Here is a 57,671-nt window from a genome sequence, read left to right as displayed (position 1 = left end):
GCCGACAGCAACCGAGCGCGTCATGTCCTTCTGCGCCTCGCCGACTGGGGGGTGGGGGCAACGCATCCGCTCAGCGACGCGCAGTTCGAAGCAATGCTGGCTACAGAGCATGGCGGCATGAACGAAATCTATGCCGATCTATACGCCATGACCGGGACAGAGGCGTATCGCACGCTCGCCCGCCGTTTCTCGCACAAGGCGGTGATGGAGCCGCTGGTTGCGGGCAAGGACCTGCTCGACGGCATGCACGCCAATACGCAGGTGCCCAAGATCGTCGGATTCCAGCGCGTCTATGAGGAAACGGGCGACGATCGCTATGCCAAGGCGGCCGACTTCTTCTTTCGCACCGTTGCCCACACCCGATCCTTTGCCACGGGTGGACATGGCGACAATGAACATTTCTTCGCCATGGCCGACTTTGAAAGCCACGTCTTTTCGGCCAAGGGTTCGGAAACCTGCTGCCAGCATAATATGCTCAAACTGGCCCGCCTGCTGTTCATGCAGGACCCGCAGGCCGACTATGCCGATTATTATGAGCGCACGCTCTACAACGGCATCCTCGCCTCGCAGGACCCCGACAGCGGCATGGCCACCTATTTCCAGGGCGCGCGGCCGGGATATATGAAGCTCTACCACACGCCCGAGGACAGTTTCTGGTGCTGCACCGGCACGGGCATGGAAAATCACGTCAAATATCGCGATTCCATTTATTTCCATGATGACAGGTCGCTTTATGTCAGCCTGTTCGTGCCCTCCTCCGTCCGGTGGGCGAACAAGGGTGCGCGACTGGAGCAGACCACGTCCTTCCCCGAAACGCCAACGACCAACCTGCGATGGACACTGCGCGCGCCGGTCGAGATCGCGCTGCAGCTGCGGCATCCGCGCTGGAGCCGCACGGCCATGGTGCGCGTCAACGGCCGCGACGTCCTGCGATCGACCGCACCGGGGCGTTTCGTGGAGGTCACGCGGCTATGGCGGGATGGCGACCGGGTCGAACTCATCCTCGACATGGCGCCGGCGGTCGAACGCGCACCGGCCGCGCCGGATATCGTCGCCTTCACCTACGGCCCGCTGGTCCTGGCTGGCGCGCTCGGCCGGCAGGGGCTTGAACCCGGCGCCGACATCATCGTCAACGAACGCAAATATGGTGACTATAATGATGGGGCCGTAGCCGTGCCCGATATTGCTGGCGATCCCGAGCGACTGGCCGAGCGGGTCAAGCCCGGTGGCGGTCCGCTGGAATTCACGATCCCGGCGGCCGATGGCGCGCCGGTGCGCCTGATCCCCTATCACCGCATCGCCCATGAACGCTACGCAACCTATTGGAAGGTGCAGCCAGTCACCGCCTGACCGCCTCACCTGAGCGTGTCGGCCCGGACAATCGTCCTAACCTCCATCAATATCGCCGCATTTGTCGGAAACATCGGTCATCGCGGGTTGTTCGTGGTCGCAGGGTCATCACGACCGACAGGAGATCGATTTCCATGGCGACGCACACAGGCAGCAATGCAGTTCCCACCGGTAACAAGGGGAAGGATGCCGCGCCCGATCGCACGGACAGCTACCAGGAAAAGCAGGGACAGGGCGGTGAAACGCACCAGAGCGTTCGGGACGACGGCGCGACACTCACCACGTCGCAAGGCGTTCCGGTCGCGGACGACCAGAACAGCCTGAAACAGGGTGCGCGCGGTCCGACGCTGCTGGAGGATTTTCACTTTCGCGAGAAAATCTTCCATTTCGACCATGAGCGGATTCCCGAGCGTGTCGTCCATGCCCGCGGCTATGGCGCGCATGGCTATTTCGAACTCACCGAAAGCCTGTCCGACATCACCCGCGCCGACATTTTCCAGCGCGTCGGCGAAAAGACGGAGGCCTTTGTGCGCTTTTCCACCGTTGCAGGGTCAAAAGGGTCGCCAGACGTGGCCCGCGACGTGCGCGGCTTCGCCGTCAAACTCTATACCAAGGAAGGCAATTGGGACATTGTCGGCAATAATATCCCGGTCTTCTTCATCCAGGACGCGATCAAATTTCCCGACCTGATCCACGCCGCCAAGCCCGCGCCCGATCGCGGCTTTCCGCAGGCGCAGACGGCCCATGACAATTTCTGGGACTTCATCAGCCTCAGCCCCGAAAGCATGCACATGGTCATGTGGATCATGTCGGATCGGACGATCCCCCGTTCCTTCCGCATGATGGAGGGCTTTGGCGTCCACACCTTCCGTCTGGTCGATGCCGACGGACAATCCTCCTATGTCAAATTCCATTGGAAGCCCAAGCTCGGCCTTCAATCCGTGGTCTGGAACGAGGCGGTCAAGCTGAACGGCGCTGACCCCGATTTCCATCGCCGCGACCTGTGGGACGCAATCGACGCGGGCGATTTCCCGGAATGGGAGCTGGGCGTCCAGATTTTCGATCAGGACTTTGCCGACAATTTCGACTTCGACGTGCTCGATGCGACGAAGATCATTCCGGAGGAACTGGTGCCGGTGCGGATCGTCGGCCGCCTGGTCCTCGACCGGTTGGTGGACAATTTCTTCGCCACGACCGAGCAGGTCGCCTTCTGCACGCAGAATATCGTGCCCGGCATCGACTTCACCAATGACCCACTGCTCCAGGGCCGCAATTTCTCGTATCTCGACACGCAATTGAAGCGCCTGGGCTCGCCCAACTTCACGCATCTGCCGGTCAATGCGCCACGCTGTCCCTTCGCCCATTTCCAGCAGGACGGACATATGGCCATGCACAATCCCGCCGGCCGCGCCAATTATGAGCCCAATAGCTGGGGCCCCGCGCAGGGCGGCCCGCGCGAAGACCCGGCGCGCGGCTTCACCAGCGTCGCCGCCCGACCCGATGGCGACAAGCTGCGTATCCGCCCGGAAAGCTTTGCTGACCATTACAGCCAGGCGCGGCAATTCTACGTCAGCCAGACGTCGATCGAACAGAAGCATATCGGCGACGCGCTGGTGTTTGAATTGTCCAAGGTGGAACGGCCCGACATCCGATCGCGCATGCTGTCGCATCTGATGCATATCGATGATGCCCTTGCTAATACTGTCGCCAACGGGCTTGGCCTCTCCTTGCCGGAAAAGGCCAAGGCTGCGGTTGCGCCCAAAACCGACCTGCCGCCGTCCGACGCGCTCAGCATCGTCAAGAACGGACCGCAGACATTCGCCGGTCGCAAGCTTGGCCTGCTGGTGAGCGATGGCGCGGACGCGGGACTTGTGAAGGCGCTGATGGACGCAGTGAAGGCGGCGGACGCCCTGTGCGAAGTGATCGCCCCCAAAATTGGCGGCGCGACGCTGAGCGATGGCACACTGCTCCCCGCCCAGCAGAAGATCGATGGCGGACCGTCCGTCCTGTACGATGCGGTCGCGGTGATCCTGTCGGACGAAGGCGCGACCCTGTTGTCGAAGGACGCGCCGTCCAAGGACTTCGTCGCCGACGCCTTCGCCCATTGCAAATTCATGGGCCTGTCGCCCCAAACCAGGCCGCTGCTGGTCAAGGCCGGGATAGCGGAGGATTTGGACGATGGCTGCATGGGCCTTGAATCCGCCGACGATGCCAAGGCTTTTGTGGCAGCGCTGGGGCCGCTGCGCTTCTGGGACCGCGAAGCCAAGGTCGACCTCGACGCCATGAACTGAAACGCCAACGCAAAGGAGGAATATCATGTCCATCATCGACAAGGTCGTTGCGGCGGTGACGCCGCCCGAAAGCGAAGAAGCGCGCGTGAAGGCGCGGCAGGATGCCGAGGCGGTCGCTCGTCCCGGCGACTGGCTGTCGCAAATCCTGGACCATCATCGACAGATCGAGGCGCTCTTCGCAGCGGTCAAAGCCGCCACGACACCGTCGGCGCGGCGCGACGCGCAAAAGCGCCTTGCCCTTGTCCTCACCGGTCATTCCATTGCGGAAGAAGCGGCAATCTACCCCGCGCTGGCCGCCGACAAACAGGTCGGCCATGCCGAACTGGCCTATCAGGAGCAATCCGCCGCCAAGATGGAAATGGGCCTGCTCGAACGGCTTGATCCAATGAGCCAGGACTATCTCGACAAGCTGGAGCATATTCGCGGCGCGGTAGCCCACCATGTCTATTCCGAGGAAGGCACATGGTTTCTGGAACTGGCGAAAGATGCGTCGCCCGACGAACAGGCGATGATCGCACAGCGATACCGCGAGGAATTTGATCGATACGCCATGTCGCCGGCCTGATCTGACCCCAATAGCGTAGCAGGATAATGATGGGGCGGCCCGACCATGAAGGTGGGCCGCCCCGCATTTGTTTCTGAAAAATTGCAGCCCACCCTGCCCCAAGCCTCCCCGCCGCTTGACCAAGTGAACGTTATCAAATAGGTGAACGTTCACAACAACGCACCAGATGCCGAGTCGCGGCACGGGGAGGGGATATATGCGCATTTCCAAAGCACATCGTGTGTCAGCTTTCGTCTGTGGCGCGTCGGCCATGGCCATGGCGGTCGGCAGCCAATCGGCACTGGCGCAGGACGCAGCCGCCGACGATCAGTCCACCGAAATCGTCGTCACCGGCATCCGCGCCAGCCTCTCTGCCGCGCGGAATATCAAACGCGACGCACAGGGCGTGGTCGATGCGATTTCGGCCGAGGATATCGGCAAATTTCCGGACACCAACCTGGCGGAATCGCTTCAGCGCATTACCGGCGTGTCGATCGACCGCTCCAATGGCGAAGGGTCTACCGTCACCGTCCGCGGCTTCGGCCCGGAATTCAACCTGGTGCTGCTGAACGGCCGCCAGATGCCGACATCCAGCCTGGGCGACGGCGCCAGCGCGCCCGCCAGCCGTTCCTTCGATTTCGCCAATCTGGCGTCGGAAGGCGTCGCGGGCGTCGAAGTCTACAAGTCGGGCCGCGCAACGCTCCCCACCGGCGGCATCGGCTCGACCATCAACATCAAGACCCCCCGCCCGCTCGATCGTCCCGGCCTTCGCGGCAGTTTCGCGGTCAAGGGCGTCTACGACAGCTCGCGCAACGACAGCGACCCGATCACGCCTGAAGTGTCCGGCATCATTTCCGATACCTTTGCCGATGGCCTGTTCGGCATCGCCGTCACGGGTTCGTGGCAGAAGCGCAAGGCAAGCGTGAACCAGGCCAATGTCGGCTGGCGCGACGGCTATCTGGGGTCTGAAAATAACTGGGGCTCGCTGCCGATGGAGGGCGATCCGCGCTTCGCCAATATCGAAAATCGTCCCGGCCCCAACGACGTCTATCAGGTCCAGCAAAATGCCAGCTACGACCTCAATGACATCAGCCGCGAGCGTCTGAACGGGCAGGTCGTGCTTCAGGTCCGCCCGGCGGAAAATCTGACCGCGACGATCGACTATACCTATTCGCGCAACACTGTTCAGGTGCGTAATTCCAACGTCGGCATCTGGTTCAACTTCAATGATGTGTCGAGCAGCTGGACCGACGGTCCGGTCGCGGGTCCGAACTTCTACACCGAACGCTTCGGCGTCAACGAAGGCAAGGACCTCTCCTATTCGGGATCGCTGACCGAAAACCGGTCCGAAAACAAGTCGCTGGGCGGCAATATCGCCTGGGATGGCCCCGGCGGCTTGCGGCTGGAACTGGACGCGCATCATTCGACTGCGGAGTCCGGCGCGAACAATCCCTATGGCACCAGCACCTCTGTCGGCACCGCCATTTTCGGCGTAGCCAGCCAGACGGTCGATTATACCAAGGACCTGCCGGTCATTTCCGTCACCATGCATGACGGTATCGACCCGCTGGACGCCGGCAATATCCAGGCGACCGGCAATGCGTTCCGCAACGCCTATTTCAAGGATCGCATCAACGAAGCGCAGCTACGCGGCAGCTATGATTTTGATAACTCGATCCTCGACAGCCTCGATTTCGGCGTGACCTATATCGAGAACAAGGTGCGTTCCGCCTATGGCTATATCCAGAACGACACCTGGGCGGGTTCCACCACCAAAGAACAAATGCCCGATGACCTGTTCACGTTGACCAGCATCCCCGACAAGTTCAAGGGCGTGTCGGGCGCTGGCGACCCGGCAATGATCCAGCAATTCTACACCTTCAATTTCGAAAAAATGGTGTCGTTCCTCGACGATCTGAACGGCATCTGCGGCGGCGACGGCAATTGCCTCTCCACCTTCACCGTCGACCGCCGCATTCGCGAACGCACCGTCGCCCCCTATATTCAGGGCAATTTCGAATTCGACGTCGCCAATCGCCCGGCGCATTTCCGCGCTGGCCTGCGCTATGAAAAGACCAAGATCAAATCGTCGGCGCTGGTGCCGGTGCCGACGGCGACCGAATGGGTTTCGATCAACGAATTCAATCTGGTCTTTGGCGGCGGCAGCGATTTCACCACCTTCCGGGGCGATTACGACAATTGGCTGCCCGCCTTCGACGTCGATTTCGAACCGATCGACAATGTGAAGCTGCGCGCCAGCTACAGCCATACCATCACCCGGCCCGACTATGCCTCGATGCAGGGCGGTCAGACGCTCGACCAGCTGTTCCGCATCGGCGGCGGCACCGGCGCGCGCGGCAATCCGGGCCTGCTGCCCTACAAGTCCAAGAATATCGACCTGTCGGCCGAATGGTATTATGCCCCGGCCAGCTACCTGTCGGTCGGCTTCTTCGACAAGCGGATCAGCAATTTCATTTCCAGCACGCGGGTCGATACCGACGCCTTCGGCCTCACCAACCCGGCAGACGGTCCACGCTATCAGGCGGCGGTCGCTGCGCTGGGCGCCGGCGCCAGCACGACCGCGATCCGCAACTATATCTTCGCCAACTATCCTTCGTCGGTGGAAATCCAGAGCTTCGACCCTGTCACCGGCAACTATACCGGTAAGATACTGGGCCTGCCGGAAGACAATCCGGTCAATTTCCAGGTCACGACCCCGATCAACTCGGACCAGACCGCCCATCTCTATGGCTTTGAGTTCGCGATCCAGCATAATTTCTGGGACACGGGCTTTGGCACCATCCTCAACTATACCATCGTCAGGGGCGACGCGACCTACGACAACAGCCAGCCGTCCAGCGTCGCGCAATTCGCGCTGACCGGCCTGTCCGACAGCGCCAACGCCGTCCTTTTCTATGACAAGAACGGCATCCAGGCGCGTGTGGCCTATAACTGGCGCGACGAATTCCTGTCTGGCACCGGCCCCAATCCCTTTTATGTCGAGGCCTATGGCCAGGTCGACGCCAGTGCGAGCTGGGAATTCAAGAAGGGCTACACCGCCTTTGTCGAGGCGATCAACCTTACCGGGTCCAGCCGTCGCGGCCATCTGCGCAGTGACCAGAATGTCTTCTTCGCCTCGCCGGGCTACGCCCGCTATGGCGCGGGCATTCGCATCAACTTCTGACGCGGCTTGATCGCCGTCCCGCCTGATGGGACAAGACCGCGCCGGACATTGCGCCCGGCGCGGCCTTGCCATCGGGGCAGGCCCGAGCATTGGAGCGTCCCGTCCGTCATGAGCCAGCATCAGCTTCTCGACTCCCTCAACCATCGCGACCTGCGCGTGCGCACCGACAGCGCGGCGCAGCTGGGCGATGCTGTCATGGCCTGCCTGCTGATGCCCGCCGAATTCCGGCAGGCGCAGGCGCATTTTCCCATCCTCTTCCGCCGCGATCAGGCGAGCGGCGCCTTCAGCGCCGTCGCGCTGTTCGGATTTGACCATGGCGAAAACCTCTTCCTTGAGGACGGCCACTGGGACGCGGGCTACAAGCCGCTGGCCCAGGCGGTGCAGCCCTTCCTGATCGGGCGGAGCGCCGATGGCCAGGCGGGCGGTCAGGTCCATGTCGACATGGCCAGTCCGCGCATTCTGCGCGGCGGCGAGGATGGCGAGGCGCTGTTTGACGCCGCCGGCAAGCCCAGCTCCTATCTGGAACTCATCGCCCAACGCCTGGGCGATCTCGACGCGGCCTATCGCGCCAGCACGGACTTTTTTGCCGCCCTCGTGCGGCATGACCTGCTCGAACCCTTCACCATCGACGTGCCGCTGATCGACGGATCGAACAATAGCCTCGTCGGCTTCCACATCGTCAATGAAGACCGTTTGCAGGCGCTCGATGGCGATGCGCTCGCCGACCTGCATGGCGCGGGGCATCTGATGCCGCTGTTCATGGCGGTGGCGTCCGTCGCGCAGTTCAGCGAACTGGTCGCCCGCAAGAACCGCCGGATCGCCCATGGCTGAACCCGCCCCCGCCACCCTTCCCCCGGTGCGGGAGTTGATGGTGACGGACGCGGCGGCGTTCGACGCGCTGCTCGCCAGCGAAGAAACGCCCTTCATCGTGCGCGGGCTGGTTGCCGACTGGCCGCTGGTGCAGGCGGCGCGGAAGGGCGACCGGGCGGTGCGCGCCTATCTGGCAGACAAGGCCCGCCCGATCGACTTCACGGTGTCGATGGCCGGCCCCGACATTGGCGGGCGTCTGTTCTACGACGATGCGATGGGCGTCAATTTCCGCATGGGCAAGGGCCGCCTGCACGACATTTTCGCTGGTTTCGACAAGGCCGAGGGGTTGGAGCCCGACCAGGTGCCGACCGTTTATCTGGGCTCCGTCGACGTCCATCAGTTTTTCGACGGCGTCGCGCAGGATAATCCGCTGAACCTTGGCGAACGCGCGCCCCTCCTGTCGCTGTGGATCGGCAATGCGACGCGCATCGCGGCGCATAACGACTTTCCCGACAATCTGGCCTGCGTGGTGGCGGGGCGGCGGCGTTTCACCCTGTTCCCGCCCGACCAGTTCGCCAATCTCTATCTCGGCCCGATCGACATCACCCCGGCCGGGCGGCCCATTTCCATGGTGGATTTCGCCGCGCCCGACTTCACCCGCCATCCCCGTTTTCGCGAAGCGCTGGAGCATGCTCAGGTCGCCGAATTGGACCCTGGCGACGCCCTCTTCATCCCGTCGCTCTGGTATCATCATGTCGAAGGTCTGGCGCGCTTCAACATATTGATGAACTATTGGTGGCGCGACAGCCCGCGCTATCTGGGCCAGCCCAATAATGCGCTGCACCATGCCATCATGACGATCCGCGACCTGCCCGATCATGAACGCGCCGTATGGCGCGCCATGTTCGACCATTATGTCTTTTCCGGCGGCGCGGACGCGCGCGACCATGTTCCCGCGCAGGGTCGGGGCGTCCTCGCGCCGCTCGACGCGCAATCCGCCGCCCGCATGCACCAGTTTCTGCTGAGGAGCCTGTCGCAATGACACAGCCGTCCCTCCCCCGCCGCATCATCGTCGCCGGTGGCGGCACCGCCGGCTGGATGACGGCCGCCGCGCTGGCCCGCACGCTGGGTCCGGTGGCGCAGGTGACGCTCATTGAAAGCGAACAGATCGGCACGATCGGCGTGGGCGAAAGCACCATTCCGCCGCTCGTCGCCTATAATCGCATATTGGGCATCGACGAAGCCGATTTCATGCGCGCGACCCAGGCGACCTTTAAGCTGGGCATCCAGTTCGAAAACTGGCGCGTGCCGGGCGAAAGCTATTTCCACAGCTTCGGCGGCACCGGCAAGGATCACTGGTCGGCGGGCTTTCAGCATTTCTGGATGCATGGCGCGGCGCATGGCCATGACGCGCCCTATGACGAATATTGCCTGGAATTGAAGGCGGCGATGGCGGGGCGTTTCGCGCACCTGCCCGACGACCGGATGAACTACGCCTATCATCTCGACTCCGGCCTTTATGCCAGGTTCCTGCGTTCCATGGCCGAAGGCGACGGCGCGACCCGGATCGAAGGGCGCATCGTCGCGGTCGACCTGGACGGCGCAAGCGGCGATATCGCGGCGTTGCGGCTGGACGGAGACCGGCGGATCGAAGGCGACCTGTTCATCGACTGCACCGGATTTCGCGCGCTGCTGATCGAAGGGGCGCTTCATGCCGGCTATGACGACTGGACCCACTGGCTGCCCTGCGACGGCGCGGTCGCGGTCCAGACCGCCAGCGTGCGCGCACCCGTACCCTATACCCGGGCGATCGCGCATGACGCGGGCTGGCAATGGCGCATCCCGCTCCAGCATCGCCAGGGCAATGGCATCGTCTATTGCAGCGCCTTCATGGAGCCGCAGGCGGCGCAGGATCAGCTGCTCGCCACGGTCGAGGGCGACCGTCTGGTGCAGCCCAACCCCATCCGCTTCCGCACTGGCGCACGGCGGCGGCAATGGCATCGCAACTGCGTCGCGGTGGGCCTTTCGGGGGGCTTTATGGAACCGCTTGAATCCACCTCCATCCACCTCATTCAGCGTGCCGTGCTGCGCATCCTGCGCATGCTGCCCGCCGGCGCCATCAGCCCGCGCGACATTGCCGAATTCAACGATCAGCAGATGGCGGATATGGAGCAGATACGCGATTTCCTGATCCTGCATTACAAGGCGACCGACCGCCGCGACACGCCCTTCTGGCGGCACTGCGCGTCCATGGCCGTGCCCGACAGCCTGACGCACAAGATGGAGCTGTTCCGCGAAACCGGCCGGGTCTTTCGCAAGAATGAGGAATTATTCGCGGAAAACAGCTGGGTGCAGGTGATGATGGGACAGGGCATCAGGCCGCAAAGCTACCACCCCGTCGCCGCAAAGCTGCGCCCGCAGGAACTGGAGCATCTGCTCACCACGCTGCGCGATCAGGTGTCGCGCACCGTTGCCGCGCTCCCCGACCATGGCGCCTATGTCGCGCGCTATTGCGGCGCGCAGGATGTGGCGGCGGCATGATGAAGCGCGCGCTCTTCCTCCTGGCTGCCCTGGCGTCCGCCCCCGCCGCCGCCGAACCGCCAAAGGACGCGGCCAACTGGTCGCTCGTCTGGTCGGACGAATTTGACGGCGCGTCGCTCGACGCCGCCAAATGGAACCTTGCCGACAATTGCTGGGGCGGCGGCAATGAGGAACGGCAATGCTATACGCCCTCCCCCGCCAATCATCGTGTCGCCGGCGGCTTGCTGTCGATCATCGCCCGGCGCGAAACGCATAGCGGCCCCGCCTTTCCGCCCGACCAGCGCACCACGCCGGAAAAGCGGCAGGCGACCAACACAAAGCCTTTCACCTCCGCGCGCCTGTCCACCGATGGCAAGGCCGGCTGGCTTTATGGCAAGGTGCAGGTGCGCGCCAAATTGCCACAGGGTCAGGGCACATGGCCCGCCATCTGGATGCTGCCGGAAGGCTGGGACTATGGCGCGTGGGCGGCATCGGGCGAAATCGATATCATGGAGGCGGTCAATCTCGGCACGCCCTGCCCCACCTGTGCGGGCGGGACGGAAAACCGCGTGCTCGGCACCATCCATTTTGGCGGACAACCGCCGCGCAACCGCTATATCGGCGATGAAACCGCCATCCCCGGCGCGCTCGATGATTTCCATGTCTATGAGGTTGAATGGGATGCCGATGGCATGACCTGGCGCGTAGACGGCGTCGATTATGCCCGGCGCGCACCGCATGAATGGCACAGCCTTGGCTCCGATGCGCCCGGCGCGCCCTTTGACCGGCCGTTCCACCTGATCCTCAATCTTGCCATTGGCGGTCACTTGCCCGAAGGACGCAATGACGGGGGCGTCGACAGCGGCGGTTTTCCCAAGATAATGCAGGTCGACTGGGTACGCGTGTGGCAGAAGGATGCGCGCGCCAAGGCGCCGGACGGGGGGCGATAGGGCATTATGGCGCGGCGGCGGCTGGCGGTCACGATCAAGCATGTTGCTGCCGACGCCCAGGTGTCGTTGCAGACGGTCAGTCGCGTCATCAACAATGAACCCAATGTCCGCCCCGAAATGCGGGAACGGGTGCAGGCGTCGATCGACCGGCTGGGCTATGTCCCCTCGATCGCCGCCCAGCGGATGAGTGGATCGCGATCCTATCTGATCCTGGCGCTCAACGACCGGGAACGCACCATCGCCGACTGGCGCGCGCGGCAGGGCACCGACTGGGTCGATCAGATGCTGCTCGGCGGTATGCTGGAATGCGCGGAGCATGGCTATCGCCTGATCTTCGAACTGGTCGACACGCACGAGGATCATCTGGAGCGCGAACTGGGCGCCGCGCTCGCCGCGCTTCAGCCCGACGGCGCGATCCTGACGCCGCCCCATAGCGACAATCAGGAAATATTGCGCATCCTCGCCCGCCACCATGTCCCCTATGCCCGCATCGGCGCACTGGGGGAGGAGGATGGCCCCTGTCCCCCCGGCGTGCGGGTGTCGATGGATGACGAAGGCGCGGCGCGGCTGGCGACGCGGCACCTGCTGGCGCTCGGCCACCGCCGCATCGGCTTTATCGCCGGGCCGGCGGAATATCGGCTGGCGGGCTGGCGCGTCGATGGCTGGCGCGCGGAAATGACCGCAGCGGACCTCCCCTGCGACGGGCTGCTGGAAGCGGGGGATTTCAGCTATGCCTCGGGCGCGCGCGCGGCGCGCGCACTGCTGGGTCGCGAAGCACCGCCCACTGCCATCATCGCCAGCAATGACCAGATGGCGCTCGCCACCATCGAAGCGGCGCGCGACGCCGGGATGGACATTCCGCGCGACCTGTCGGTCGTCAGTTTCGACAATACCCCGCTCGTCCGCTTCACCACCCCGCCGCTCACCGCCGTGGACCAGCCGATCGCGCAAACCACCGCGACCGCAGTCCGCCTGCTCATCCAGGCCCAGCGCGATGGCGCTGCCCCCCCGCCGCCGGTCCTGCTGCCCATGTCCCTCGTCGAGCGCGGATCGACCGCCCCGCCGCGTGACTGAGCGCGCGCTGCGCGTCGGCGGCCGGGGCTTTCTGCCGCTTTACGCTCTGGCCTGGGCGGGCGCGGCGATCGCCTATACGCCTTTCCTCACCATCCTGCTGCCCGTCCGCATTGAAATGATCGCCGGTCCCGCCAGCGTCCATTGGCTTGCCGTCACGACATTCATCGGCGCGATCGCCGCCAGCATTGCCAACATCCTGTTCGGCTGGGCCAGCGACCGCAGCGGCACGCGGCGTCCCTGGGTATTGGCCGGGCTGCTGCTGTCGGGCGGGCTGCTGATGCTGGTGCCCCATGCCACCACCTTGCCCGTCCTCACCACGCTCATCATCGGATGGCAGGTTGCGCTCAACATGATGCTGGGGCCACTCGCCGCCTGGGCTGGCGATGTCGTGCCTGACCGGCATAAGGGACTGCTGGGCGGGCTGCTGGCCTTTGCGCCGGCGTGCGGCGCGCTGACCGGCGCGCTGGTGACGATCCCCGGCCTTGCCGATCCGTCCGCACGGCTGACATGGGTCGCCGCCATCACCGCCGCCTGCATCGCGCCGATCATCCTCTTGGGCGCAGGCCGCGCGCCGGGACAGGAGACGCAAAGCCCGGCCCAGGCGGCAGCCCCCATTCCGATGCTGCGCGCAATGGCCACCCGCATGTGGTTCGCCCGGCTGCTCATCCAGATTTCCGAAGCCGCGCTCTTTGCCTATCTCTATGTCTGGCTGCGCGGCATTGACGCCGGGTTCGGCGACGCTGGCGTCGCCCGGCTGCTCGCGATCGTCCTGCTGCTCGCCGCGCCGGCGGCTCTGGCGGCCGGCTATGCCGCTGATGCCAGGCGCCGTCCGACGTTACCGCTGCAAATTTCGGCGGTGGTGGGCGCGGCCGGGCTAATGCTGATGGCGCTTGCCGACAGCGGTCCGGCAGCCGCCACGGGCTTTCTGATCTTTGGCGTATCGACCAATATCTTCCTGGCGCTGCACAGCGCGCAAACCCTGCGCGTCCTGCCCGATGCGCGCTATCGCGGGCGCGACCTTGGCCTTTTCAATCTTACCAACACGGTGCCCTCGCTCATCATGCCTTCCCTCACGCTGGGCCTCGTGCCGGTGCTGGGCTTCCCGGCGCTCTTTGCCGTCATGGCGCTGCTGGCGCTCGGCGCGGCCTGGATGCTGCGCGGCGTTTCCATCGGCGCAGCCGATCGGCAGGCTTGATTTTCCTGTGCCAGAATGACAGGAACGTCATTGAGAACGTTCACAAGATAAAGTCAGGAAGGATGTCCATGCGCTTCGCCGCCCTGTTCCTCACCAGCGCCGTCGCGCTCACCGGCGCGGCATCCGCGCAGCAGGCGCCCGTGGTGGCCGCCGCCGCCCGCGCGAATCCGGCCGCCTGGCCGAAGGCGCACAGCCCCGCCGCCATCACCGACGCCGCCACCGAAAGGGCGATCGATGCGCTGCTCGCCCGCATGACCATCGAACAGAAGGTCGGGCAGGTGGTGCAGGGCGACATCAGTTCCGTCACGCCAGCCGACCTAGCGCGCTATCCGCTCGGCTCCATCCTCGCCGGCGGCAATAGTGGCCCCTATGGCGATGAACGCGCCGACGCCGCCACCTGGGCCAGAATGGTCGGCGACTATCGCGCCGCCTCGCTCAAGGCGGGCGCGAGCGTCCCCATCCTCTTTGGCGTGGACGCCGTGCATGGCCACAGCAATGTGCCGGGCGCGACCATCTTTCCGCACAATATCGGCCTTGGCGCGACCCATGATCCCGACCTTATTCACCGCATCGGCCAGGCGACCGCCGCCGAAATCGCCGGGTCCGGGATCGAATGGACCTTCGCGCCCACGCTGGCTGTGCCGCAGGATCTGCGCTGGGGCCGCAGCTATGAAGGCTATGCCGCCGATCCCGCCCTCGTGAAATCCTATGCCACCGCCATGGTCGACGGGCTTCAGGGCAAGCTGATGCCAGGCAAACCGCTCGGGTCCCTGCGCGTCGCCGCCACCGCCAAGCATTTTCTGGCCGATGGCGGCACGAAGAATGGTAAGGACCAGGGCGACGCCCGGATTTCCGAATCCGACCTGATCCGCACCCATGCGCAGGGCTATCCCGCCGCCATCGACGCGGGCGCGCTGACCGTCATGGCCAGTTTCTCCAGCTGGAACGGCGTCAAGAACCATGGCAATCCGACCCTGCTGACCGATGTGCTGAAAGGCCGCATGGGGTTTGAAGGACTGATCGTGGGCGACTGGAACGGCCATGGCCAGATTCCCGGCTGCACCGTCACCGATTGCGCCGCCGCGCTCAACGCGGGGCTGGACCTCTATATGGCGCCCGACAGCTGGAAGGGCCTGTTCGACAGCCTGGTGCGCGACGTGCGCGCGGGCAAGGTGTCGCAGGCGCGGCTCGACGATGCCGTCCGCCGCAACTTGCGCGTCAAATATAAGCTTGGCCTGATGGGCAAGACGCAGGTCGAACGCGGCGATCCGGCGCAGCTTGGCGCGCCCGACCACCTCGCCATCGCCCGTGAAGCCGTGGCCAAATCGCTAGTGCTGCTCAAGAATGAGGGGTCGGTCCTGCCGATCAAGCCCGGCGCGAAGGTTCTGGTGGCTGGCGCCGGCGCCGACAATATGGCGATGCAGGCGGGCGGCTGGACCATCACTTGGCAGGGGACCGACACCACCGCCGCCGATTTCCCGCGCGGCCAGACGATCGGCCGGGCGATCGTCGACGCCGTCACCGCCGCTGGCGGCAGCGCGCGCATAGACGCTGCGGGCGATACGCAGGACAGGCCCGACGTCGCCATCATCGTCTTTGGCGAGCAGCCCTATGCCGAATTTCAGGGGGACGCGGAAAATCTGCTGTTCAAAAATGGCGACAAGGAATTGGCCATGCTCAAAGCCATGAAGGCGCGCGGCATCCCGACCGTCGCCGTCTTCCTGTCGGGCCGCCCGTTGTTCATGGGGCCGCAGATCAACGCCGCCGACGCCTTCGTCGCCGCCTGGCTGCCCGGCACGCAGGGCCAGGGCGTCGCCGACGTGCTGGTCGCGGGCAAGGATGGCAAGAGCGCGCGCGACTTCACCGGCCGCCTCCCCTTCCCCTGGCCCGCGGACGCGCGCTCCCCCGTCGCCGCGCCGCTTTTCCCGATGGGCTATGGCCTCGACTATGCCCACCCCCATGCGCAAGGACCGGTCAACGAAGACCCGAAGGTCAAGCAAGGCCCCGCCGCGAGCGACAGTCTGTTCCTGCGCACCGGCAAGGTGGTCGATCCCTGGCGGCTCGGCATCGACAGCAGCGTGTCGGCCCGCGCCGTCGACGTCTCCGCGCAGGAGGACGCGCGCCAGTTCGTCTGGACCGGCCCCGGCGCCATCGCGATCGACGGCCCGCCCGTCGACATGACGCGGCAGTTGAACGGCGCCTTCGCCCTGCGCATCGACTGGCGGGTCGACGCGGCCAAGGGCGCGCCGATCACGCTGAGCCTAGGCGGCGCGCGCCTCGACATCAGCGCCAAGGTGGCGGCGCTGCCGGTTGGCCAGCCATCCAGCCTGATCGTCCCCCTGCGCTGCTTTGCGGATGCCGGCGCGACCTTCGACGCGGTGGGCACGCCGCTGCGTCTGTCGGCGAACGCAGGCCTGTCGGTCAGCATCCGCTCGGTCCTCACCGAAGGCGTCGGCGAAACCCCTGCCTGCCCGCCTGCCGCCAAATAGCCGCGCGCCCTATAAGCGCTCGCGCATCGCGTGGGCGACGGTGTCCAGCCAGTCGACCACCGCCCGCACGCGCGGCAGGCGTTGCAGGTCGGCGTGGATGACCAGCCAATAGCTGCGCCACACCTCCGCCTCGCCCGGCAGCAACCGGACGAGGCGGTCGTCGGCGTCAGCGGCAAACAGGTGCAGCACACCCAGGCCCAGTCCCGCCGCCACCGCCGATTGCTGCGCGGCGCTTGAACTGGCGCGAAAGGCAATCGGCGCGCCCGACACGATCTGGTCCAGCGCCATCATCTCGGGGAAGCCGGCCAGCTCCTCGATATAGGACACGAAGGCATGACGGCTAAGGTCCGCGCGGCTTTCGGGCAGGCCATGGCGGGCGACATAATCGCGCGAGGCATAGAGCCCCAGCCGATAGTCGGTCAGCTTGCGCGCCACCAGCCGCCCGCGCGGCGGCGGCTTCAGCATGACGGCGATGTCCGCCTCGCGCTTGGACAGGCTGGCGGCGCGGCTTTCGGACGCCAGCTCCAGCGTCAGCCGGCCATGCGCGTCGCGCAAGGAGCCGACATGGGGCGCGGCGAAATAGGCGGCGAAGGCTTCGGGCGTGGCGAGCCGCACCACCCCTTCCACGTCGCGGTCCCGGCCGGCCACGCTCGCGGCGGCGGCCAGCAATTCGCTTTCCACCCGCTCGGCATGGGGGACGAGCGCAAAGGCGGCGGGCGTGGGCGTGACCCCGCGCGGCGACCGATCGAACAGGCGCGCCGCCAGCACGGTTTCCAGCGCGTTGATCCGCCGCGCCACCGTGCTGTGGTCGATTCCCGCCCGCCGCGCCGCCGCCAGCATATTGCCTTCGCGCATCACCGCCAGGAACAGGCGCAGGTCATCGGAATTGAGCATGGGTATTTCCGCACAGCTGATGTGTTGCCATACCCGTATCGCTGCCAAACGGAAACGTCTATCGTTCCCTCGAGAGACAAAGGAGAGGAACAGCCATGCGCTCCATCACCCATTTCATCCACGGCGCCGCCGCGTCGTCCACCGGCGGGCGCGCGTCCGACGTGCTCGATCCCTCAACCGGCGCGGTGCAGGCGCAGGTCCATCTGGGCGACGCCGCCCTGCTCGACCAGGCGATCGAGTCCGCGAAAAAGGCGCAGCCCGACTGGGCCGCCGTCAATCCTCAGCGCCGCGCCCGCGTGCTGTTCCGCTACAAGGAACTGATCGAAGCGCATATGGACGAACTTGCCGCGCTCCTGTCGTCCGAACATGGCAAGGTGATTGCCGACGCCAAGGGCGATGTGCAGCGCGGGCTGGAGGTCGTGGAATTCGCCTGCGGCATCCCGCATCTGCTCAAGGGCGACTATACCCAGGGCGCAGGTCCGGGCATCGACGTCTATTCGATGCGCCAGCCGCTCGGCATCGTCGCGGGCATCACCCCGTTCAACTTCCCGGCCATGATCCCGCTGTGGATGGGCGCGATGGCGATTGCCTGCGGCAACGCCTTCATCCTCAAACCATCCGAACGCGATCCGTCGGTGCCGGTGCGCCTGGCGGAACTGGCGCTGGAAGCAGGCCTGCCCGAAGGCATTTTCAACGTCGTTCATGGTGACAAGGTCATGGTCGACGCGATCCTCGACCATCCCGATATCAAGGCGGTAAGCTTCGTCGGATCGTCCGATATCGCCAATTATGTCTATCAGCGCGCCGCCGCCAACGGCAAGCGCGCCCAGTGCATGGGCGGGGCCAAGAATCACGGCATCATCCTGCCCGACGCGGACATGGACCAGGCGGTGGCCGATATCGTCGGCGCGGCCTATGGCTCGGCGGGCGAACGCTGCATGGCGCTGCCGGTGGTGACGCCGGTCGGCGAGGCGACCGCGCAGGCGTTTCGCGACAAGCTGGTCGCCGCCATCGAAACGCTGCGTCCGGGCATCCCCAGCGACCCGCAGGCGCAATATGGCCCGCTCGTCACCGCCCAGCACAAGGCGCGGGTCGAAAGCTATATCCAGATGGCGGCGGACGAAGGCGCGGAAATCGTGGTCGACGGGCGCGGCTTCTCGCTTCAGGGCTATGAGGAAGGCTTCTACCTCGCCCCGACCCTGATCGACCGGGTGACGCCGCAGATGAAAAGCTATCAGGACGAAATCTTCGGTCCCGTGCTTCAGATCCTGCGCGCCGAAAGCTTCGAGGAAGCGCTCAGCTATCCGACCAATCACCAATATGGCAATGGCGTCGCCATCTTCACCCGCAACGGCGATTATGCCCGCCGCTTCGCCGCCGATGTCGAAGTCGGCATGGTCGGCATCAACGTGCCGATCCCGGTGCCGGTCGCCTATCACAGCTTTGGCGGCTGGAAGCGGTCGGGCTTTGGCGATCTCGACCAATATGGCGAAGATGGCGTGCGCTTCTACACCCGTACCAAGAAGATCACGCAGCGCTGGCCCTCGGGCGGCGCGGTGATCGACCAGAGCTTCGTCATCCCGACGATGAAGTAAGGTGGCAAAGGGGGCGCGCGCCACTGGCTGCGCGCCCTTCGATCCGTTTGACGCGGGCGGCGACGCGCCGTAACGGCCATCGCATGATCGCGCTGCTCTCCCCCGCCAAGACGCTCGATTTCGAGCGCACCCTGCCCCCGATTGAACCGACCGAGCCCCATTTTGCGGACGAAGCGCAAGGGCTCGCCCGATCGGCATCGCGATTGAGCCAGAAGCGACTGGCCGAACTCATGCATATCTCGCCCAAACTGGCCAAGCTCAACGCCGACCGCTTTCGCGACTTTCCCGACCTGCCGCAGCGCCCCGCCCTTTTCGCCTTTGCCGGCGACGTCTATACCGGGTTCGAAGTCGACACGCTGGAGGAAGCGGGCATCGCCTTCGCGCAGGATCATGTCCGCATCCTGTCCGGCCTCTATGGCCTGCTGCGCCCGCTCGACGCGATCCGCCCCTATCGCCTGGAAATGGGCACGCGCTGGGCGCCCCGACACAAGGCGCTGACCGACTGGTGGGACGATCGCATCGCCGACTATCTGCGCGACGAAATCGCGGAGGAAGGGTCGGGTACGATCCTCAACCTCGCCAGCCAGGAATATTTCGCCGCGGTGAAGGGGCGCCTCCCCGACATACGCATCATCGACGTCGATTTTCGCGAGCCCGGCCCCGACGGCCCGCGCTTCGTCAGCTTCCACGCCAAGAAGGCGCGCGGCATGATGGCGCGCTGGATGTGCGAACATCATGTCACGGACATCGACGCAATGCGCGGCTTCGACAGCGATGGCTATCGCTTCGATGCCGACGAAAGCAGCGCCGACCAATGGCGCTTCGTCCGGTCATGAGCGGCGCGGCGGTCATCATCGGCGCGTCCGGCGGCATTGGCGGCGCGTTCCGCACGCTGCTGGAGGAGGAAGGTGCCTTTGACCAGATCCATGGTTTTGCCCGCTCCTTCGACGGCGCAAACCATATCGACCTGCTCGACGAAGCCAGCATCGCGGGCGCGGCGGCGCAGATCGCCGCAGGCCCCGCGCCGACGCTGGTTCTGGTCGCCACCGGCCTGCTCCATGACGGGGACCGGGGACCGGAAAAGGCGCTGCGGGATCTCGACCCGCAATGGCTGGCACGAACCTATGCCGTCAACGCCATCGGCCCGATGCTGGTCGCCAAGCATGTCCTGCCGCTGATGCCGCGCACCGGGCGCACCGTCTTTGCCGCCCTGTCGGCGCGGGTGGGGTCGATCAGCGACAATCGGCTGGGCGGATGGCATGGCTATCGCGCGTCCAAGGCCGGGCTCAACATGATGATGCGCAATCTCGCGATCGAGGAAAAGCGCCGCAATGACCGTTCGGTCGTCGTGACACTGCATCCCGGCACCGTCGATACCGACCTGTCCCGTCCGTTTCAGGCCAATGTCCCGGACGGCCGCCTGTTCGACCCCGAACGCGCCGCAATGCAGCTGCTCGACGTCATCGAAGCGCTGAAGCCCGCCAACAGCGGCAAGCTGTTCGACTATCAGGGGGAAGAGATCCCGTTCTGATACCTCCGCCCCACTGGACGGTTTGCGTCAGCCGCGATAAGCCATGGAACCGGCGTTGGGGGGCATGGCATGGAACAGGCGGAGTTGCTGCGGCGCATGTGGGGACGGGTCGAACTCTGTCGCCGGCTCGCCATCACCACGACCGATCCGCACACCGCCGACGCGCTCATCGAAATGGCGAATGAAGGGGAGGCCGACATTCGCCGGTTGATGGAACAGCCGGACCACTCCGCGATAATGCCACGGCCCACTCAATAGCCTATCTGGCCTAACCGGTCACGCGCATGGCGTCCCGCGCCTTTTCCGGCCTGATGTAGATGGACGACAGTTGCGGCATCGCTGCCTTCAGGCGCGTTTCGATCGCTTCGATCAGCACCTCGCCATCGCCCATCGATACGTCATCGGCAAAGTCGGCACTGATCGCGACGAAGACGGAATCGGGCGCGGTATGGATCGTACGGACATGATTGACGGACTGGATGGCGTCATAGGTTTCCAGAAGCGCGCGGACCTGTGCGATTATGGCCGGGTCGGCGCTTTCGCCGATCAGCAGCCCCTTGGCCTCGCGCGCGAGCAGCAATGCGACCAGCGCCAATATGCCGCCGATCACGATCGACGCCACGCCATCGACGCGCGCGTCTCCGACATAGTGGCTGACCGATACACCGATGCCGGCGACGACCAGCCCCAGCAGCGCGGCGCTGTCTTCGAACAGGACGATGAACCCTGCCGGGTCCTTCGACTGCCGCACTGCCGTCCACCAGGGCATATCGCCCCGCTTGGCGTCAAATTCGCGCACTGCAATCGTCCAGGACGTGCCCTCCAGCAAGAGCGCTACGCCCAGCACGACGTAATTGATGGTCGGATCGCGCAGCGGCTCGGGCTCGCGGATATGGACGACACCTTCATAGATCGACACGCCAGCGCCCAGTGCGAAGATCAATATCGCGACAATGAAGGCCCAGAAATAGAGTTCGCGCCCATAGCCGAAGGGATGGGCGCGGTCCGGCGCCCTGGCGGCGCGCCGTTGGCCATAGAGCAGCAGCAACTGATTGCCGGAATCGACCAGCGAATGGACGCCCTCGGTCAGCATGGACGATGAACCGCTGATTCCGGCCGCCACGAACTTTGCGATGGCGATGCCGACATTGGCCGCCAGCGCGCCATAGAGAACGATATTGTCGCGAATGCCACCCCCCTTCGCCATGGGTCAGCGCCTTAGGCCGGGAGCGGGCGGGAACGGAACCGAAGCCATCGGGATCATCATGGCGACGGCAATGATCCGGCATGGCAAAGGGTTCCGCCCCCGGCGTTCAAATCCTGGCGCGACACGTTGCGGGGTCGGCATTGGCCTCGCAGCAGCCGGCTCAATCCTTGCTCTTATGCTCGGGCTTGCCCTTGCGCTTGGTCGAGGCCATGTCCTCCAATTCCTTCTCGCTCATCGACTCCACCATGGACCGGGACGCGCCCTGAAGGTCGCTTTTGGGTGTGTCGCCACGCTTGGCCGAAAGCGCTGCGCCGGCGGCTTTTTGTTGGGCGGCTGATTTCGCTGGCATGAAGCATCTCCTTTGATCGCCCCGCTCCAACCGCATCAATGGACGAACCGCCGCCTTGTTCACGTCCGCCAAACAAAAACCATGCTACTCCATAATAGGGTAGTTAGCTAACAAACTATCGCCGCAATTTCTCTTTTGTCGCCTTTGCTGTCCGCGTTCGTCAGCATGGCATCATGGATCGAAAGCCCCCGCCCCTGGTTTGGCAGTCGATGGACATCGCGATCAACCCGGAATGGCAGCGGCTTTTTCCCTATGCGCTGGGCGGAGCGGTCGTGCTGTTCCTCCTCTTCAACATCCCCTTCCTCGGCCGCATCCTGCGGGCCCTGCTTTCCATTGGCCTGCTCGCCATCGGCCTGCTCATCCTCGCCCAGCGCGCGCCGTTCGATCCTGCCCTGTCGCAGATCCAGTCTCGCCTGGGTCTGGCCGATCAGGAAACGCAGGGAAACATCGTCCGCATCCGCATGTCCCCGGACGGCCATTTCTGGGCGAGAGCGACCGTCAACGGCGTCCCGCGTCGCATGCTCATCGACAGCGGCGCGACCGTGACGGCGATATCGCAGGATACCGCCCGCGCAGCCGCCATCACCTCGCAAAGCGGGATCGTCCCCGTCCTGATGCGCACCGCCAATGGCACCGTCCGCGTCGAAACCGGAACGATCGAACGCCTCGGCATCGGCGGGCTGGAAGCGCGCAATCTCAACGCCGTCATCTCACTAGCCCTGGGCGACGTCGACATATTGGGCATGAACTTTCTGACCCAGCTTGCCTCCTGGCGGGTCGAGGGGCGCACATTGATACTGGAGCCGTCCGGCTCCGCCCCTGTCGCCGGCTGAGGCGCGCCACCTCCCGGCGACTTGAAAACATTGCGGCAGATCAAGCTATTTTAGATGCTGCTTTTCGCCCAAGACTGATATGGGTGGGATATGACAACCGATGCCGCGCGCACCCCTGCTGCCTCCTCCTCCACCTGGAGCGAGGCGGAGCGTATCGCGGCGTTGAACAGCTATGCCATGATCGGCACGCCGGCCGAGCCTGATTTCGACGATCTGGTGCAACTGGCCGCCGATGCGTTCGCCGTGCCGATCGCAGTCATCAACCTGATCGCTGGCGACCGGCAATGGTTCAAGGCGCAGGTTGGTCTGGGTGTCCAGGACATGCCGCTGGATCTTTCCATCTGCATCCACGCCCTGTCCCAGGACGATGTTCTGGTCATTCCCGATACGACATTGGATGATCGCGTCGCCGCCAACCCGCTTGTGATGGCCGACAATGGCCTGCGCTTCTATGCCGGAGCCTTGCTCCGCACGCCCAAGGGCATTCCGATCGGCACCCTGTGCGTGCTGGACCGCCAGCCTCGGCCCGACGGTATCACGCCGCAGCAGCGGCACCTGCTCACTGTGCTGGCGCGTCAGGCGATGACGCAGATGGAGCTGCGGCGCATCATCGCACTGACCGATCGCCGCGCCGACGATTTGCGCAGTGTTGAGGAACGCTATCGCCTGGCCGGGCGCGCCACCAACGACGCTATCTGGGATTGGGACCTTCAGACCGATCAGGTCCAGTGGAACGAAGCGATCGAGCGCACCTATGGCTTTGACCTGGCCACGGTCGAACCGACCGGCGCATGGTGGATCGCGCACATTCATCCCGATGACCGGGATCGCATTTCCGCAGGCATCCACGACGCGACCGACAGCAACGCCATCCACTGGTCGGACGAATATCGCTTTGCCCGCGCCGATGGCGGCTATGCCCCCGTGCTCGATCGGGGATTTATTATCCGGGATGCCTCAGGCCGCGCCACCCGGATGGTAGGCGCGATGCTGGACCTTACCGAACGGCGCGATCGCGAGGTCGCGCTTCAGACCAGCAACGAGCGGTTCGAGGCGGCGGTCGCGGCGATCGACGGCTATTTGTGGACCAACAGCGCGGAAGGGAAAATGCACGGGCCCCAGCCCGGCTGGGCCAAGCTGACCGGGCAAAGCCAGGAGGCCTATCAGGGCTATGGCTGGGCGGATGCGGTGCATCCACAAGACGCGCAACCCTCGATCGACGCCTGGGACGAAGCGGTTGCCGCGCGCAAGATGTTCATTTTCGAGCATCGCGTTCTATGCGCCGATGGCCAGTGGCGACGTTTCTCGATCCGCGCGGTGCCGATGTTCGATGCCGATGGCACATTGCGCGAATGGGTCGGCATTCACACCGACGTCACCCTGCAGCGCGAACAGGAAGAAAGCCTGGCGGCCAACGAGATGCGGCTGCGGTTCCTGGACGATCTCAGCCGGGAAATCACCCTCGCCCAAGACGCGGACGCTGTCATGGCCATCACCACGCGGATGGTCGCCACTCATCTGGGCGTATCGAATTGCGCCTATGCCGACATGGATGAGGATGGGGATGGTTTCACCATTCGCGGTGATTGGGCAGCGGCCGGCTCCCCGTCGATCGTGGGCCATTACCGATTGCGGGATTTCGGCGCCATGGCGCTGGAGCGACTTCAGGCCGGACTGCCGCTCATCATCAACGACAATGTGCGCGATCTGCCCGCGCATGAGGCCCGGACATTCCAGGATATCGGGATTGCCGCGACGATCTGCCTGCCGCTGATCAAGGGCGGCCGGCTGACCGCATTGATGGCCATTCACGATTGCGTACCCCATGACTGGACCCCGTCGGAACTGCGGCTGATTGCATCGGTGGCGGAACGATCCTGGGCACATATCGAACGGGTGCGCACGACCGTCGCTCTGGCCGAACTCAACGCCAGCCTGGAAGAGCGGGTCGAGGAGCGGTCGCAACAATTGCTCGCGGCCGAAGAAGCCTTGCGCCAAGCACAAAAGATGGAAGCCGTCGGCCAGCTGACCGGCGGCATCGCGCATGATTTCAACAATATGCTGACGGGCGTCATCGGTTCTCTTGATCTGCTGCAACGGCACCTGGCCGCCGGCCGCAGCGATCGGGTCGCGCGCTATATCGACACGGCAATGACGTCGGCGCAGCGCGCCGCATCCTTGACGCAGCGCCTGCTCGCTTTTTCCCGCCGCCAGACGCTCGATGTCACGGCCGTTGCGGTCGGCGATCTCGTCACCGGGATGGAAGAGATGCTGCGGCGGACCATGGACGAAAATATCCGGCTGGAGGTTGATGTGGCGGGCGCGAGCTGGCACGCCAAGACCGATCACAACCAGCTGGAAAGCGCGCTGCTGAACCTTGCCATCAATGCGCGCGACGCCATGCCCCATGGCGGCACGCTGACGATCGCGGCGCGCAATGCGCCATTGAGCGACGTCACCATGTCCGAAGCCGACGACATGGAGGGCGGTGATTTCGTGGAAATCAGCGTATCCGACACCGGCATGGGCATGAGCAAGGATGTGCTTGCCAAGGCGTTCGATCCGTTCTTCACCACCAAGCCAATCGGCGCGGGAACCGGCCTTGGCCTGTCGATGGTCTATGGTTTCGCGCGTCAGTCGGGCGGCCATGTTCGCATCTGCTCCGCTCCTGAACAGGGCACCACGATCCGCCTCCTCTTACCCCGCCATGTAGGCGAAATAGAGGATAAAGCCGATCAGGCCGTCGAAGTGCGTGTAGCCGAACCAGGCGAATGCGTGCTGCTGGTCGAAGATGATCCTTCGGTCCGGCTGCTGGTCTGCGACGTGCTCGATGATCTGGGCTATGCCGTGTGGCAGGCGCCCGATGCTCAAACCGCCATCACGCTGGCGCAGGCCATGCCGCGTATGGACCTGCTCATCAGCGATGTGGGGCTGCCCGGCATGAACGGTCGCCAACTTGCCGATATCCTGCGGGCTGACCGCCCCGACCTGCGCATCCTGTTCATCACCGGCTATGCCGAACGCGCGACCGTACGCAGCGAATTTCTTGGGCAAGGCATGGAGATGATCGCCAAGCCCTTCGCGATTGACGTCCTGTCCGCCAAAATCCGTGACATGATCGAGGCGCCGACGCCCGCGGCCTGATTGCCCATGAACTTATGGCGGCGGTTTAGGGTTTAAGGGCTATGCCCGGCCTTTCCTCCCCCGAACCCTATATCCTGTGGCTCACCGGTGTCGGCATATTGATAACATTGGTGGCGTGGTTGCCTCTGGCGTTGAAGCGGCTGCCGCTGTCGCTTCCCATCATCTGCATGGGCGCGGGCGCCGCCATTTTCCTGATCCCGGCCATCACCTTCCGACCGTTGCCGACGATCCTGCCCGATATCGCAGAGAGGCTGACCGAATTCGTCGTCATCATCGCGCTGATGGGCGCGGGACTGAAACTGGACCGGCTTTTCAGCTGGCGTCGCTGGAATGTCACCTGGCGGTTGCTGGGTATCACCATGCCGCTTTCCATCGCCGCCATCACGCTGATCGGCATCTACGCGCTGGGCCTGTCCCTGCCCGTGGCGCTGTTGCTTGGCGCTTGCCTCGCGCCGACCGATCCCGTGCTGGCGGCCGATGTTCAGGTAGGACCACCCAAAAGCGGCAAAGAGGATGATGTCCGCTTCGGCCTGACGTCGGAAGCCGGACTGAACGATGGCCTGGCCTTTCCTTTCGTTAATCTCGCCATTGCCTTGGCCGCTGCCGCTGCCGGTTCCAGGGAGCCTTGGTTCCGCAACTGGGTGCTCCATGACGTCCTCTGGGAAATCAGCGTCGGGCTGATCGCCGGCTGGATCATCGGGCGGATATTCGGTTGGCTGACCTTCCATGTGCCCGCGAAAAATCGGCTGGCGCAGACCGGCGACGGGCTGATTGCGCTCGCCGCGACACTCATATCCTATGGTGCCGCCGAAATGGTCGACAGCTATGGCTTCTTGGCTGTATTCGTCACCGCGCTGACCCTGCGCCGGTCCCATCGCGACCATGATTTCCAGCGCGAAATGCATGCCCTCACCGAACAGGTAGAGCGGCTGGCCATGATGGTGCTGCTCATCCTGTTCGGCGGCGCGCTGGTCAGCGGAGTGCTGACGCCGCTCCGCTGGGTCGACCTGCTGGCCGCAGTCGCGATCATCCTGCTGGTGCGCCCGATCGCCGGCCTTATCGGCCTGATCGGCATGCCTGCCGACCGAAGCGAGAAAATGACCTTGGCCTTTTTCGGGATCAGGGGCGTGGGATCCTTTTATTATCTCGCTTACGCCGTCAACGCTGGGGGATTTGGATCGGGCGAACGGCTATGGGCTATCGTCAGCCTGGTCGTCCTGCTTTCCATCCTGTTGCACGGCCTGACCGTCACGCCGATCATGCGCGCCATGGATCGACAGCAGGGACGCGATCCGGACGAGCCTGTGGCGGAGACCGAAATGGCTTAGCGAGGGCTTTATCGGCTACAAACATGACGGGGCAATGGGAGTTGAGTGGATAGTCAAGGGAACGGGCAATCCCCCGCAGCGTTCAGCCAGAACATAATGCGAACGCAGGAGACGCAATCATGACTGAACCCGTCGAAAATCCAAAGCTGGACGAACATCCCGGCTCGAATGCCGAAAAGGATCCCGACAACTGGGTATCAGGCGACGACCCAATGACGGGCGCGCAGGCATCCTATCTGACGACACTCTGCGAGGAGGCCGGGGTCGAGCCACCTGCCGCTTCGCTCAGCAAGGCGGATGCCTCGAAACAGATTGATGCTTTGAAAAGCCAACTTGGGCGGGATTAAGTTTCAGCCATCCAAGATGGGTGAGCCAACAGCCGGGACATGAATGCGGGCCGTGGATCGGCCCGCCGTTCCAGCCGGTTGCGCGTGCCGGATCATATGCTCTAGGGTTCATTGGTGATCCTATGCCAAACGTTCGGGCCGCTACTGCCACCGATGGCCCCACTGGGGTTCGGTAAGTCATGCCAATAGCAGACGGCGCCCGATCTTCTGTCCACACGTCGCGTTATGCCGGGGTCGAACTGGGCGGCACCAAATGCATCTGCACCCTGGCGACGAGAGCAGATGACATAGTGGACCAACGTACCATTCCCACTGGGCAACCGGATGAGACGTTGCCGGTAATTGCCGCCATACTTCAGGAATGGAAAGATGAACGCGACTTCGCAGCCTTGGGCATAGCGGCCTTTGGACCGATCGACATCAATCCGACCTCACCTGCCTATGGGCGCGTTTTGACGACCCCGAAGCGGGGCTGGCCAGGCACCAACCTTGTGGCCGCGCTGGCGAGACCCTTCACTGTTCCATTCGCCTTCGACACGGACGTCAATGGCGCGGCCATGGCAGAAATATGCTGGGGCAGCGGCCTTGGCCTTCAGGATTTCGCCTATGTCACTGTCGGCACCGGCATTGGCGTCGGCCTGATCGTCCATGGCAGGCCCACGCGCGGAATCGGCCATAGCGAGATCGGTCATATCCGCGTACCACGCATGACCGGCGATGATTTTACCAGCATTTGCCGCTATCATGACGATTGCGTTGAAGGTCTCGCGTCCGGCCCCGCTCTCCTCGGCCGGCTTCAGGGTCGTCAGCCCCAAACCATAGCGCCCGATGACCCGGTGTGGGACCCTATTGTCGATTGCCTGGCAAAGATGGCCCATGCGCTGGTGTGTACGACCGGGCCCTTGCGCATAGCCATGGGCGGCGGCGTGCTGACGGGGCAGCCTCATTTGCTTGGACGGATCGAACAACAACTGCGCATTAGCCTGAACGATTATATGGCTCTTCCGGCCGGCGGGCCCTATATCGTCGCACCGGGGCTTGGGCATCAGGCGGGGCCTATGGGGACCATCGCCATGGCCATGATGGCAAAAAAAGGGGCTTTTGCGTGACATCCCATCGCCTGAACCCTCATCCGGTTGAGAAGCCGTGGGGCCGGACGGATATTCCTGCCTGCTATGGTGTCGCGGACGGTCGGCGCATTGGCGAGATATGGTTCACTGGCCCGGACGATTGCGTCCAGCCGCTGCTGGTCAAATATCTCTTCACCAGCGAGCGGCTTTCGATCCAGGTTCATCCTGATGATGAGCAAGCGCGGGCGCAAAACCACCCGAGCGGGAAATCCGAATGCTGGTATGTGCTCGATACGCAAGGCGATGCGCGGCTGGGCATAGGACTGGTTCGCCCCTTGAGCCCCGAAGCCTTGCGCGTTGCCGCCCTAGACGGGTCGATTGAGGACCTGATCGACTGGAAACCGGTGCAGCCCGGCAGTTTCTACTATATCCCGGCCGGCACCATCCATGCGATCGGCGGCGGCATCACGTTGGTGGAAATCCAGCAAAATAGCGACATCACCTACCGCCTCTATGATTATGGCCGGCCAAGGCCCTTGCATCTGGACGAGGGCGTTGCCGTCAGCCGTCCGAAGCCCTACCCGTTACAGGGCCAGCAGGTGAAGCGGACCGAGGACATGTTGCTTGTCGAGCGCCCTCTCGCGCCATTTCATGTGGAAAGCAGGATGGGCAAGGCCGGCGACACCATCGTGCTGGAACAGGATCAGGCTTGGTTCACGCCAATTTCCGGCTCGGGCGTGATCGACGGCAAAGCCTGGCGCGCCGGCGAATGTTGGCTGATTAGCGGCGCTGCTGAACTCACGCTTGAAACCGAGATGCACGCGTTGATCGCAACCCTGTAATTCTAGGCCAAACGCCTTTCGGACCTCACAAACTATCTTGATGCCCCAGCGCCGCTAGATCGCGCAACGCACTTAGGTCCGGAATGCGGAGCCATTTGGAATGAAGGTCCAGCACGCCCTTCGCGCGCATGGCCTGAAGCGTACGGTTGACATGCACCGCAGTAAGGCCCGTCGCATCGGCGATGTCGGTCTGCGTCAACGGAAGCGCGCATTGCTGGCCATAGGCAAGCCCCGCCCGGCGCATCCGCTCAAACAACTCCAACAGCAGCTGCGCGAGGCGCTCCATCGCCGTCTTTCGCCCCAAACTGACCAGCCAGTTGGACTGTCTTTCCACGGATTCCACCAGCCGCAGCGCAGTGGCTTTGCCCCGATCAGACCCTGCCGCTTCGTTCAATGGCCGCCGCACCGCGCGGACATTGGTCAATGCCACCACCGCGTCATGGCTATAAGGCGACAGCGACCAGAGCGGATCGCAAAGGTCGCCGGGCAGATAGAGGGCCGTAATCTGCCGGCGTCCATCGGGCAGCAAACGGTGACGACAGGCCCAGCCTTCCAGAATATCGTATAGAGCCTCTGGCCGCTCATTGTCCCGCACCAAAAACTGATGCGGACGAAAGAAGACGAGATCGTCGCTCGCTGCGATCTGGCTCAACATGGGCTTCCCCTCAAAAAGCCCCCCGGAAAGCCAATCTATGCAGATGCTGTCGCAGTGGGATTCACATAAGTTTCATTTCGCAGGAAAATATGATCGCTTTTTCGTCGAACTGCTTGCCCTCGCTTTCGCTCAAAACCGCGCGTTCGCCCACTCATGTTAGAAAACCAGCGGAACAACTTTGATCGAAGAAGCGCTTTTTTCCGGGCAGAGAGACGACCCACGTCACTGGCAAGCTGGGACTAAAGTTCATGGGCTCGATATTCGAAGGCAGATCAAACCCGCTTCCGACGCCACAGGATTTGAAGCAAGTCCATTGTGATCGCGCGGCAGAAGCACGTTATTGGACGCAACGCCTGGGGACAGACAGACATGCGCTGGAAGAGGCAGTCGAGCGGGTTGGTCACAATCTGGGTGCCGTGAAGGCGTTTCTTGAAGGGCGTGAGCGGACTCATGTCTAGGCCATCTGGAATGCGCTCTCATCGCGCTCATCGGGGATAGGCATGCCTGTCTATCACCTCCATCTTTTCAACGATAATGATGTCCTGGACGAAGAAGGACAGGAATTTGTCGATCTGGCAATGGCGGAGCGGGAAGCCGTCCGCAACGCACGGGATGTCATTGCCGAGCATGTCCGCCACGGCCATCCAATCAACCTGACTCATCGTGTGGAAATAACGGACGCGAACGGAACCTTGCTGAAGGTCGTGCATTTTGGCGACTGCATCCATTTTGCACGCTAGCCCTGCTATGTTGGTCACGTTTGCAGCGATGTCGCCCCAGCGGTAACAGCAGCCCCGGAGCCACGTCCATGTCCCGCCATCCCGCCCTACAGCCATTTGTTCGCAAATTGAGCGAGCGCTCTCATCTGAGCGAAGACGAGCGGCACATCCTGTTGGATCTCGACGGGCAGAAGGCTGAATTTGCTCCCCACCGGGATATTGTGCGCCCCGGGGAATTGACGGATTTCTGCTGCCTTATCGTGTCGGGCATGGCGGCGCGTTTCGGCCAACTGCCTGACGGGACGCGGCAGATCACGGCGGTCTATATTCCGGGCGATATGTGCGATCTTTATTCGCTGATGCTGCCCAAGGTCGAATGGGCGTTGCAGGCCCTGTCCAGCCGCCTTGTGATCCTGAAAGTTCCGCATCGCAAGATGCTGGAAATTGTTCGCGCCTATCCTGGCATCGCCGAAGCCTGCTGGCGAGATTGCGTCGCGGATGCGTCCATCCTGTCGCAATGGGTCGTCAATATCGGAAGGCGTGACGCGCTGACGCGGACGGCGCATCTCTTCTGTGAACTGGGTTTGCGGATGGAAACGGCAGGGCTGGGAAGCCGGACGGCTTTTGAGCTTCCCGTCATTCAGTCGCAATTGGCCGACGCACTGGGCATGACGCCCGTGCACATGAACCGGATCATGCGCGCGCTTCGTCAGCAGGAACTGTTGACGGTTCGCGGACGAGAGGTTCAGGTGCGGGACTGGAATGCGCTTGCGCGTGCGGCCGGCTTTGAACCGGGCTATCTGGCGATCGATCACCGATGGCGCCGAATGGATTGAGGCGACACCGGCCGCCGGACGGCGAAGCGTACGTTCATCAACGGCCAAAGCACAAACTAAGCCGGGTCAATCAAGGCTGGCGCGTGCAAGGACCTTCCGAGCTTGAATAAGATGCGGCGCATCGATCATGCGGCCGTCCAGCATGAGGACCCCTGCGCCGGGCGCTTGGGCGAACGCCTCAACAACTGATTGCGCATGGCCTATCTGTTCTGCGGTCGGGGTGAAGGCCTGGTTGATAGTGAGCACTTGAGTGGGATGCAAAGCCATCATCCCGGTAAAGCCGTCATGGGCGCCGCGCGCTGCATAGGCCGCGAGGCCCGCCTCATCGGGAATCGCGGGGTAAACGGTTTCGATCGCGGCAACGCCCGCCGCATGCGCACCAAATAAGGTCAGATTACGCGCCATTTCATAAGGGCTGGTATAACTACCGTCCTCGCGCCGACTGCTGGCCGCGCCGATTGCGGCGGGCAAATCTTCTGCGCCCCAGGTAAGGCCGCATAGGCGATCGGCCACCTCGCCATAGCTGCCAAGGCCAAATATGGCGCGCGGCGTTTCCGTCGCGATTGGCAGAATTTTGACGTCTGGCGCCAAGCGCGCGGCCAGAACCCCGACCGTTTCTGCGCTTTCGCTTTTGGGGAGCATGATCGCGTCGCAGCCCTCCGCACAAGTGAGATCATCCGTCAGCATGCCACTATCTACAGGATTGATGCGAACGAGGCGCAGCACAGAGGCTTGGGTCGCCAGATACTCACCGACTGCCGCGCGCGCCCTGTCCTTCGCGCCGGGTGCAACGCTATCCTCCAGATCGAGGATGATCGCGTCGGCGCCGCTGGATGCCGCCTTGTCGAATCGTTCGGGCCGATCGCCCGGCACGAATAGCAGCGACCGCAGCCTCATGCCGGCCGCCTTTGCAACAGGGCAGTGCGCAGGCATTGGCACACAATGTCGCCCCGTTGGTTCAGCAATTCGTGACGAAATGTCACCAGTCCCGCGGTGGGCCGGGATTTGCTGTCGCGCAGTTCGACCACTTCGCTGGTGGCGCGCATCGTGTCACCGATGAAGACGGGTTTGGGCATCACCAGCTTGTCATAGCCCAGATTGGCGACCAGCGTGCCGAGCGTGGTTTCACCGACCGACAGGCCGATCATCAACGAGAAGGTGAAGGTGCCGTTGACAAGGATCTGGCCGAATTCGCTTGCCCGCGCCGCTTCCGCGTCGATGTGCAGCGGCTGCGGATTATGGGTCATGGTCGAAAAGAGCAGATTGTCGGTTTCCGTCACGGTGCGACGGATGGGATGTTCGATCCGATCCCCCACCTGCCAATCGTCGAAATAGCGGCCGCTCATGCTGCATCCTCCTTAGGCATGATGCGCACCAGCAAGGTTCCTTCCTGCACCTGCGCGCCTTCCCCATGCGGCATGTCTTCCACCGTGCCGTCGAAGGGGGCGGTGAGGCCGTGCTCCATCTTCATCGCTTCCAATGTCACCAGTTTCTGGCCCTTCGCCACAACGTCGCCACGCGCCACATCAACGGCGATGATACGGCCTGGCATGGGAGCCAGGATTGCGCCGTCACCCGCGGCTGCCGCGCCTGCGCCGGCAGCGCGCCATGGCGTGATCTGCCAGCTGCGTCCCTGTTCGGTGACCAGAATGCGGGCGAGCGGCGTCCGGGTTGGCATCGTTCCTGATGCCCGTACCTCCGCGTCCACGCTGTGTCCGTCGACCAGAATGCGGGCGGTGCAGCGCGCAGGGGCGTTGAGGCGGAAGCCCGCAAGCGCGCCCGCGCCACCTACGGATGCAGCCGCACGCGCCAGGGCAGCAGGGCCCGGCAAGGTCGCGGGCATCAGCCCATCGCCTTCCCGCGCGATCAGGCCGGTGTCGACCTCCCCTGCGGCAAAGTCCGGGTTGTGCAACGCCTTGACCAGGAAGCCCGCATTGGTGCGGAGCGGCCAGACCACAGACCGGTCGAGCGCATCGGCCAAGGCGACGCGCGCCACGTCGCGGGTGTCGCCATGCGCGATCATCTTGGCGATCATGGGATCATAAAAGGGGGATATGGTGGCGCCCTGAACCACGCCGGTGTCTACACGGACGCTATCGCCGAGGTCGAAAGCATCGAGGCGGCCGATGGAGGGCAGGAAGCCCTTGGCGGGGTCTTCGGCATAAAGGCGCGCTTCCATCGCCCAGCCGGATATGCACAGTTGATCCTGCGAGCGCGGCAACGGCTCGCCCGACGCCACGCGCAATTGCCATTCGACCAGATCCTGGCCGGTAATGGCTTCGGTCACAGGATGTTCGACCTGAAGCCGGGTGTTCATTTCCATGAACCAGATACGGTCCGCGCGCAGTCCTTCGGATGCGTCGGCGATGAATTCGATGGTGCCGGCGCCCACATAATCGACCGCCTTGGCCGCGCGAACGGCAGCGGCGCACAGGGCTTCCCGCGTATCGGGGTCCATGCCGGGCGCGGGTGCTTCCTCTATCACCTTCTGGTGGCGGCGCTGAAGCGAGCAATCGCGTTCGAACAGATGGACGATATTGCCGTGGCGATCGCCGAATATCTGCACCTCTATATGACGGGGGCGCTGAATATATTTTTCAATGAGAACATGGTCATTGCCGAACGAAGACGCCGCTTCGCGCTGGCAGGACAGCAGCGCATCGGCAAACTCCTCGGCCCGCTCGACCAGCCGCATCCCCTTGCCCCCGCCGCCGGCCACCGCCTTGATCAGCACGGGATAGCCGATTTGCGCGGCTTCCTTCGCCAGATGCGCAGGATTCTGATCCTCCCCCAGATATCCTGGCGTCACGGGTACGCCCGCATCGGCCATCAACGCCTTGGCCGCGTCTTTGAGGCCCATGGCGGTGATGCTGGACGGGTCGGGGCCAATCCAGACAAGGCCTGCGTCCATCACGGCCTGCGCGAAGGCCGCATTTTCCGACAGGAAACCGTAACCCGGATGGATCGCATCCGCGCCAGCGTCGCGCGCAGCCGCGATGATGCGATCACCCAGCAAATAGCTTTCGCGTACCGGCGCGGGGCCGATGCGAATGGCCTCGTCCGCCATTGCAACATGGAGCGCCTGGGCATCCGCGTCGGAATAGACGGCGATGGTGCGAATGCCGAGCCGACGCGCGGTGCGGATAATGCGGCAGGCGATCTCGCCGCGATTGGCGATGAGGAGAGTGCGGATCATGGCCATTACATCCGGAAAACGCCGAACGAAGGGCGTTCGGCCATGGGAGCGTTGAGCGTGGCGGCAAAGGCAAGGCCAAGGACATCGCGCGTCTGGGCGGGATCGATGATTCCGTCATCCCACAGCCGCGCTGTGGCATACCAGGGATTGCCTTCATCCTCATATTTGCGCCGGACCGGGTCCTTGAAGGCTTCGGCTTCTTGCGGCGTCCAGCGTCCCGCGTCGCGGTGAACGGTGGCCAGCACCGATGCCGCCTGCTCCCCACCCATCACGGAAATCCGGCTATTGGGCCAGGTGAAGAGGAAGCGTGGCCCATAGGCGCGGCCGCACATGCCGTAATTGCCCGCGCCGAAACTGCCGCCGATCAACACGGTGATCTTGGGCACGCTGGCGGTGGCGACGGCGGTGACGAGCTTGGCGCCATGTTTGGCGATCCCTTCGGCTTCGTAGCGGCCGCCGACCATGAACCCCGAGATATTCTGGAGGAACAACAGCGGGATGCGGCGCTGACAGGCCAGTTCGATGAAATGCGCGCCCTTGACCGCGCTTTCGCTGAACAGCACGCCATTATTGGCAAGAATCGCGACCGGCATGCCCCAGATATGGGCAAAACCGCACACCAGGGTGGTGCCGTACAGCGCCTTGAACTCATGAAATTCGCTGCCGTCCACGATGCGAGCGATGACTTCGCGGACATCATAAGGCGCGCGCACATCCTGCGGCACGATGCCGTAAAGCTCGGCGGGATCATGGAGCGGCGGCACCGGATCGCGCAGGTTGACCGCCGGCGTCGGCTGCGGAGCCAGAGTCGATACGATATCGCGCACGATGCTGAGCGCATGATCGTCATCGTCGGCCACATGATCGACGACGCCGGACTTGCGGCCGTGGAGGTCGCCGCCGCCCAGATCCTCGGCACTGATGACTTCACCAGTCGCCGCCTGCACAAGCGGCGGGCCAGCCAGAAAGATCGTGCCCTGATTGCGGACGATGACGCTTTCGTCGCACATGGCCGGCACATAGGCGCCGCCGGCGGTGCAACTGCCCATGACGCAGGCGATCTGCGGGATGCCGCGCGCCGACATTTGCGCCTGATTGTAGAAGATGCGGCCGAAATGATCGCGGTCGGGAAACACCTCCGCCTGGTGCGGCAGGTTGGCGCCGCCACTGTCGACCAGATAGATACAGGGAAGATTGTTTTCGAGCGCGATTTCCTGCGCGCGCAAATGTTTCTTCACCGTCATCGGGAAATAGGTGCCGCCCTTCACCGTCGCGTCATTGGCGGCGATCATCACCTGCCGGCCATGGACCCGGCCGATACCCGCGACGATGCCAGCCCCGGCGACGTCGCCGCCGTAAAGGCCATTGGCGGCAAGCTGGCCGATTTCGAGGAAGGGGCTGCCCGCGTCGAGGAGATTTTCCACCCGGTCGCGGGGCAAAAGCTTGCCGCGGCTAACATGCTTGTCCCGCGCCGCCTGGCCCCCGCCCATCGCGGCTGCGGCCACATCCGCGCGCAACTGATCGGCAAGCGCGCGGTTGTGCGCGGCATTGTCGGCAAAGCCAGCGCTATCGGGCGATAGCGCAGTTTCGATGACGGGGCCGCTCATTGGCCGTTGCCGATCAGTTCGCGACCGATCAGCATGCGGCGCACTTCATTGGTGCCAGCGCCGATATCCAGCAGCTTTGCGTCGCGCATATAGCGTTCGACCGGCCAGTCTTTCGTATAGCCCGCGCCGCCCAGCGCCTGCACCGCTTCGAGCGCGACACGAACCGCATTTTCGCTGGCAAGCAGGATTGCGCCCGCCGCGTCAAAGCGCGTGGTCTTGCCAGCGTCACAGCTCCGAGCGACGGCGTAGACATAGGCGCGAGCGGAATTGAGCGCGACATACATGTCCGCGACCTTGGCCTGCATCAGCTGGAAGCTCCCGATCGGCTGCCCGAACTGCTTGCGTTCGCGAACATAGGGGATGACCGTGTCGAGACAGGCCTGCATGATGCCAAGCTGAATGCCTGCCAGCACCGCGCGCTCATAGTCGAGGCCGCTCATCAGCACGCCTACGCCACCATTGAGCGGACCCATGATATTGTCGCGGGGCACTTCACAGCCGTCGAACACCAGTTCGGCTGTGGGCGAACCGCGCATGCCGACCTTGTCGATTTTCTGCCCGATCGAAAAGCCGGGCATGCCCTTTTCGATCAGGAAGGCGGTGATGCCGCGGCTGCCTTCGCCTGTCTTGGCATAGACGACCAGCGTATCGGCATAGGGGGCATTGGTGATCCAATATTTCGTGCCGTCCAGAATATAGCCGCTGTCGGTTTCGCGCGCCTTGAGCTTCATGGAGACGACGTCGGACCCGGCGCCGGCCTCCGACATGGCGAGGCTGCCGACATGCTCGCCAGAGATCAGCTTTGGCAGATATTTGGCCTTTTGATCGTCATTGCCCCAGCGGCGGATCTGGTTGACGCAAAGGTTGGAATGAGCGCCATAGCTAAGGCCGATGGAGGCCGATGCGCGGCTCACTTCCTCGCAGGCGATGACATGCTCCAGATAACCAAGGCCAAGGCCACCCCATTCTTCCTCGACCGTAATGCCATGCAGGCCCAGTTCCCCCATTGCGGGCCAGAGGTCGTCGCGGGGAAACCAGTCTTCTGCGTCGATGCGCGCGGCGAGCGGTGCGATCTTGTCAGCGGCGAAACGCGCCGTGGTGTCGCGGATCATGTCGGCATTGTCGCCAAGCGCAAAATCGAAATCGGGCGTCACGGGCCTCTCCTTGGTATCTGCTTTGAACGCCGACATAGCATCTGGCGATCCCGCTGAGAAATTGACCGCGCCATATGCACAGCATAGATGACGTCTATGATCGAACGCTATCTGATCCACTATTTTCTGGCGGTGATGGATCATGGCAATTTCTCCCGCGCGGCGCAGCAATGCCGCGTGTCGCAGCCGACCTTGTCGGTGGGGATCGCCAAGCTGGAATCGCTGGTCGGACACGTCCTGTTTCATCGTACAAACCGCCGCGTCGAACTGACCAGCGCGGGCGCCGCCTTTGCGGTTCATGCAAGACGCATCGAGGCCGAATTTTCCCGCGCAGCGCAGGCGATGGCAATTGAACAGCCCGGCAAGCTGGTACGGATCGGCCTGGTGTCGACCCTGCCGGGGCCTTGGGTGGAGGCGGCTACCCGTGCCGCCTGTTCGGTTGCCGGTGAACGCATCGAGATCGTCGAAGGGCGGATGCGCGACCTGATGCCCCGGCTGGAACGCGGGCGGATCGACGTTGCGCTAGGCGTTCTCGATAGCACAGCGGATGAGGCCGACATGCTGTTTGAGGAAGGCTACGCGCTTGCAATGGCGGCCGACCATCCACTTGCGGCTCATGCGACATTGGACGCCGAGCAGGTTGCCGCCGCAGAAATGATCGTAAGGCGCAACTGCGAAGCGCTGCCCCAGGTCAGCCGATTCTTCACTCGGCGGGGCGTGCGCCCCTTCTTTGCGGCGCGCACCGCCGACGATGCGCGCGCGGTCGCCTTCGTCAAGGCAGGCCTTGGCATCACCGTCATGCCACGCTGCTTTGCACAGGCGGGCATGGCGATGCCGGCACTGGCGGGTTTCGACCAACGGCGGCGCGTCGGCCTCATCGCCGATCCGGCCGGACGTGGAAGAATCCAGGATAGCGAAGGGTTGCGCCGTTTTACCCACACGATCCGGGAATTTGCCAATCAGACGGCGGTCCCTTCGCGCTGACGGGTCAGTCGCTGGGCGATCCTGTCACTCCAATGGTTCACCATCCCAGGTTTCCGTGTCGATCTGTGCCTGGGGGCCCTTGGCGTAGCGAGGACCCGAAACCGCTTCGAACGTAAACAGTGCATCGACCGCCGCCAGCGCGTCGGTGGGGATATCCAGCGTCAGCGTCGCCAGGTCCTCATCAAGATGCGCGGTGCTGGTCGTGCCGGGGATCGCCACGATGTTCGGGCGGCGGGACAGGACCCAGGCCAGGCTGAGTTGCGCCATGGTGCACCCCGCCGCTTGCGCGATTGTGCGAAACCGAACTGCCAGGCCCAGATTATGGTCGAGATGCGGGGGTTGGAAGCGGGGCATGGCGTGCCGGATATCCGCTTCATCCACGCCATCGGGACCGACGCTGCCAGCAAGCACGCCGCGCGCCAAAGGGGAAAAGGCCACGAAGCCGACGCCAAGTGCGACACAGGCATCGAGCACGGCCACTTCGGCATTACGGGTCCAGGGGGAATATTCCGTCTGCATTGCGGCAATGGGATGGACCGCATGAGCGCGCCGTAAGGTCGCAGCCGACATTTCGGACAGGCCGATCGCCCCGATCTTGCCGGCGTCGACCGCCCGAGCCAGCGCACCGACCGAATCCTCGATCGGCACATTTGGATCGAGCCGGTGCAGATAATAGAGATCGATATGGTCGACGCGCAGGCGGCGTAGCGAATCTTCCAGCGTTGCCTCGATCGCATCGGGTGATCCGTCCAGGCCACGCTGGCCACCCTTGCCGCCCAAGACGCATTTGCTGGCCAGCACGAAATCACCACGCCGATCCATCAGCGTACGCCCCAGCAATTCCTCATTGGCGCCGAAACCGTAAAGCGCGGCGGTGTCGAAGAAGTCGACGCCTTTGTCGAGCGCGTGCCGCAACAGCCGTTCAGCGTCGCGCGGATCGGGGCGGGGCAGGTAAGCGTGGCTCAGATTCATGCAGCCAAGGCCGATCGCCGAAACGGTGAAGGGGCCAATGGAGCGGGGCGATGGCGCGATGGTCATAGGCGATGCTGATCCTGTGTCGATTGGGGGACATAGCCGCCAATAGACCCCTGCGTCGGCCGGTGCCAGCTTGAGACGCGCTACCCGGCACGATTTTGCTTGGGTTAGGCCTGATCATGACCCACAAAGGACCGGAGCGCGGGGCACCAGGGAGGATGACATGACGGAATTTGACGGGACGGTCCCCAAGCAAGCCAAGGACTTTCCGCGCAAGGTGCTGGACCTGTTCGATGCCTATGTTCATGGGTCGCTGGACCGCCGAGGCTTTCTTACTCAATGCGCGACCCATGTCGGTGGCATGGTGTCGGCCACTGCGGTGCTGGCCGCGCTCAGCCCCGACTTCGCGCGCGGGCAGGTTATTGCGGCGGACGATCCGCGTGTTGAAACACGCTGGATAGAGGTGGACTCTCCGCAGGGCTACGGCAGGATCCGCGCCTATGTCGCCCGACCGGCTGACAAGGCAGGCGCGGCGCTTCCGGTTGTCGTCGTGGCACACGAAAATCGCGGACTGAACCCGCATATCGAGGATATTGCGCGGCGGCTGGCGCTGGAGGGCTTCATGGCTGTGGCGCCCGACGCATTGACGACGCTGGGTGGCTATCCGGGGGACGAGGACAAGGCGCGGGAGATGTTTGCGACATTGGATCGCGACAAGATTGGCGAAGACTTCGTCGCGGCCGCCAATCACGCACAACGAATGGCGGGGGGCAATGGCCAACTGGCGGCGACCGGATTCTGCTTTGGCGGCGGCGTCGCCAATCTGCTCGCGACCCGCTTGCCCAGCCTGAAAGCGGCGATCCCATTTTATGGCAGCCCGCCGCCGCTGCAGGATGTACCGAACATCAAGGCGGAATTGCTGATCCATTATGCCGGCAATGACACGCGAATCAATGCGACATGGCCCGATTACAAGGCGGCGCTGGACAAGGCAGGGGTTCGCTATCAGGCCTTTGTCTATGATGGCGTCGAACATGGGTTCAATAATGACACCACGCCGCGCTTCGACAAGGCCGCCGCCGACCTGGCCTGGGGTCGCACGCTCGAATTGCTGCGCCGAACTCTGGGCTGAACGCGCTATCGTGTCGGCCCCTTGAACATCGCAACATGACGGGGCAGGAACCCGAAGGCGCAGCCGATGATTGTAGGTGCGTCACGACAGAGGGGTTTCAGGTGCACGAAGAACGGACAGATGAAAATGGGTCGCAGGCTTCCGGCGAGCCTGCAGGCGATCTGCCCGATCCGACATCTTTCAGCCCCACAGGCAACAGGCCGACCCATCATTGGAAGCGGTCCACAATAGCCGAACCGGGCCTGGAACAACGGGGCACGGTCTTCTTTGCAGCGCTGCAAATGACGCGCATGCCGATGATCCTGACCGATCCACGGCAGGACGACAATCCGATCGTGTTCGCCAACAAGGCCTTTCTGGACCTGACGGGTTACGAGGAGAGCGAAATCGTCGGCCGCAATTGCCGGTTTCTGCAAGGGGCCGACACGGACCGTGCGGCGGTATCGGACCTGCGCGAAGCGGTGAAGCATCGCGAGGCGATTTCGCTCGAAATCCTGAACTACAAGCGTGATGGCACCGCCTTCTGGAACGCCGTCTTCATTGCACCCGTGTTCGACGATCATGGCGACCTCATTTATTTCTTCGCCAGTCAGCTGGACGTCACACGACGACGGTCATCCGAGCAATCCTTCCGTCAGGCGCAGAAGATGGAGGCCATCGGCCAGCTCACCGCCGGTCTGGCCCATGATTTCAACAATTTGCTCCAGATCGTCACGGGCAATATCGAGCTTGTCCTGACAGGAGATCTGGACGACCGGCAGCGCCGGTTGCTGACCAATGCAGCGCGCGCCACCGACCGCGGCACCAAGCTGACGCGGCAGCTGCTCGCCTTTGCGCGCAAGACGCGACTGGAGCCCAAGCGGATCAACCTCAACGACCTGATCCATGAATTTGGCGATCTCATAGACAACACCGTCGGCGCGCAGATCCGCCTGGTCACGGCGCTGGAGCGACGGCTGCCCGACGTGCAGATAGACCCTTCCCATCTGGAAATGGCGCTGCTCAACGTGCTGCTCAATGCCCGCGACGCCATGCCCGATGGCGGCACCGTCACGATCGCGACAGAATTGTGGAAGCTGAACGGCAATGCAGCGGCGCACCAATTGCCCGAGGGCGATTATGTAGTGCTGAGCATCAGCGACGAAGGCACCGGCATGAGTGAAGATGTCCGCCGCCGCGCCACTGAGCCTTTCTTCACGACCAAGGGGCAGGATCGCGGCACCGGCCTTGGCCTGGCGATGGTGCATGGCTTCGTGCAGCAATCTCTCGGTCGGCTGGAGCTGGACTCGGTCGCGGGCAAAGGGACGACCATCCGGATGCTTTTCCCGGTGGCGATCGGCGAGGCCGACCGTTTCTCTCCCCCTGCCCTGCCAAGCGCGATGCGACGCGCGTCAGCTCAAGGCACCGAAACCATCCTGCTGGTCGAGGACAGCGATGATGTCCGCGCGCTGGCCGCTGAACAGCTGAGCGCATTGGGCTATAAGCTCGTGCTGGCGAGCAGCGGCGAAGAGGCACTGGAGCTGTGGGACAAGCAGAAGATCGACCTCTTGTTCACCGACATCGTCATGCCGGGCGGGATGAGCGGTCTGGAACTGGTCGAGAAATTTGTTGAGTTGGCCCCGGACATCCCGGTTCTCATGACCACCGGCTATAATGAAGATCTGGTGGCCGATATACCCCGCGGCACGTCGCTGGACGTCATCGGCAAACCCTATCGCCGGGAGGAACTGGCGGATCGCGTTCGCATGGCGCTGGACCGGCGTTTGGAAGGCCCGCGCACACAGGCGCGAAATTTCCCTCACAAAGAAGGGTAGAACGCCAGTGCGTAGCTGAGATAGTGTCGCGCCCCAATTCGCATTTCGATTTTGTTAGATTATGTTGCAGCGCAGCGTTGGACCTTGCGCGGCTCATTTGTCAGTTTAAGACCTGCCGCCAAGGAATTTCGAAAGGGTGCATTTGGCTGGGGAGCGTCTTGGCCTGCGGCAAGCGGCCGCATGGCTTACGGAAATAGTCGGGCCTGACAAGGGCTATGTGAATGTCGGGATCGTCTACACATTGGCGATCACGCTCCTGTCGCTCGCCACACCGATTTCCGTCCAGCTGCTGATCAATTCGGTAGCGCGCACGGCTTTGGTTGCGCCCCTATGGATCCTGTCCGGCGTCCTGCTGGTGCTCTTGCTGCTGGTGGCTGGGTTGAGCGCTTTGCGCGTCTATTTGCTCGCGATGTTCGAACGGCGCATCTTCGCGCGGGTCGTCGCCGAAGTGACAGTGCGCGCTGTCCATGCGCAAAACCCCTTCTTCGCCGACGAAAGCCGGGGCAGCCTGTTCAATCGCTATTTCGACATGGTCGTGGTGCAAAAAGCGGTGCCCAGCCTGGTGATCGGCGCCTTCACGATCATCCTGCAAGGTGCCGTCGGGCTGATCGTCACCAGCTTCTATCACCCCTTTTTCCTGGCGTTCAACATCATCCTGGTGGCGGTGTGCCTGCTGATATGGCTGGTCTGGCGCCACGGGGCGATCACCGGGGCGGTCGGCGTGTCCCACGCCAAGCATGAGGCCGCGCATTGGCTGGAAAGCGTTGGCGCATCGAACGGCTTTTACAAGTCGGCACGGCATCTCGACTTCGCGATGGATCGGTCGGAAGCCGTCACCGCCAATTACGTCCGCGCGCATCGTCATTATTTCCGGTATAGTTTCGCGCAGGCGCTGGGCTATTTCCTGGTCTATGCCTTTGCCGCCGCCGCGCTGCTGGCGTTGGGCGGCAATCTGATCCTGGCGGGCCAGCTGTCGATCGGCCAGCTGGTGGCGGCGGAGTTGATCCTGTCGGGCGTCTTCTACGGCATTTCGCAACTTGGGTGGTATCTCGACACCTTCTACGATCTTGTCGCCAGTTCAGAAGAACTGTCCCAGATTTTCGCCATTCCCCAGGAGCCGGCGGGATTGAGCGGCCAGGCGCCGCCGGACGGGTCCGTTCGCTTTCGCGACGTGGTGCTTGATCGATCGCATTTCGACTTTGCGATCGGCAGCGGCGAACAGGCCGTCATCGTGGCAGAACCCGGGGTCGAAAGCCAGATTGCGCTGCTGCTCAAGCGTCATGCCAACCCGGATCGGGGTCTGGTGTCGATCGGCGGCAGCGAACTGGGCAGTTTCGACATGTATCTGCTCCGTTCCGCGGTCGTCGTGCTCAATCGGCCGACGATCGTCGACGTGACGATCCGCGAATATCTGAACCTGGCAACGGGCGGCACTGCGGAAGGATCGCGGATCATGCGCACGCTGGAGCTGGTCGGCTTGGCCGCGCGCATTTCCAGCCTGCCGGACGGACTGGATACGCAGTTGGCCAGTTCAGGCTCTCCCTTGAGCATCGTTGAGGTCATGCAGCTGAAACTGGCGATGGCGATGCTGAGCGCCCCCAAGGTGCTGCTGCTGTCGCAACTATACGACATGATGCCCGCCGAACCGCTACGCGCGACGTTGCAGACGCTGCGCCAGCACGGAACCACCATCCTGTTGTTTACCGAACGGCCAGAAGCGATGAATCTGGATGGCTGCTATTGGCTGGGCGCCAAGGCGCAGCAACGCTTCGCGGATCAAGCCGCGCTGTCTGACTTCCTGGCCGGGCGGGAGCCGCGGCCATGACCATTCAGCCAGCGCAACTGGCGCATTTCAGGTCGCTTGCGGCATTGAAGCCGCCGCGTGCAGCCGTCGTCATTGCCCGGCTGATTTTGCTGGGCATCCTGCTGGCGGTCGCGATCCTGTTCGTGCCATGGCAGCAAACCGCGCAGGGCGTCGGCCAAGTGACGTCGCTCGACCCCGATGACCGGCCACGCCAGGTATCCTCCCTGGTCGACGGGCGGGTCGACCGTTTCTTCGTCCGTGACGGCCAACTGGTGCAGGCAGGCGACCCGATCGTCCAGGTGGTCGATGTCGATCCCAATTTCCTGGAGCGGCTGGCGGCAGAGAAGGCCGAGGTGGAAGCGCAGATCGCGGCCATTGAACAATCCCGCGCGGTCGCGTCCATCGACGTCGGGCGCACAGGCCAGCTTTTTGCCGAAGGCCTGGCGGCGCGGCGGGATTATGAACAGACTCAGATCAAGGTCGCCGAAGCCAATGCCAAGCTGGCCGAAGCAAGGGCTAAGCTGAAGCAAATCGAGGTGCGCCAACAGCGCCAGTCCGCCCAGATCGTCACCGCGCCGCGCGACGGACGGGTTCAAAACCTGAACGCGGCGGCAGGCGGCGCGCTCATTTCGGCGGGCACTGTGCTGGCGATGATCGCTCCTGAAAAAATCGAGCGGGCGGTCGAACTCTATGTCGATGGGCGGGACATTCCTCTGGTCAATCAGGGCCGCCCGGTTCGGTTGGAATTTGAGGGCTTCCCGGCCTTCCAGTTCAGCGGCTGGCCCGCCTTTGCCGTCGGCATCTATGACGGGCAGGTTCGCTCTGTCGATCCGACGCCCCGCGCCGACGGACTGTTCCGCATCCTTGTCGAACCCCAGCCGGGCAAGACGCCATGGCCCGAACAGCGCTTTGTTCGCCAGGGCGGCAAGGTGCTGGGCTGGGTGCAGGGCGATGTCGTCACGGTAGGCTATGAACTGTGGCGCCAGCTTAACGACTTCCCCCTCAATTTCGGCCAAGATCAGGTCGCGCAGAAGGAGGAGGCAAAGGCCGAGAAAAGCTCGATCGAGAAGAAAAAGAAATGAAGATGGGGCAGAGCGTCGGCCTGATTGCGGTGCTTCTGGTAGCCACTAGCCCTGTGGCTTTGGCCCAGGATATGAGCAGTGCGGCGACAGCAGCGCCACGGACGACTGGCCCATTGACGCTCGACGAAGTGCTGCAGTCATCGGCGCGCTCCGCGCCCGACATCATCGCCGCCCTGGCCCGCAACCGGCAGGCCGAAGCGCGCGCGCTGACGGCGCAGGGCGCCTTCGACACCGTATTCGCGGTGGACGGACGCAGCCGCGTCGAGGGCTATTATGACGGGACCGAATTTGCCGGAAAGGCAGAACAGCCGCTGACCGACAATGGCGGCTATGTCTACGGCCAATATCGCGTGTCGCGCGGCGATTTTCCCGTTTACGAGGACAAGGCCTATACCAACAAGCTGGGCGAGGTGAAGGTCGGCGCGCTTTATTCACTGCTGCGTGACCGGCTGATCGACGCGCGTCGATCGGAATTTCGCCTTTCCGCCAATGATATCGACATTGCGCGGTTTGAAACAAAGGCGACCAGCATCGGCGTTCAGGCCCGCGCGATTGAAGCCTATCAGAAATGGGTTGCCGCCGGATTGAAGCTCAGGGCCTATCAAGCGCTGATGACATTGGCGCAAAACCGCACGCAAGGCATTCAGCGGCAGGTGGATCTGGGCGCCAAGCCCGACATATTATTGACCGAGAATGAGGCCAATCTGGTCAAGCGTCAGGCGCTGGTGGTGGAGGCGCGGCAGGATTTTCGCGCGGCCGCCGTGAAGCTGTCGCTTTATTATCGCGATGACCAAGGTCTGCCGGTCGTCGTCGATGAAGCGCGCTTGCCGGACGCGGCCGATGCCTTTGGCGACCTGCGCGTTGACCCCGCCTTCAATCTGGAAAGCCGGCCGGATTTTGCGATTTTGCTGGAGGAGATCGACAAGGCGACGATCAAGCTGGCGCTGGCGCGCAACGACATGAAGCCCAGGCTGGACCTGAATGGCGAGGTGGCCAAGGATGTGGGACCGGTGGGTCTTGGCGGATCCAGCCGCACGCCGCTTGAGGTCATTGTCGGTGTAACCTTCAAGGTGCCGCTCCAGAATCGCAAGGCGAAGGGCAAGCTTGCGGAAACACAGGCGAAGATCGATGAGCTGTCAGTCAAGCAGCGGTTCCTGGCGGAAAAGATCCGCGCGGAAGTGACCGCGCTCGGTATCGAAGTGGAGACAGCCAATCAGTTAGTCGACACGACCGAACGGGAACGCACGCTGGCCGAGCGACTGGCAAGTGCAGAGCGACGCCGGTTCGAACTGGGATCGAGCGATTTCTTTCTGGTAAACCAGCGCGAAGAAAGCGCGACCAGCGCCGAGGTGAAGCTGATCGAAGCGCGCGCGCGGATCGCGGCGGCCCGCGCGGAATTGGCCGCGGCCACGGCGGATGAGGATGCCCTGGGCCTCGATAGCGGCCCTACCCTGCCCTGACTGGCCGCGCGCGGCGCAGTCGGCTTTTGGCAAAGGCCAGGAAACCGCGCAGCTTGTGGCGCAAGCGAAACGTATAGAAATAACGCACGCCCGCATGTTGCCTGACCGGAGCCAGAATATCGCGGGGCAATAGCCGGATATCTTCCGCAACCGCACGCCATATCCGCCAGTCGGTGAGCCAATATTTGGCGTAGAGCGCGCCATCACCATAACTATAGGCGGCAAGCAGCGCCTTTTCCTCCGATGGGCATCGTCGCCCATGATGATGGTCGACAGCAAAGGCCGGATCATAGCGAATGTCGCATCCCTGCCCGATGGCCCGGAACAGATAATCCGTATCCTCCGCCGCTTGAAAGGGCGCGCCCGAACCGAAGCGATCATCAAAGCGTCCAACACGATCAAGGATGGTCGCAGTCAACGCCAGATTGGCCCCCATCACGAAGCCACCGGGGAAGGCGCCGGGACGGAGGATCATCGGATGATCCTCCACCTTTATCGTCACGGGCAGATCCATGGGATTGCCGAGCAATATGCGCCCGCCGACGATTACATCCTCGCCAAGCCGCGCAAAGCAGCGCGCCAGCGCGGTGAAATAATCGCTGTGCAAAGTGCAATCGTCGTCCGTCATCGCGATGATGCGGCTACGGCAATGTTGCAGGCCCCTGTTGCGGGCACGGGCAAGACCAGGTTGCTGCTCCGTCACGAGGCGCACCGGAAATGACTGACGATCGGCCCACTCGGCCAGCATGGCAGGCGTGTCGTCGGTCGATCCGTTATCGACGATGATAATCTCTATATCAAGGCCCCTAGCCTCGCTGACTGCGACGGACACGGAATCTAGCAGATTGATCAGAGCAGAAGCGCGATTGCGCGTGCAGACAAGCAGGCTGATGTCCGGCATGACTTCAAACCCCTCGGTGCGCAGGCGTCGAACCCGTCTGCCAACTGGCGACATAGGCGCTCAGCTTTCCATAACAATTGTCGCGAATGTCATGGGGCAGGTCCAGCAGCAGTGCGAGGATATGGCCGTGAAGGCGATCGGTAAGGAGATGCTGCGCCTGAGACAGGAGCGCGACGCCTCTGTTCACCCGCGCAACAGCCTGCCGCTCGCGACTGGCCGCATCATGGCCGCCGGGCATTTCATCGTCATCTTCGAGCCAATCCACCAGCTTCGCGCCCGGTGGCAAATCGGGCGCGCCCTCCACGCGCTCCGCGTCATTGCGCATAAGGGCCAATATGGGTTCCGACGCGACAGCCTGCCGTTTCAGGTCCAGCATCATGGCGGAATCGGGTGCAAGGTGGGCCGGCAAGCCCAATGTCGATCGGGCAAAGCGCAAGCTGGCATGATCGCGCACATAGAGCGTGAAATCCGGATGACGTTTTGCAAGGGCGGCAAAGTCAAGGGCTGCGCTGCTATCGCGGAAGAATATCGACTGCGGCAGCTGAACGATCGTCCGATCCGGCAAGTCCAGCAGCAAGGATTCCCGGAAATTTTGGTGGTGCGACCAGAGATCCCCCAGATTGCCCCCGCCATGGATCAGCAGCGGCCCCTCGGGGCAGGCATGAAGAAAGGCTTGTCGATCAAAATCATGCCATGTCGATACATAGGCCGGATCCCTGCCCGTAATGGCGCGAAGAATGGTCAATTCTCCAAGCCAGATGGCACTGTCGCCGACATTGGGGTGATCGGGGAAGTCGACCAACGCATAGGGCCTGCCGTAACCAAGATGCCGGGCATAGACTTGCCATAGCCACTCTCGCTGGTCGGATATAAGGGCGGCGTTCATGCGGCTGCGGATACGGTCGCGCCGCACAGCTGCCCATACAGGTCCTCGCATCGCGCGAGCCACACATCCTGCGAGAACATGTCGACGGCCCGCTGTCTGGCGATCGTCCGGTCGATCAGGCACGCGTCACGCATTGCACTAGCCAGTCCGTCGACGTCCTGTGGCTGCGCCAGAGCGCCCGCGTTGCCGATGACTTCGCTCGCCGCCCCCATGTCGAAGGCGGCGACCGGGAGCCCGCAGGCCATGGCTTCGGCCGCAACCAGACCGAATGGCTCATCCCAACAGGGCGTGAAAACGAAAACCGATGCTCTCGCCATCTCTTCGGCCAGTTGCCGCATATCCAGATGACCGCCATAGCGAATGTCGGGTCCAAGCAACGGCGCTACCTCCGCCGCCCAATAGTCAGGGTCCTCAATCGCGCCGTAGATGATGAGGGGCATTCCCGACTTACGTGCGGCCATCGCGGCCATATGAGTCCCCTTGTTCGGGGTGATCCGGCCGCTCCAGATCGCGGTCCCGTTCCCCTTCTCGCCGAAACGCCACTGGCCGACATCTATGCCATTATGCAGTATCGACACTTCGGGCGGAGGATTGTGCGGCCACCATGCCTTGAGCTGCTTGGCGGAGGTGACAGTCAGGCGATGGCGTGGTGATGGGCTTTGCTTCACGAAACCGTGCAGGGCGTCATAAGGCGGCACATGGAGGGACGTGAGCGTAGGAGTGCGGTTCGTCCAGCGCCGCTCCAGGGGAAAACGATGCAGGCTGTTATTGTGCACAACATCAAAAGCGCCGTCGGCGATGCGTTCGCAGGCCGATGCGTAAGCGGCATCGAGATGGTTGATGAGAGGTGCCGATCCACGATGCTCGGCCCAGGGAAAAACCTGCTCATAATGCACGTCGACTACCGGATCGATGGTGAAGGCGGAGTCACTGTCACCAGAAGCAAAAAGGGTGACATCATGACCCCGACGACTAAGGCCCGCGGCCAGTTGCCATGCATGCGCTTCCATGCCGCCGGCAAAAGGTTGACGGATGCGCTGGCGCACATGGGCCAGAAGGGCGATCCTCACGCGGCGGCGACAGCGATTGGCATCATGTCAGCACCCCGCTTCTGCCGGGACTCCAACAAGCGCAAAACCGTGGCGGTGTTCGCATAGGGTTGATGGCTCTGCTGGCCGGTGAGCGCCAGATCGTCCTGATCGGGCGCGCGCAACAGTCGGATTGGCAGGCCTGGCGCATCGTCGATCAGCCCCATCAGGCGAAAGGCGTGCAGCCAATGGCCCATGGTCCGATAGCCCCATTTTGCCTCAAACAGCTGTGCATTGCGCACGACGCTTTCGACATGATGGACCGGCGGCATATGGTGCGGGTGATATTGATGATAAGCTCGTGCGCCCTTGGCCCAGGCGATCGCTATGCCTGCCGTGCTGAGCGTCTTTCCATAATCCGTATCTTCGCCGCCATATCCGACATAGCGTTCGTCAAAGCCGCCTGAACGCCGGAATGTCTGCGCCTGCATCGCGAAATTCAGCGACCAGAAGCAGCGATAATCCGCGCAAATTTCTATGCCATGGGCGGGGGGACCACGCCGGTCGGAATGTTTCTCCGCGATCCCTTCAAATCCCTCGCACGACCAGTCGCCCTGCGTGGCTTGGTGCGGCAGATACAGCACTTCCCCCATGAGGAGGCCATCGAACCTGTCGGCATGGGCGGCATAGTCTGCAACCAGGCTGGGGGAGGGAATGCAGTCGATATCCAGGAAAATCAGGATGTCCCCGGTCGCGACGGCGGCGGCGGCGTTCCGCGCTGCTGCCAGGGGCAGATCATCGCCCGCGACATGGATCTGGCGAACCGGGAACGGGGTTTTAGGCAGAGAATAGGGTTCGTTTTGCATCACTGCGATTATGAGTTCGACCGGCAGCATCGACTGGCGGTTGAGGCCATGAACGACGTTGACGAGATGATCGCCCCGCCCGCGCGCCAATGTGATGACGGAAACCTTGTTCATGACGGGCGGAACTCCTTGAAGGATGGTGAAATGGGGGCGAGTTGTTGTGACCAGAGGCGATCGATAAGCGCTTCGAGCCATTGCGCGGTTGCAAGCGCGGGCGCTTCGTCAATCATCGCCCGCTGGCGATCCGGTTGGTGACCCGCCCATGTCTCGGCAAGGGCGGACGCCCACCCATGGGCCGAGGATGGAAGATGCGGCCGCGTAGTCGCGACGCCTGCCGCCGACAGCGCATCCGCCTTGCGATGCTGCTCATCGAAATAGCGCCATTCGGGAACGGCAAGCCAGGGTTTGGCAGCGGCCAATATCTGCTGGCAGGTGGTGTTGCCCGTCGAGGAAATGACCAGGTCGGCGGCAGCGACATAGTCTTCGGCATTGTCGACCCAGCCGCGATGCTCGATATTACCCGGCTCCGTCGCATGCCAGTCCCGCTGAACCTTCCCGATGGTGATCCATCGGGCAGAGGGTCGCGAACGCGCGCCGACACCCAGGGGCGCCTGTCCGAAGCCTTCGCCCCCGCTGCCCGAGAGGACAAGGATAAGCTCCTCATTCGGGTCAACGCCAATACGCTGCCGCGCGACCTCCCGCTCGTGCACACGCAGATCCACGCCAAGACCGCCTGCAAAGAATGTCTTTGACCGCATGGCATCATCCCATTCGGGTTGGGCCAGGTCGGAATGAAAGGGGGCCAGAAGTCCTGCCGCCCCTTCATAGGCGGCGCGATGCCCCGGATCGCTGCGATCGCCATGTTGCAAAATCTTGACATGGGGGACCGAACAGATGCGGGCCAGTTGGGCGATTTCCGCAGACACATCGCAGATCATGAGCGCGGGATCGGCAGCCTGAAACCAAGATGTGATCTGGCCCATGGCGGAGCGGATGCCAGGCCAGCCCAAAGGGGCGCAATGCAGCGTGGCGGGGGTCGATACCCAATCCATGGATGCGGCTTCATCGCCGGTCGGTTCGAACAGGGAGGGAATGGTAACGATGTCCGCATTGTCCGGCAAAGCCGGAAATATATCGTCTCGGGCGCAAAATATTGTCAGCGGCCTGCATGAGGGCATGGCTTGGGCGATTGCTGCGCAGCGTTCGGCATGGCCCCTGCCCTGATGATGAACGAAATATCCGATCGGACGGGTCATGCCGCTGCGGCCACGGCAGCAGATGAAGCGTCCTGAAGGCCAAGCCGCGCCAGCCCTTCAAGCACGCCAGCGGCATGATGGCGCGACACGCGCATCAATCCCTTGCGGGCAGGGAGATCGTCCAGTTCGGCCGTGGCATTGCCCACGACGATCGCATGACCACAGGCCGCGAGCATATCCGCGTCATTGCCGCTATCGCCAGCGGCCACGCAGTGGGACAAGGACAGGCCGAATTTTCGCGCATAGGCTGCAATCGCTTCCGCCTTGCCGCCATTGGGCGCCAATATGTCGATCAGGCGGCCGTGGGAGAAGATGACCCTCGCCGCCACACCATTGGCGTCCAACATTGCCCGAATGGCGGCCGCATCGCGAGCAGTTCCGAAAAAGCTGATCTTGTGCGGCCCCTCCGTGACGCGCGGCTGGGGCTTGAGGCCAAGGGGCGCCACCATCCGGGCCACAACGGCGCGGTCCCAATCCTGATCCAGATAGGCGGCGAATTCCGCGCACTCCTGCCATCCGCCCTCCCCATCTGGCCAAACAATGCGCGTGCCAACATCGACGATATAGGCATCGGGTTCTGGCAGTTGCCAGCGACGCAGGATCATCTTCGTGGCATGAAGGCTTCGGCCGGTTGCGACGACAAACGGCATTGAGGATGTAGACCGCCAGGCACGAAACGCCGCCGCGGACTCCCGGCAGCCGGTAAGCGTGTTGTCCATATCGCAGGCCAGCAAGCGCGGCTGTGTGACCGAGCGATAAATGTCGACAGACGCACTGGCATATGCGTTCCAGCAATAGAGGCTAGAACCTGCGCGCGCCTTTGCCGACAGTGCTGCATGCCGGTCAGCATTGCCTATGATGTCCTTGATGGCGTCGCTGATCGCTTGCGGATCGCGCGGATCGATAAGGTCCCCATGCCCGATCTTCGCCACGATTTCCGCCGGCCCGCCATTGCGCGTCGCGACCACGGGCGTCCCGGATGCCGCCGCTTCGATCAAGGTGAGCCCGAAGGGCTCATGCAACGCGGGATTGACGAAGACGCCCCCTTTCGCCGCGTGAGCATATAGCGCCGCCACGTCATGGGCATCATGCGCCTCGGGCAAGGCGACCCGGCCGTTGAGGCCATAGCTTTCGACCAAGGCAAAAAGCTGGTCGAGATTGGCTCGCTCCTCGCCCGCAGCATGCCGATGCTGGCCCGCCAGAATGACGAGATTGGCCTGACGCTGAAGCACCGAATCCTGACCATAGGCCATGACGAGGGCCGCCAGATTTTTCTTCGTGACGGGCCGCGATACGGCAAGGATGATCGGCAAGTCCGGCCGGTCGAACCATTGCTGCACCATCATCTGCGCGCGACCCGTCCGAGCGGGCATGGGCAGGCGCGGCACGCCCGGAGGCACCACATGAAGCTTTCCCCTTGCCGACGGACAATAGGCCCCGACTTGACGATCGGCCTCATCCGCCGTCGACACGATTATGGCGCCAGCTTGCGCGATGGCCGATTGTTCAGCCTCGATCCTTTGGCCAAGGCCGGTGCAGGATACGCCCTGCATCTGCTTATCTATCCCCAAGGAATGCGGCGTGAAGACATAAGGTATGCCAAATTTTCGCTGTATCACCGCAGCCACCTGAGCCGCATCGGCAAAATGCGTGTGGATCACGTCTGGAAGATCTTTACCGGAGGAAAGATAATGGATCAATCCTTGGGTAAAAGATGCCAATTCTCCTGACAGCTCTTCTTTCTCAAGGTAAACAGATTTTGATGTAGGAATTCGAATAATACGAACATTCTGACTTATATGTTCGTCTGACAGATTGTAAACCTGGTCGAACCGGGGGTCTTCAAACCGCCGGGTGGCTATGACTACCTCTGACACTTCGGATTGTTGTATCTGATGGGCAGATGCATCCAATATATAGGCAATATGACCGTCGGTGTCAGCAGTTATACCGTAATTAATTGGCGGCGCCTTCAGACAGCCTCCAAGAGCAAGATGCAAGATAACCAATCAGGTGCCCCCTATACAGAAAGCTTCAAACACCGTTGGATTGATTACGTTCCATATCGCCCGTTTACCGGATAAACCTGCCATGTTTTTCAATGACATTTTATAAATAATGATAACATAAGTTAGTTTTTACAATTTATTCGTTTTCTTGGATCAAGATCACAAATGGCAGGTTTGGAATCTGCCCCCATCTCGACCGGCTTCCCCTATCGTCCCAGATATCAGGCGAAGCTGCGGGACGAGGACTAGGCGCCCGTCCGCTGTCGTGGCATCGTCGACACCTCAATATCGCAGGCCGACGCTGCGCGCCTTTGCGGCCTCACATCATCCGGTCGCGTAGATTCATCAGGATCACCAGGGTTCCGCCCACCATCAGCGCAATGACCAGGGTCGAGAACAGAATAAGTTGAAGATCGTCACGCGATGATCGCTTGAAGCTGATGTGCAGGAAACAGCGAAATTGCAGAATGATTTGCGCCAAGGCGAGCGCAAGCACCATCGCAAAAGTGATGTTCGTCGGCGCGATTGGCCACCGGACGACCGCAAAGGCCGCGCCCGTCAGCGCGATCGCGCCTGCAAACCCGATCAGGTAGGAGCGGATTTCGTGCCGTCGGTCGTTGTCCTGGCTCATGGCAGCAAGCCCGGCAGATAGATAGTGGAGAAGATCGCGACCCATATGAGGTCGAGAAAATGCCAGAACAGCCCCAGCCTCAACAGGTTGATCTTCACCCGCGCGTCTAGTCCGAAGAAGCGGATCTGCGCCATCATCACCACTATCCAGCAAATGCCGGCGACGACATGCAGACCATGGAGAGGAACAAGCCCAAAAAATGCGGACAAAAAGCCGCTTCGGGTTGGATAGGCGCCTTGGGCGAACATCTCGGCAAAATCATGCCATTCGAAGGCGAGGAATATCAGACCCAGAGCCAGCGTCGCCGCCAGCCAACGATGGACGTCCCCCCTGCGTGAACCATATTTCATCGCCACCGAAGCCATGCCGTAGGTGAGGCTGCTGGTTAGAAGCAGGAGCGTTTCTATGAAGGTCGGCCAAATCTTGTAAACACTCGCAGGCGTCGGGCCGCCGGCCGTGGCGGGCAACATGACGCCATAGGTGGCGAAAAGCAGGGCGAAGATCACCGCGTCGCTCATCAGGAAAATCCAGAAACCGAATATGGCATGCTCGGCTTCCGCATGCGTTTCGGCGTCCGTCCCCTTAAGGTTCAGTCCGGCATGTTTGGTTTCGCTGGCGCTCATGATCGCACCATCGCCAGACCTTGATTGGCGGGGCTGGTTTCGATTTCCCGCGGGACCGGCTGCGCCTTTGCCATCGCTTCGCGCCAAGTCATGTCGGCTTTTGCCACTTGGGATGCCGGAATGGTGCGATGCGTGTCCCGCACGAAGCTGCGCGCTACGATCGCGCCTATGATCACGGCCATGCCCAGGATCGCCAGCCACCATATGTACCAGACCAGCGCGAAGGCCGCCGCACCGCTCGCCATGCCGATGATTGGCGCCACGACGCTATTTTTCGGCATCATGATATCGCAATATGTAGCAGGCGGCGCGTAAGGCGTGCCTTTGCGCTTCGCATCGTAGAACCAATGGGGTTGGTCCACATGCGGCAGCCGAGCGAAATTATATTCCGGCGGCGGCGCGGAAATGGACCATTCCAGCGACCGGCCATCCCACGGATCGCCGACGAAAACATCATTGGCGTGCCGATCACGGATGCTGACCCAGAGCTGGATCAGCAATGCGACAAAGGCGCACAGAAGGATCAATGCGCCAACTTCGGCGATGTAGAGCCATGGCCGATAGGCTGTCTCCATCACGGCCTGCGTGCGGCGCGCCATGCCGCTGGCGCCCAGTATATAGAGCGGCATGAACGCCAGATAGAAGCCCGCGATCCAGCACAGGCACGAGATACGGCCCCAGCGTTCGTCCAGCCGATATCCAAAAACCTTGGGAAACCAGAATGTATATGCCGCCAGCAGGCCGTATAGCGTACCGGGGATCAGCATATTGTGGAAATGCGCCACCAAAAACAGCGTGTTGTGGACGACATAGTCCAAGGGAGGGAAAGCCAGGGTGATGCCGGTCAGACCCCCCAGTACAAATGTCATCATGAAGGCGAGCGCATAGATCATCGGCGTGGCGAAACGCACCTCGCCCCGGAACATCGTCCAGATCCAGTTGTAGATTTTGACGCCCGTCGGCACTCCGATCGCCATGGTGGCAATGCCGAAGGCCGCGTTGATGCTTGCGCTTTGGCCCATCGTGAAAAAATGATGGAGCCAGACGGTGAAGGACAGCACGGCGATCGCCATTGTCGCGATCACCAGCGATTTATAGCCGTATAATTCCTTGCTGGAAAAGGTCGAGACGACTTCGGAGTAGATGCCGAATGCCGGCAGAATGACGATATAGACTTCAGGATGCCCGAACATCCAGAAAAGGTTGGCATAATGCATCATATTGCCGCCAAGTGATCTGCCCCCCGCTGAGTGGCCCAGAGACTATGATAGTCTGGACCGCGAAAGGGACATTGAATGCCGAGCAAGAAGCACAAGCCGGAAGAGATCATCGGCAAGCTGCGTGAAATTGAGATCGTGCTGGCGCAGGGGGCTTCGACCGCCGAAGCCTGCCGTCGGATCGGGGTCAGTGAGCAGACCTATTATCGCTGGCGCAAGGAATATGGCGGGCTGAAGACCGACCAGGCACGGCGGATGAAGGATCTGGAGAAGGAAAACCAACGGCTGCGCCGGGCGATCTCGGACCTGACGCTGGACAAGCTGATATTGCAGGAAGCTGCACGGGGAAACTTCTGAGCCCCGCGCGGCGACGGCGCTGCATCGATCATATACGACGGGATCTGCCAGTCCGGCTATCCGAGCGACGGATATGCCGGGTTCTAGGGCAGCATCGATCGACACAGCGTAAAGTGCCGCGTGGGGCGGATGACGAACAGGCGCTGACGGAGGACATCATCGCCTTGGCAAAGCAATATGGTCGTTACGGCTACCGCCGGGTCACGGCGTTGCTGTGCCATGCGGGGTGGACGGTGAACCATAAACGGGTCGAGCGGATATGGCGGCGCGAAGGGCTCAAGGTGCCGCAGCGCCAGCCCAAACGCGGGCGTCTATGGCTCAACGACGGATCATGCATCCGCCTGCGGCCTGAGTATCCTGGGCATGTGTGGGCCTATGACTTCGTCGAGGGGCGCACGCATGACGGCCGCAAGTTCCGCATCCTGACGATCATCGACGAGGCCAGCAGGGAATGTCTGGCGCTTATCGTTGCGCGACAGCTCAAACATGAGGATGTGCTGGCGGCCTTGGCGGACCTGTTCATCTCGCGCGGCCCGCCTGCACATATACGGTCAGATAATGGCGCCGAATTTATCGCCAATGCCGTCCAGCAATGGCTGCGGCAGATCGGCGTGAAGACGCTCTACATCGCGCCGGGATCGCCATGGGAGAATGGCTATAATGAAAGCTTCAATGGGTCGCTGCGCGACGAACTGCTCAATGGTGAAATCTTCTACAGCCTCGCCGAGGCCAGGGTGCTGATCGAAGCCTGGCGGCGGCATTACAACACCGTCCGCCCGCACAGCAGTCTTGGCTATCGGCCACCGGCACCAGAAACGGCGACACCGCCATATCGGCCTCCGGTTCCGCTTCGCTCCACCTCCGTCCGGATATGGCGGCGATGAGCTTAATGCACTAACAAACCAATCGGTCCACTCGGTGGGGGCAGATCA

The 57,671-nt window shown here is 62.9% G+C and carries 49 protein-coding genes and 2 pseudogenes (1 of these 51 running past the window's edge); 31 read left to right on the top strand and 20 right to left on the bottom strand.

The genetic code is table 11. The annotated features are described in order from the left end of the window. The 11 genes from RLDS_RS46265 to RLDS_RS46215 form a co-directional block, all read left to right on the top strand. Positions 1-1,350 carry the 3' portion of a glycoside hydrolase family 127 protein gene (locus tag RLDS_RS46265; RefSeq protein WP_021227245.1) on the top strand. 612 nt of this gene lie to the left of the window's left edge, so 1,350 of the gene's 1,962 nt are visible here — the last part of the coding sequence; its start codon lies off the left edge, out of view; it ends in the stop codon at positions 1,348-1,350. Between the two features lie 134 nt (positions 1,351-1,484). Next, positions 1,485-3,641, top strand: coding sequence for a catalase (locus tag RLDS_RS46260; protein ID WP_021227244.1), 2,157 nt, complete (start codon positions 1,485-1,487; stop codon positions 3,639-3,641). Positions 3,642-3,666: 25 nt separating this feature from the next. After that, positions 3,667-4,206 (top strand): hemerythrin domain-containing protein, encoded by a 540-nt coding sequence (locus RLDS_RS46255; RefSeq protein ID WP_021227243.1) that lies wholly within the window; start codon positions 3,667-3,669, stop codon positions 4,204-4,206. 196 nt (positions 4,207-4,402) lie between these two features. Beyond that, positions 4,403-7,369: a TonB-dependent receptor gene (locus tag RLDS_RS46250; protein WP_031298628.1), complete on the top strand. Its 2,967-nt coding sequence runs from the start codon at positions 4,403-4,405 to the stop codon at positions 7,367-7,369. A 108-nt stretch (positions 7,370-7,477) separates the two neighbouring features. Further along, positions 7,478-8,200, top strand: a complete 723-nt coding sequence (locus RLDS_RS46245) for a SapC family protein (protein WP_021227241.1) — start codon at positions 7,478-7,480, stop codon at positions 8,198-8,200. Then, entirely contained in the window at positions 8,193-9,221 is a 1,029-nt protein-coding gene (locus tag RLDS_RS46240; RefSeq protein WP_021227240.1) for a cupin-like domain-containing protein, read from the top strand. Before RLDS_RS46245 ends, RLDS_RS46240 begins: the two co-directional genes overlap by 8 nt. Next, positions 9,218-10,720, top strand: coding sequence for a tryptophan halogenase family protein (locus RLDS_RS46235; RefSeq protein ID WP_021227239.1), 1,503 nt, complete (start codon positions 9,218-9,220; stop codon positions 10,718-10,720). The genes RLDS_RS46240 and RLDS_RS46235 overlap by 4 nt, the downstream gene beginning before the upstream one ends. Beyond that, positions 10,717-11,649, top strand: coding sequence for a glycoside hydrolase family 16 protein (locus RLDS_RS46230; protein WP_021227238.1), 933 nt, complete (start codon positions 10,717-10,719; stop codon positions 11,647-11,649). Before RLDS_RS46235 ends, RLDS_RS46230 begins: the two co-directional genes overlap by 4 nt. Positions 11,650-11,655: 6 nt before the next feature. Next, positions 11,656-12,723 carry a LacI family DNA-binding transcriptional regulator gene (locus RLDS_RS46225; protein WP_021227237.1) on the top strand — a complete coding sequence of 356 codons (1,068 nt, stop codon included), beginning with the start codon at positions 11,656-11,658 and terminating at the stop codon, positions 12,721-12,723. After that, complete coding sequence (locus tag RLDS_RS46220) at positions 12,716-13,918, top strand: MFS transporter (protein ID WP_021227236.1); 1,203 nt, start codon at positions 12,716-12,718, stop codon at positions 13,916-13,918. Before RLDS_RS46225 ends, RLDS_RS46220 begins: the two co-directional genes overlap by 8 nt. 62 nt (positions 13,919-13,980) lie before the next feature. Then, positions 13,981-16,407 (top strand): glycoside hydrolase family 3 protein, encoded by a 2,427-nt coding sequence (locus RLDS_RS46215; protein WP_031298627.1) that lies wholly within the window; start codon positions 13,981-13,983, stop codon positions 16,405-16,407. Positions 16,408-16,416: 9 nt separating this feature from the next. On the opposite strand, the gene RLDS_RS46210 is transcribed toward RLDS_RS46215, so the two are convergent. Next, a complete protein-coding gene (locus RLDS_RS46210; protein WP_021227234.1) occupies positions 16,417-17,301 on the bottom strand; it encodes a LysR family transcriptional regulator in 885 nt (294 codons plus the stop codon). Between the two features lie 95 nt (positions 17,302-17,396). Here RLDS_RS46210 and RLDS_RS46205 point away from each other — a divergent pair, with 95 nt between their 5' ends. The 4 genes from RLDS_RS46205 (at position 17,397) to RLDS_RS46190 (ending at position 20,685) form a co-directional block, all read left to right on the top strand. Beyond that, entirely contained in the window at positions 17,397-18,896 is a 1,500-nt protein-coding gene (locus RLDS_RS46205; RefSeq protein WP_021227233.1) for a CoA-acylating methylmalonate-semialdehyde dehydrogenase, read from the top strand. Between the two features lie 83 nt (positions 18,897-18,979). Continuing rightward, positions 18,980-19,732: a peroxide stress protein YaaA gene (yaaA, locus tag RLDS_RS46200; RefSeq protein ID WP_031298626.1), complete on the top strand. Its 753-nt coding sequence runs from the start codon at positions 18,980-18,982 to the stop codon at positions 19,730-19,732. Beyond that, positions 19,711-20,427 carry an SDR family NAD(P)-dependent oxidoreductase gene (locus RLDS_RS46195; protein WP_021227231.1) on the top strand — a complete coding sequence of 239 codons (717 nt, stop codon included), beginning with the start codon at positions 19,711-19,713 and terminating at the stop codon, positions 20,425-20,427. The genes yaaA and RLDS_RS46195 overlap by 22 nt, the downstream gene beginning before the upstream one ends. Before the next feature lie 69 nt (positions 20,428-20,496). Continuing rightward, positions 20,497-20,685 carry a hypothetical protein gene (locus tag RLDS_RS46190; protein ID WP_021227230.1) on the top strand — a complete coding sequence of 63 codons (189 nt, stop codon included), beginning with the start codon at positions 20,497-20,499 and terminating at the stop codon, positions 20,683-20,685. Between the two features lie 10 nt (positions 20,686-20,695). On the opposite strand, the gene RLDS_RS46185 is transcribed toward RLDS_RS46190, so the two are convergent. Further along, a complete protein-coding gene (locus tag RLDS_RS46185) occupies positions 20,696-21,634 on the bottom strand; it encodes a cation diffusion facilitator family transporter (protein ID WP_021227229.1) in 939 nt (312 codons plus the stop codon). Between the two features lie 160 nt (positions 21,635-21,794). Beyond that, complete coding sequence (locus RLDS_RS46180; RefSeq protein ID WP_021227228.1) at positions 21,795-21,983, bottom strand: DUF3008 family protein; 189 nt, start codon at positions 21,981-21,983, stop codon at positions 21,795-21,797. 173 nt (positions 21,984-22,156) lie between these two features. Here RLDS_RS46180 and RLDS_RS46175 point away from each other — a divergent pair, with 173 nt between their 5' ends. The 6 genes from RLDS_RS46175 (at position 22,157) to RLDS_RS46155 (ending at position 29,547) form a co-directional block, all read left to right on the top strand. Then, on the top strand, positions 22,157-22,816 hold the full coding sequence (locus RLDS_RS46175) for a retropepsin-like aspartic protease family protein (RefSeq protein WP_031298624.1): 660 nt from the start codon (positions 22,157-22,159) through the stop codon (positions 22,814-22,816). 90 nt (positions 22,817-22,906) lie between these two features. Continuing rightward, complete coding sequence (locus RLDS_RS57020; RefSeq protein ID WP_021227226.1) at positions 22,907-25,960, top strand: PAS domain-containing protein; 3,054 nt, start codon at positions 22,907-22,909, stop codon at positions 25,958-25,960. 41 nt (positions 25,961-26,001) lie between these two features. Next, complete coding sequence (locus RLDS_RS46170) at positions 26,002-27,288, top strand: cation:proton antiporter (RefSeq protein ID WP_021227225.1); 1,287 nt, start codon at positions 26,002-26,004, stop codon at positions 27,286-27,288. A 119-nt stretch (positions 27,289-27,407) separates the two neighbouring features. Then, positions 27,408-27,635 (top strand): DUF3072 domain-containing protein, encoded by a 228-nt coding sequence (locus RLDS_RS46165; protein ID WP_021227224.1) that lies wholly within the window; start codon positions 27,408-27,410, stop codon positions 27,633-27,635. A gap of 179 nt (positions 27,636-27,814) precedes the next feature. Beyond that, on the top strand, positions 27,815-28,744 hold the full coding sequence (locus tag RLDS_RS46160; protein WP_052034161.1) for an ROK family protein: 930 nt from the start codon (positions 27,815-27,817) through the stop codon (positions 28,742-28,744). Further along, a complete protein-coding gene (locus RLDS_RS46155) occupies positions 28,741-29,547 on the top strand; it encodes a class I mannose-6-phosphate isomerase (protein ID WP_021227222.1) in 807 nt (268 codons plus the stop codon). The genes RLDS_RS46160 and RLDS_RS46155 overlap by 4 nt, the downstream gene beginning before the upstream one ends. Before the next feature lie 25 nt (positions 29,548-29,572). Here RLDS_RS46155 and RLDS_RS46150 read toward each other — a convergent pair whose 3' ends face one another. Continuing rightward, positions 29,573-30,202, bottom strand: a complete 630-nt coding sequence (locus RLDS_RS46150) for a Crp/Fnr family transcriptional regulator (RefSeq protein ID WP_021227221.1) — start codon at positions 30,200-30,202, stop codon at positions 29,573-29,575. A gap of 248 nt (positions 30,203-30,450) precedes the next feature. Here RLDS_RS46150 and RLDS_RS55455 point away from each other — a divergent pair, with 248 nt between their 5' ends. The 3 genes from RLDS_RS55455 (at position 30,451) to RLDS_RS46135 (ending at position 31,757) form a co-directional block, all read left to right on the top strand. Further along, on the top strand, positions 30,451-30,660 hold the full coding sequence (locus tag RLDS_RS55455) for a DUF3606 domain-containing protein (RefSeq protein WP_152528080.1): 210 nt from the start codon (positions 30,451-30,453) through the stop codon (positions 30,658-30,660). A gap of 42 nt (positions 30,661-30,702) precedes the next feature. Beyond that, entirely contained in the window at positions 30,703-30,942 is a 240-nt protein-coding gene (locus RLDS_RS57420; RefSeq protein ID WP_021227218.1) for a DUF6894 family protein, read from the top strand. Positions 30,943-31,010: 68 nt separating this feature from the next. Then, positions 31,011-31,757 carry a Crp/Fnr family transcriptional regulator gene (locus tag RLDS_RS46135; RefSeq protein WP_021227217.1) on the top strand — a complete coding sequence of 249 codons (747 nt, stop codon included), beginning with the start codon at positions 31,011-31,013 and terminating at the stop codon, positions 31,755-31,757. A 66-nt stretch (positions 31,758-31,823) separates the two neighbouring features. Here RLDS_RS46135 and RLDS_RS46130 read toward each other — a convergent pair whose 3' ends face one another. The 5 genes from RLDS_RS46130 to RLDS_RS46110 are packed head-to-tail and all read right to left on the bottom strand — an operon-like array spanning position 31,824 to position 37,750. After that, on the bottom strand, positions 31,824-32,654 hold the full coding sequence (locus RLDS_RS46130; RefSeq protein ID WP_021227216.1) for an HpcH/HpaI aldolase/citrate lyase family protein: 831 nt from the start codon (positions 32,652-32,654) through the stop codon (positions 31,824-31,826). Further along, positions 32,651-33,103, bottom strand: a complete 453-nt coding sequence (locus RLDS_RS46125) for a MaoC family dehydratase (RefSeq protein ID WP_021227215.1) — start codon at positions 33,101-33,103, stop codon at positions 32,651-32,653. The genes RLDS_RS46130 and RLDS_RS46125 overlap by 4 nt, the downstream gene beginning before the upstream one ends. Next, the gene (locus RLDS_RS46120) at positions 33,100-34,953 is read right to left on the bottom strand and encodes an acetyl/propionyl/methylcrotonyl-CoA carboxylase subunit alpha (protein ID WP_031298620.1); all 1,854 of its coding nucleotides are present in this window, start codon (positions 34,951-34,953) and stop codon (positions 33,100-33,102) included. Before RLDS_RS46120 ends, RLDS_RS46125 begins: the two co-directional genes overlap by 4 nt. Positions 34,954-34,958: 5 nt before the next feature. After that, the gene (locus RLDS_RS46115) at positions 34,959-36,560 is read right to left on the bottom strand and encodes a carboxyl transferase domain-containing protein (protein ID WP_021227213.1); all 1,602 of its coding nucleotides are present in this window, start codon (positions 36,558-36,560) and stop codon (positions 34,959-34,961) included. Next, a complete protein-coding gene (locus RLDS_RS46110) occupies positions 36,557-37,750 on the bottom strand; it encodes an isovaleryl-CoA dehydrogenase (protein WP_052034160.1) in 1,194 nt (397 codons plus the stop codon). The genes RLDS_RS46115 and RLDS_RS46110 overlap by 4 nt, the downstream gene beginning before the upstream one ends. Before the next feature lie 51 nt (positions 37,751-37,801). Between RLDS_RS46110 and RLDS_RS46105 the strand changes: the two genes are divergently transcribed. Continuing rightward, complete coding sequence (locus RLDS_RS46105) at positions 37,802-38,698, top strand: LysR family transcriptional regulator (protein WP_236616883.1); 897 nt, start codon at positions 37,802-37,804, stop codon at positions 38,696-38,698. A 24-nt stretch (positions 38,699-38,722) separates the two neighbouring features. Here RLDS_RS46105 and RLDS_RS46100 read toward each other — a convergent pair whose 3' ends face one another. Further along, positions 38,723-39,736: an aldo/keto reductase gene (locus tag RLDS_RS46100; RefSeq protein WP_021227210.1), complete on the bottom strand. Its 1,014-nt coding sequence runs from the start codon at positions 39,734-39,736 to the stop codon at positions 38,723-38,725. A 160-nt stretch (positions 39,737-39,896) separates the two neighbouring features. Between RLDS_RS46100 and RLDS_RS46095 the strand changes: the two genes are divergently transcribed. The 5 genes from RLDS_RS46095 to RLDS_RS46075 all read left to right on the top strand — a co-directional run bounded on the left by RLDS_RS46095 (position 39,897) and on the right by RLDS_RS46075 (position 46,965). Further along, a complete protein-coding gene (locus tag RLDS_RS46095; protein ID WP_021227209.1) occupies positions 39,897-40,805 on the top strand; it encodes a dienelactone hydrolase family protein in 909 nt (302 codons plus the stop codon). Positions 40,806-40,840: 35 nt separating this feature from the next. Continuing rightward, entirely contained in the window at positions 40,841-42,619 is a 1,779-nt protein-coding gene (locus tag RLDS_RS46090) for a histidine kinase famiy protein (RefSeq protein WP_021227208.1), read from the top strand. 142 nt (positions 42,620-42,761) lie between these two features. Continuing rightward, positions 42,762-44,444, top strand: coding sequence for an ATP-binding cassette domain-containing protein (locus RLDS_RS46085; protein WP_031298617.1), 1,683 nt, complete (start codon positions 42,762-42,764; stop codon positions 44,442-44,444). After that, complete coding sequence (locus RLDS_RS46080; protein WP_021227206.1) at positions 44,441-45,505, top strand: efflux RND transporter periplasmic adaptor subunit; 1,065 nt, start codon at positions 44,441-44,443, stop codon at positions 45,503-45,505. Before RLDS_RS46085 ends, RLDS_RS46080 begins: the two co-directional genes overlap by 4 nt. 71 nt (positions 45,506-45,576) lie before the next feature. Beyond that, positions 45,577-46,965 carry a TolC family protein gene (locus RLDS_RS46075; protein WP_408021184.1) on the top strand — a complete coding sequence of 463 codons (1,389 nt, stop codon included), beginning with the start codon at positions 45,577-45,579 and terminating at the stop codon, positions 46,963-46,965. Here RLDS_RS46075 and RLDS_RS46070 read toward each other — a convergent pair. From RLDS_RS46070 to RLDS_RS46030, 10 genes and pseudogenes are all read right to left on the bottom strand, one after another. Next, complete coding sequence (locus tag RLDS_RS46070; RefSeq protein WP_021227204.1) at positions 46,952-47,866, bottom strand: glycosyltransferase family 2 protein; 915 nt, start codon at positions 47,864-47,866, stop codon at positions 46,952-46,954. The genes RLDS_RS46075 and RLDS_RS46070 overlap by 14 nt on opposite strands. Positions 47,867-47,870: 4 nt before the next feature. Beyond that, positions 47,871-48,752, bottom strand: coding sequence for a polysaccharide pyruvyl transferase family protein (locus RLDS_RS46065; RefSeq protein WP_031298614.1), 882 nt, complete (start codon positions 48,750-48,752; stop codon positions 47,871-47,873). Continuing rightward, positions 48,749-49,822, bottom strand: a complete 1,074-nt coding sequence (locus RLDS_RS46060; protein ID WP_021227202.1) for a glycosyltransferase — start codon at positions 49,820-49,822, stop codon at positions 48,749-48,751. Before RLDS_RS46060 ends, RLDS_RS46065 begins: the two co-directional genes overlap by 4 nt. Further along, complete coding sequence (locus tag RLDS_RS46055) at positions 49,819-50,760, bottom strand: galactosyltransferase-related protein (protein WP_021227201.1); 942 nt, start codon at positions 50,758-50,760, stop codon at positions 49,819-49,821. Before RLDS_RS46055 ends, RLDS_RS46060 begins: the two co-directional genes overlap by 4 nt. Beyond that, a complete protein-coding gene (locus RLDS_RS46050) occupies positions 50,757-51,902 on the bottom strand; it encodes a glycosyltransferase (protein WP_021227200.1) in 1,146 nt (381 codons plus the stop codon). The genes RLDS_RS46055 and RLDS_RS46050 overlap by 4 nt, the downstream gene beginning before the upstream one ends. After that, positions 51,899-53,305, bottom strand: coding sequence for an HAD-IIB family hydrolase (locus tag RLDS_RS46045; protein ID WP_236616890.1), 1,407 nt, complete (start codon positions 53,303-53,305; stop codon positions 51,899-51,901). The genes RLDS_RS46050 and RLDS_RS46045 overlap by 4 nt, the downstream gene beginning before the upstream one ends. Positions 53,306-53,347: 42 nt before the next feature. Continuing rightward, positions 53,348-53,779: pseudogene (locus tag RLDS_RS57015) on the bottom strand (glycosyltransferase); the annotation flags it as partial. 451 nt (positions 53,780-54,230) lie between these two features. After that, on the bottom strand, positions 54,231-54,542 hold the full coding sequence (locus RLDS_RS46040) for a cytochrome o ubiquinol oxidase subunit IV (RefSeq protein WP_021227198.1): 312 nt from the start codon (positions 54,540-54,542) through the stop codon (positions 54,231-54,233). Beyond that, positions 54,539-55,165: a cytochrome c oxidase subunit 3 gene (locus RLDS_RS46035; RefSeq protein ID WP_021227197.1), complete on the bottom strand. Its 627-nt coding sequence runs from the start codon at positions 55,163-55,165 to the stop codon at positions 54,539-54,541. Before RLDS_RS46035 ends, RLDS_RS46040 begins: the two co-directional genes overlap by 4 nt. Then, positions 55,162-56,385, bottom strand: coding sequence for a cbb3-type cytochrome c oxidase subunit I (locus RLDS_RS46030; RefSeq protein ID WP_021227196.1), 1,224 nt, complete (start codon positions 56,383-56,385; stop codon positions 55,162-55,164). Before RLDS_RS46030 ends, RLDS_RS46035 begins: the two co-directional genes overlap by 4 nt. Positions 56,386-56,460: 75 nt before the next feature. On the opposite strand from RLDS_RS46030, the pseudogene RLDS_RS46020 reads away from it, so the two are divergent. Beyond that, positions 56,461-57,637 (top strand): annotated as a pseudogene (locus tag RLDS_RS46020) (IS3 family transposase). The last annotated feature ends 34 nt before the right edge of the window (positions 57,638-57,671 follow it).

The organism is Sphingobium lactosutens DS20 (assembly GCF_000445105.1).
GTDB classification, from domain to species: domain Bacteria; phylum Pseudomonadota; class Alphaproteobacteria; order Sphingomonadales; family Sphingomonadaceae; genus Sphingobium; species Sphingobium lactosutens.
The sequence above is the reverse complement of the archived record's forward strand: the minus strand, read 5'-3'. Positions and strand labels throughout refer to the sequence as shown.

Excerpts from the sequence above, each read along its gene's own strand:
- RLDS_RS57020 (WP_021227226.1), top strand. The coding sequence starts at position 22,907 with ATGACAACCGATGCCGCGCGCACCCCTGCTGCCTCCTCCTCCACCTGG.
- RLDS_RS46150 (WP_021227221.1), bottom strand. The coding sequence starts at position 30,202 with ATGTTGAGCCAGATCGCAGCGAGCGACGATCTCGTCTTCTTTCGTCCG.
- RLDS_RS57420 (WP_021227218.1), top strand. The coding sequence starts at position 30,703 with ATGCCTGTCTATCACCTCCATCTTTTCAACGATAATGATGTCCTGGAC.
- RLDS_RS46115 (WP_021227213.1), bottom strand. The coding sequence starts at position 36,560 with ATGAGCGGCCCCGTCATCGAAACTGCGCTATCGCCCGATAGCGCTGGC.
- RLDS_RS46095 (WP_021227209.1), top strand. The coding sequence starts at position 39,897 with ATGACGGAATTTGACGGGACGGTCCCCAAGCAAGCCAAGGACTTTCCG.
- RLDS_RS46100 (WP_021227210.1), bottom strand. The coding sequence starts at position 39,736 with ATGACCATCGCGCCATCGCCCCGCTCCATTGGCCCCTTCACCGTTTCG.
- RLDS_RS46205 (WP_021227233.1), top strand. The coding sequence starts at position 17,397 with ATGCGCTCCATCACCCATTTCATCCACGGCGCCGCCGCGTCGTCCACC.
- RLDS_RS46040 (WP_021227198.1), bottom strand. The coding sequence starts at position 54,542 with ATGAGCCAGGACAACGACCGACGGCACGAAATCCGCTCCTACCTGATC.
- RLDS_RS55455 (WP_152528080.1), top strand. The coding sequence starts at position 30,451 with ATGGGCTCGATATTCGAAGGCAGATCAAACCCGCTTCCGACGCCACAG.
- RLDS_RS46180 (WP_021227228.1), bottom strand. The coding sequence starts at position 21,983 with ATGCCAGCGAAATCAGCCGCCCAACAAAAAGCCGCCGGCGCAGCGCTT.
- RLDS_RS46185 (WP_021227229.1), bottom strand. The coding sequence starts at position 21,634 with ATGGCGAAGGGGGGTGGCATTCGCGACAATATCGTTCTCTATGGCGCG.
- RLDS_RS46050 (WP_021227200.1), bottom strand. The coding sequence starts at position 51,902 with ATGACCCGTCCGATCGGATATTTCGTTCATCATCAGGGCAGGGGCCAT.
- RLDS_RS46110 (WP_052034160.1), bottom strand. The coding sequence starts at position 37,750 with ATGTCGGCGTTCAAAGCAGATACCAAGGAGAGGCCCGTGACGCCCGAT.
- RLDS_RS46225 (WP_021227237.1), top strand. The coding sequence starts at position 11,656 with ATGGCGCGGCGGCGGCTGGCGGTCACGATCAAGCATGTTGCTGCCGAC.
- RLDS_RS46070 (WP_021227204.1), bottom strand. The coding sequence starts at position 47,866 with ATGCCGGACATCAGCCTGCTTGTCTGCACGCGCAATCGCGCTTCTGCT.
- RLDS_RS46135 (WP_021227217.1), top strand. The coding sequence starts at position 31,011 with ATGTCCCGCCATCCCGCCCTACAGCCATTTGTTCGCAAATTGAGCGAG.
- RLDS_RS46160 (WP_052034161.1), top strand. The coding sequence starts at position 27,815 with ATGCCAATAGCAGACGGCGCCCGATCTTCTGTCCACACGTCGCGTTAT.
- RLDS_RS46030 (WP_021227196.1), bottom strand. The coding sequence starts at position 56,385 with ATGATGCATTATGCCAACCTTTTCTGGATGTTCGGGCATCCTGAAGTC.
- RLDS_RS46055 (WP_021227201.1), bottom strand. The coding sequence starts at position 50,760 with ATGAACAAGGTTTCCGTCATCACATTGGCGCGCGGGCGGGGCGATCAT.
- RLDS_RS46250 (WP_031298628.1), top strand. The coding sequence starts at position 4,403 with ATGCGCATTTCCAAAGCACATCGTGTGTCAGCTTTCGTCTGTGGCGCG.
- RLDS_RS46230 (WP_021227238.1), top strand. The coding sequence starts at position 10,717 with ATGATGAAGCGCGCGCTCTTCCTCCTGGCTGCCCTGGCGTCCGCCCCC.
- RLDS_RS46130 (WP_021227216.1), bottom strand. The coding sequence starts at position 32,654 with ATGAGGCTGCGGTCGCTGCTATTCGTGCCGGGCGATCGGCCCGAACGA.
- RLDS_RS46105 (WP_236616883.1), top strand. The coding sequence starts at position 37,802 with ATGACGTCTATGATCGAACGCTATCTGATCCACTATTTTCTGGCGGTG.
- RLDS_RS46245 (WP_021227241.1), top strand. The coding sequence starts at position 7,478 with ATGAGCCAGCATCAGCTTCTCGACTCCCTCAACCATCGCGACCTGCGC.
- RLDS_RS46210 (WP_021227234.1), bottom strand. The coding sequence starts at position 17,301 with ATGCTCAATTCCGATGACCTGCGCCTGTTCCTGGCGGTGATGCGCGAA.
- RLDS_RS46170 (WP_021227225.1), top strand. The coding sequence starts at position 26,002 with ATGCCCGGCCTTTCCTCCCCCGAACCCTATATCCTGTGGCTCACCGGT.
- RLDS_RS46260 (WP_021227244.1), top strand. The coding sequence starts at position 1,485 with ATGGCGACGCACACAGGCAGCAATGCAGTTCCCACCGGTAACAAGGGG.
- RLDS_RS46175 (WP_031298624.1), top strand. The coding sequence starts at position 22,157 with ATGGATCGAAAGCCCCCGCCCCTGGTTTGGCAGTCGATGGACATCGCG.
- RLDS_RS46215 (WP_031298627.1), top strand. The coding sequence starts at position 13,981 with ATGTCCATGCGCTTCGCCGCCCTGTTCCTCACCAGCGCCGTCGCGCTC.
- RLDS_RS46195 (WP_021227231.1), top strand. The coding sequence starts at position 19,711 with ATGGCGCTTCGTCCGGTCATGAGCGGCGCGGCGGTCATCATCGGCGCG.
- RLDS_RS46165 (WP_021227224.1), top strand. The coding sequence starts at position 27,408 with ATGACTGAACCCGTCGAAAATCCAAAGCTGGACGAACATCCCGGCTCG.
- yaaA (WP_031298626.1), top strand. The coding sequence starts at position 18,980 with ATGATCGCGCTGCTCTCCCCCGCCAAGACGCTCGATTTCGAGCGCACC.
- RLDS_RS46090 (WP_021227208.1), top strand. The coding sequence starts at position 40,841 with ATGACGGGGCAGGAACCCGAAGGCGCAGCCGATGATTGTAGGTGCGTC.
- RLDS_RS46035 (WP_021227197.1), bottom strand. The coding sequence starts at position 55,165 with ATGAGCGCCAGCGAAACCAAACATGCCGGACTGAACCTTAAGGGGACG.
- RLDS_RS46065 (WP_031298614.1), bottom strand. The coding sequence starts at position 48,752 with ATGAACGCCGCCCTTATATCCGACCAGCGAGAGTGGCTATGGCAAGTC.
- RLDS_RS46240 (WP_021227240.1), top strand. The coding sequence starts at position 8,193 with ATGGCTGAACCCGCCCCCGCCACCCTTCCCCCGGTGCGGGAGTTGATG.
- RLDS_RS46120 (WP_031298620.1), bottom strand. The coding sequence starts at position 34,953 with ATGATCCGCACTCTCCTCATCGCCAATCGCGGCGAGATCGCCTGCCGC.
- RLDS_RS46235 (WP_021227239.1), top strand. The coding sequence starts at position 9,218 with ATGACACAGCCGTCCCTCCCCCGCCGCATCATCGTCGCCGGTGGCGGC.
- RLDS_RS46125 (WP_021227215.1), bottom strand. The coding sequence starts at position 33,103 with ATGAGCGGCCGCTATTTCGACGATTGGCAGGTGGGGGATCGGATCGAA.
- RLDS_RS46075 (WP_408021184.1), top strand. The coding sequence starts at position 45,577 with ATGAGCAGTGCGGCGACAGCAGCGCCACGGACGACTGGCCCATTGACG.
- RLDS_RS46080 (WP_021227206.1), top strand. The coding sequence starts at position 44,441 with ATGACCATTCAGCCAGCGCAACTGGCGCATTTCAGGTCGCTTGCGGCA.
- RLDS_RS46190 (WP_021227230.1), top strand. The coding sequence starts at position 20,497 with ATGGAACAGGCGGAGTTGCTGCGGCGCATGTGGGGACGGGTCGAACTC.
- RLDS_RS46255 (WP_021227243.1), top strand. The coding sequence starts at position 3,667 with ATGTCCATCATCGACAAGGTCGTTGCGGCGGTGACGCCGCCCGAAAGC.